At 71.5% G+C, this 55,228-nt stretch carries 51 protein-coding genes, 1 rRNA gene and 1 pseudogene (1 of these 53 cut by a window edge); 30 read left to right on the forward strand and 23 right to left on the reverse strand.

What is annotated here, in order from left to right; genetic code table 11:
• A 16S ribosomal RNA gene (locus ACIBG4_RS08250) occupies positions 1 to 1,318 on the reverse strand; the annotation flags it as partial.
• A 454-nt stretch (positions 1,319 to 1,772) separates the two neighbouring features.
• On the opposite strand from ACIBG4_RS08250, the gene ACIBG4_RS08255 reads away from it, so the two are divergent.
• Positions 1,773 to 3,938: a S9 family peptidase gene (locus ACIBG4_RS08255; protein ID WP_397201248.1), complete on the forward strand. Its 2,166-nt coding sequence runs from the start codon at positions 1,773 to 1,775 to the stop codon at positions 3,936 to 3,938.
• A complete protein-coding gene (mgrA, locus tag ACIBG4_RS08260) occupies positions 3,935 to 4,933 on the forward strand; it encodes an L-glyceraldehyde 3-phosphate reductase (RefSeq protein WP_355445820.1) in 999 nt (332 codons plus the stop codon). Before ACIBG4_RS08255 ends, mgrA begins: the two co-directional genes overlap by 4 nt.
• Here mgrA and ACIBG4_RS08265 read toward each other — a convergent pair.
• Positions 4,902 to 7,280 carry a YbhN family protein gene (locus ACIBG4_RS08265; protein WP_397201249.1) on the reverse strand — a complete coding sequence of 793 codons (2,379 nt, stop codon included), beginning with the start codon at positions 7,278 to 7,280 and terminating at the stop codon, positions 4,902 to 4,904. The two genes, mgrA and ACIBG4_RS08265, sit on opposite strands and share 32 nt — an antisense overlap.
• Positions 7,281 to 7,552: 272 nt before the next feature.
• Here ACIBG4_RS08265 and ACIBG4_RS08270 point away from each other — a divergent pair, with 272 nt between their 5' ends.
• A complete protein-coding gene (locus ACIBG4_RS08270) occupies positions 7,553 to 9,547 on the forward strand; it encodes a molybdopterin-dependent oxidoreductase (protein ID WP_397201250.1) in 1,995 nt (664 codons plus the stop codon).
• A gap of 15 nt (positions 9,548 to 9,562) precedes the next feature.
• On the opposite strand, the gene ACIBG4_RS08275 is transcribed toward ACIBG4_RS08270, so the two are convergent.
• Positions 9,563 to 10,366, reverse strand: a complete 804-nt coding sequence (locus ACIBG4_RS08275) for a hypothetical protein (protein WP_397201251.1) — start codon at positions 10,364 to 10,366, stop codon at positions 9,563 to 9,565.
• A gap of 68 nt (positions 10,367 to 10,434) precedes the next feature.
• On the opposite strand from ACIBG4_RS08275, the gene ACIBG4_RS08280 reads away from it, so the two are divergent.
• A complete protein-coding gene (locus ACIBG4_RS08280; RefSeq protein WP_397201252.1) occupies positions 10,435 to 11,013 on the forward strand; it encodes a PadR family transcriptional regulator in 579 nt (192 codons plus the stop codon).
• Here ACIBG4_RS08280 and ACIBG4_RS08285 read toward each other — a convergent pair.
• A complete protein-coding gene (locus ACIBG4_RS08285) occupies positions 10,956 to 11,354 on the reverse strand; it encodes a GNAT family N-acetyltransferase (RefSeq protein WP_310717257.1) in 399 nt (132 codons plus the stop codon). The two genes, ACIBG4_RS08280 and ACIBG4_RS08285, sit on opposite strands and share 58 nt — an antisense overlap.
• A gap of 111 nt (positions 11,355 to 11,465) precedes the next feature.
• Positions 11,466 to 11,966, reverse strand: a pseudogene (locus ACIBG4_RS08290) (GNAT family N-acetyltransferase); the annotation flags it as partial.
• Between ACIBG4_RS08290 and ACIBG4_RS08295 the strand changes: the two are divergent.
• A complete protein-coding gene (locus tag ACIBG4_RS08295) occupies positions 11,941 to 12,324 on the forward strand; it encodes a VOC family protein (RefSeq protein ID WP_397201253.1) in 384 nt (127 codons plus the stop codon). The pseudogene ACIBG4_RS08290 and the gene ACIBG4_RS08295 overlap by 26 nt on opposite strands.
• Positions 12,325 to 12,337: 13 nt before the next feature.
• Here the strand turns inward: ACIBG4_RS08295 and ACIBG4_RS08300 are convergent, their stop codons facing one another.
• The gene (locus ACIBG4_RS08300; RefSeq protein WP_310717202.1) at positions 12,338 to 12,790 is read right to left on the reverse strand and encodes a hypothetical protein; all 453 of its coding nucleotides are present in this window, start codon (positions 12,788 to 12,790) and stop codon (positions 12,338 to 12,340) included.
• An 82-nt stretch (positions 12,791 to 12,872) separates the two neighbouring features.
• Positions 12,873 to 13,670: a class I SAM-dependent methyltransferase gene (locus ACIBG4_RS08305; RefSeq protein WP_397201254.1), complete on the reverse strand. Its 798-nt coding sequence runs from the start codon at positions 13,668 to 13,670 to the stop codon at positions 12,873 to 12,875.
• A gap of 103 nt (positions 13,671 to 13,773) precedes the next feature.
• Here ACIBG4_RS08305 and ACIBG4_RS08310 point away from each other — a divergent pair, with 103 nt between their 5' ends.
• The 5 genes from ACIBG4_RS08310 (at position 13,774) to ACIBG4_RS08330 (ending at position 18,478) form a co-directional block, all read left to right on the forward strand.
• Positions 13,774 to 15,579, forward strand: a complete 1,806-nt coding sequence (locus tag ACIBG4_RS08310; RefSeq protein WP_397201255.1) for an acyl-CoA dehydrogenase — start codon at positions 13,774 to 13,776, stop codon at positions 15,577 to 15,579.
• 79 nt (positions 15,580 to 15,658) lie between these two features.
• Complete coding sequence (locus tag ACIBG4_RS08315; RefSeq protein ID WP_397201256.1) at positions 15,659 to 16,597, forward strand: MBL fold metallo-hydrolase; 939 nt, start codon at positions 15,659 to 15,661, stop codon at positions 16,595 to 16,597.
• 65 nt (positions 16,598 to 16,662) lie between these two features.
• A complete protein-coding gene (locus ACIBG4_RS08320) occupies positions 16,663 to 16,887 on the forward strand; it encodes a DUF6458 family protein (RefSeq protein WP_310717210.1) in 225 nt (74 codons plus the stop codon).
• Positions 16,888 to 16,952: 65 nt separating this feature from the next.
• Positions 16,953 to 17,486: an RNA polymerase sigma factor gene (locus ACIBG4_RS08325; RefSeq protein WP_310717212.1), complete on the forward strand. Its 534-nt coding sequence runs from the start codon at positions 16,953 to 16,955 to the stop codon at positions 17,484 to 17,486.
• On the forward strand, positions 17,486 to 18,478 hold the full coding sequence (locus ACIBG4_RS08330) for a CU044_5270 family protein (protein ID WP_397201257.1): 993 nt from the start codon (positions 17,486 to 17,488) through the stop codon (positions 18,476 to 18,478). Before ACIBG4_RS08325 ends, ACIBG4_RS08330 begins: the two co-directional genes overlap by 1 nt.
• On the opposite strand, the gene ACIBG4_RS08335 is transcribed toward ACIBG4_RS08330, so the two are convergent.
• The 4 genes from ACIBG4_RS08335 to pdhA all read right to left on the reverse strand — a co-directional run bounded on the left by ACIBG4_RS08335 (position 18,468) and on the right by pdhA (position 22,429).
• The gene (locus ACIBG4_RS08335) at positions 18,468 to 18,761 is read right to left on the reverse strand and encodes a Dabb family protein (RefSeq protein WP_397201258.1); all 294 of its coding nucleotides are present in this window, start codon (positions 18,759 to 18,761) and stop codon (positions 18,468 to 18,470) included. The two genes, ACIBG4_RS08330 and ACIBG4_RS08335, sit on opposite strands and share 11 nt — an antisense overlap.
• An 83-nt stretch (positions 18,762 to 18,844) precedes the next feature.
• Complete coding sequence (locus ACIBG4_RS08340; protein WP_397201259.1) at positions 18,845 to 20,344, reverse strand: dihydrolipoamide acetyltransferase family protein; 1,500 nt, start codon at positions 20,342 to 20,344, stop codon at positions 18,845 to 18,847.
• 16 nt (positions 20,345 to 20,360) lie between these two features.
• A complete protein-coding gene (locus ACIBG4_RS08345; RefSeq protein WP_310717222.1) occupies positions 20,361 to 21,341 on the reverse strand; it encodes an alpha-ketoacid dehydrogenase subunit beta in 981 nt (326 codons plus the stop codon).
• Positions 21,338 to 22,429, reverse strand: coding sequence for a pyruvate dehydrogenase (acetyl-transferring) E1 component subunit alpha (gene pdhA, locus ACIBG4_RS08350; RefSeq protein WP_355445855.1), 1,092 nt, complete (start codon positions 22,427 to 22,429; stop codon positions 21,338 to 21,340). Before pdhA ends, ACIBG4_RS08345 begins: the two co-directional genes overlap by 4 nt.
• A gap of 224 nt (positions 22,430 to 22,653) precedes the next feature.
• Between pdhA and purS the strand changes: the two genes are divergently transcribed.
• The 4 genes from purS (at position 22,654) to purL (ending at position 26,570) form a co-directional block, all read left to right on the forward strand.
• Entirely contained in the window at positions 22,654 to 22,899 is a 246-nt protein-coding gene (gene purS, locus ACIBG4_RS08355; protein ID WP_310717225.1) for a phosphoribosylformylglycinamidine synthase subunit PurS, read from the forward strand.
• A 170-nt stretch (positions 22,900 to 23,069) separates the two neighbouring features.
• Positions 23,070 to 23,507 (forward strand): ATP-binding protein, encoded by a 438-nt coding sequence (locus ACIBG4_RS08360; RefSeq protein WP_310717226.1) that lies wholly within the window; start codon positions 23,070 to 23,072, stop codon positions 23,505 to 23,507.
• 133 nt (positions 23,508 to 23,640) lie between these two features.
• Positions 23,641 to 24,321 (forward strand): phosphoribosylformylglycinamidine synthase subunit PurQ, encoded by a 681-nt coding sequence (gene purQ, locus ACIBG4_RS08365; protein WP_355445861.1) that lies wholly within the window; start codon positions 23,641 to 23,643, stop codon positions 24,319 to 24,321.
• The gene (gene purL / locus ACIBG4_RS08370; protein WP_397201260.1) at positions 24,318 to 26,570 is read left to right on the forward strand and encodes a phosphoribosylformylglycinamidine synthase subunit PurL; all 2,253 of its coding nucleotides are present in this window, start codon (positions 24,318 to 24,320) and stop codon (positions 26,568 to 26,570) included. Before purQ ends, purL begins: the two co-directional genes overlap by 4 nt.
• A gap of 55 nt (positions 26,571 to 26,625) precedes the next feature.
• On the opposite strand, the gene ACIBG4_RS08375 is transcribed toward purL, so the two are convergent.
• Positions 26,626 to 27,396, reverse strand: coding sequence for a hypothetical protein (locus tag ACIBG4_RS08375; RefSeq protein ID WP_397201261.1), 771 nt, complete (start codon positions 27,394 to 27,396; stop codon positions 26,626 to 26,628).
• Positions 27,397 to 27,641: 245 nt separating this feature from the next.
• Between ACIBG4_RS08375 and ACIBG4_RS08380 the strand changes: the two genes are divergently transcribed.
• Genes ACIBG4_RS08380 through ACIBG4_RS08390 form a run of 3 tightly spaced genes read left to right on the forward strand, consistent with a single transcriptional unit; the run spans position 27,642 to position 31,809 of the window.
• Positions 27,642 to 29,663 (forward strand): adenylate/guanylate cyclase domain-containing protein, encoded by a 2,022-nt coding sequence (locus tag ACIBG4_RS08380; RefSeq protein WP_397201262.1) that lies wholly within the window; start codon positions 27,642 to 27,644, stop codon positions 29,661 to 29,663.
• 33 nt (positions 29,664 to 29,696) lie between these two features.
• A complete protein-coding gene (locus ACIBG4_RS08385) occupies positions 29,697 to 30,359 on the forward strand; it encodes a Crp/Fnr family transcriptional regulator (RefSeq protein WP_397201263.1) in 663 nt (220 codons plus the stop codon).
• Entirely contained in the window at positions 30,349 to 31,809 is a 1,461-nt protein-coding gene (locus ACIBG4_RS08390; RefSeq protein WP_397201264.1) for an MFS transporter, read from the forward strand. Before ACIBG4_RS08385 ends, ACIBG4_RS08390 begins: the two co-directional genes overlap by 11 nt.
• Before the next feature lie 102 nt (positions 31,810 to 31,911).
• Here the strand turns inward: ACIBG4_RS08390 and ACIBG4_RS08395 are convergent, their stop codons facing one another.
• Positions 31,912 to 32,661: a methylenetetrahydrofolate reductase gene (locus ACIBG4_RS08395; protein WP_310717245.1), complete on the reverse strand. Its 750-nt coding sequence runs from the start codon at positions 32,659 to 32,661 to the stop codon at positions 31,912 to 31,914.
• A 9-nt stretch (positions 32,662 to 32,670) separates the two neighbouring features.
• Positions 32,671 to 33,327 carry a TetR/AcrR family transcriptional regulator gene (locus tag ACIBG4_RS08400; protein ID WP_397201265.1) on the reverse strand — a complete coding sequence of 219 codons (657 nt, stop codon included), beginning with the start codon at positions 33,325 to 33,327 and terminating at the stop codon, positions 32,671 to 32,673.
• Between the two features lie 65 nt (positions 33,328 to 33,392).
• Here ACIBG4_RS08400 and ACIBG4_RS08405 point away from each other — a divergent pair, with 65 nt between their 5' ends.
• Positions 33,393 to 34,832: an MFS transporter gene (locus tag ACIBG4_RS08405; RefSeq protein WP_397201266.1), complete on the forward strand. Its 1,440-nt coding sequence runs from the start codon at positions 33,393 to 33,395 to the stop codon at positions 34,830 to 34,832.
• On the opposite strand, the gene ACIBG4_RS08410 is transcribed toward ACIBG4_RS08405, so the two are convergent.
• Both ACIBG4_RS08410 and ACIBG4_RS08415 read right to left on the reverse strand, forming a co-directional pair.
• Positions 34,796 to 36,673: an ABC transporter ATP-binding protein gene (locus ACIBG4_RS08410; protein ID WP_397201267.1), complete on the reverse strand. Its 1,878-nt coding sequence runs from the start codon at positions 36,671 to 36,673 to the stop codon at positions 34,796 to 34,798. The two genes, ACIBG4_RS08405 and ACIBG4_RS08410, sit on opposite strands and share 37 nt — an antisense overlap.
• 49 nt (positions 36,674 to 36,722) lie before the next feature.
• Positions 36,723 to 38,726, reverse strand: a complete 2,004-nt coding sequence (locus ACIBG4_RS08415; RefSeq protein ID WP_397201712.1) for a PhoX family protein — start codon at positions 38,724 to 38,726, stop codon at positions 36,723 to 36,725.
• A gap of 213 nt (positions 38,727 to 38,939) precedes the next feature.
• On the opposite strand from ACIBG4_RS08415, the gene ACIBG4_RS08420 reads away from it, so the two are divergent.
• Positions 38,940 to 39,380 carry a sterol carrier family protein gene (locus ACIBG4_RS08420; protein ID WP_397201268.1) on the forward strand — a complete coding sequence of 147 codons (441 nt, stop codon included), beginning with the start codon at positions 38,940 to 38,942 and terminating at the stop codon, positions 39,378 to 39,380.
• Positions 39,381 to 39,398: 18 nt separating this feature from the next.
• Here ACIBG4_RS08420 and ACIBG4_RS08425 read toward each other — a convergent pair whose 3' ends face one another.
• On the reverse strand, positions 39,399 to 40,355 hold the full coding sequence (locus ACIBG4_RS08425; protein WP_397201269.1) for a hypothetical protein: 957 nt from the start codon (positions 40,353 to 40,355) through the stop codon (positions 39,399 to 39,401).
• 187 nt (positions 40,356 to 40,542) lie between these two features.
• Between ACIBG4_RS08425 and purF the strand changes: the two genes are divergently transcribed.
• Together purF and purM are read left to right on the forward strand one after the other, a co-directional pair.
• Positions 40,543 to 41,979 (forward strand): amidophosphoribosyltransferase, encoded by a 1,437-nt coding sequence (purF, locus tag ACIBG4_RS08430; RefSeq protein ID WP_310716116.1) that lies wholly within the window; start codon positions 40,543 to 40,545, stop codon positions 41,977 to 41,979.
• The gene (gene purM, locus ACIBG4_RS08435) at positions 41,976 to 43,001 is read left to right on the forward strand and encodes a phosphoribosylformylglycinamidine cyclo-ligase (protein ID WP_397201270.1); all 1,026 of its coding nucleotides are present in this window, start codon (positions 41,976 to 41,978) and stop codon (positions 42,999 to 43,001) included. The genes purF and purM overlap by 4 nt, the downstream gene beginning before the upstream one ends.
• Positions 43,002 to 43,148: 147 nt before the next feature.
• On the opposite strand, the gene ACIBG4_RS08440 is transcribed toward purM, so the two are convergent.
• Together ACIBG4_RS08440 and ACIBG4_RS08445 are read right to left on the reverse strand one after the other, a co-directional pair.
• A complete protein-coding gene (locus tag ACIBG4_RS08440; protein WP_310716114.1) occupies positions 43,149 to 43,376 on the reverse strand; it encodes a DUF3073 domain-containing protein in 228 nt (75 codons plus the stop codon).
• Positions 43,377 to 43,527: 151 nt separating this feature from the next.
• On the reverse strand, positions 43,528 to 44,607 hold the full coding sequence (locus ACIBG4_RS08445) for a Glu/Leu/Phe/Val dehydrogenase dimerization domain-containing protein (RefSeq protein ID WP_310716112.1): 1,080 nt from the start codon (positions 44,605 to 44,607) through the stop codon (positions 43,528 to 43,530).
• Positions 44,608 to 44,713: 106 nt separating this feature from the next.
• On the opposite strand from ACIBG4_RS08445, the gene ACIBG4_RS08450 reads away from it, so the two are divergent.
• Both ACIBG4_RS08450 and bldC read left to right on the forward strand, forming a co-directional pair.
• A complete protein-coding gene (locus ACIBG4_RS08450) occupies positions 44,714 to 45,577 on the forward strand; it encodes a hypothetical protein (protein WP_310716111.1) in 864 nt (287 codons plus the stop codon).
• Positions 45,578 to 45,899: 322 nt separating this feature from the next.
• Complete coding sequence (gene bldC / locus ACIBG4_RS08455; RefSeq protein WP_013133571.1) at positions 45,900 to 46,103, forward strand: developmental transcriptional regulator BldC; 204 nt, start codon at positions 45,900 to 45,902, stop codon at positions 46,101 to 46,103.
• Between the two features lie 189 nt (positions 46,104 to 46,292).
• On the opposite strand, the gene ACIBG4_RS08460 is transcribed toward bldC, so the two are convergent.
• Complete coding sequence (locus ACIBG4_RS08460) at positions 46,293 to 46,958, reverse strand: TetR/AcrR family transcriptional regulator (RefSeq protein ID WP_310716089.1); 666 nt, start codon at positions 46,956 to 46,958, stop codon at positions 46,293 to 46,295.
• A 148-nt stretch (positions 46,959 to 47,106) separates the two neighbouring features.
• On the opposite strand from ACIBG4_RS08460, the gene ACIBG4_RS08465 reads away from it, so the two are divergent.
• The 4 genes from ACIBG4_RS08465 (at position 47,107) to ACIBG4_RS08480 (ending at position 51,089) form a co-directional block, all read left to right on the forward strand.
• On the forward strand, positions 47,107 to 48,147 hold the full coding sequence (locus ACIBG4_RS08465; protein WP_310716087.1) for a LacI family DNA-binding transcriptional regulator: 1,041 nt from the start codon (positions 47,107 to 47,109) through the stop codon (positions 48,145 to 48,147).
• Positions 48,148 to 48,266: 119 nt separating this feature from the next.
• A complete protein-coding gene (locus ACIBG4_RS08470) occupies positions 48,267 to 48,518 on the forward strand; it encodes a hypothetical protein (RefSeq protein WP_310716086.1) in 252 nt (83 codons plus the stop codon).
• Between the two features lie 91 nt (positions 48,519 to 48,609).
• Positions 48,610 to 49,482, forward strand: a complete 873-nt coding sequence (locus ACIBG4_RS08475; protein ID WP_397201272.1) for an N-acetylmuramoyl-L-alanine amidase — start codon at positions 48,610 to 48,612, stop codon at positions 49,480 to 49,482.
• Positions 49,479 to 51,089: a beta-N-acetylhexosaminidase gene (locus tag ACIBG4_RS08480; RefSeq protein WP_397201273.1), complete on the forward strand. Its 1,611-nt coding sequence runs from the start codon at positions 49,479 to 49,481 to the stop codon at positions 51,087 to 51,089. Before ACIBG4_RS08475 ends, ACIBG4_RS08480 begins: the two co-directional genes overlap by 4 nt.
• Before the next feature lie 28 nt (positions 51,090 to 51,117).
• On the opposite strand, the gene ACIBG4_RS08485 is transcribed toward ACIBG4_RS08480, so the two are convergent.
• The 3 genes from ACIBG4_RS08485 to ACIBG4_RS08495 all read right to left on the reverse strand — a co-directional run bounded on the left by ACIBG4_RS08485 (position 51,118) and on the right by ACIBG4_RS08495 (position 53,495).
• Positions 51,118 to 51,669: a GNAT family N-acetyltransferase gene (locus ACIBG4_RS08485; RefSeq protein ID WP_397201274.1), complete on the reverse strand. Its 552-nt coding sequence runs from the start codon at positions 51,667 to 51,669 to the stop codon at positions 51,118 to 51,120.
• 77 nt (positions 51,670 to 51,746) lie between these two features.
• Complete coding sequence (locus ACIBG4_RS08490) at positions 51,747 to 52,838, reverse strand: quinone-dependent dihydroorotate dehydrogenase (protein WP_397201275.1); 1,092 nt, start codon at positions 52,836 to 52,838, stop codon at positions 51,747 to 51,749.
• 6 nt (positions 52,839 to 52,844) lie between these two features.
• Positions 52,845 to 53,495 carry a response regulator gene (locus ACIBG4_RS08495; protein WP_397201276.1) on the reverse strand — a complete coding sequence of 217 codons (651 nt, stop codon included), beginning with the start codon at positions 53,493 to 53,495 and terminating at the stop codon, positions 52,845 to 52,847.
• Positions 53,496 to 53,513: 18 nt separating this feature from the next.
• Between ACIBG4_RS08495 and ACIBG4_RS08500 the strand changes: the two genes are divergently transcribed.
• From ACIBG4_RS08500 to ACIBG4_RS08510, 3 genes are all read left to right on the forward strand, one after another.
• Positions 53,514 to 53,888, forward strand: a complete 375-nt coding sequence (locus ACIBG4_RS08500; RefSeq protein ID WP_310716074.1) for a tautomerase family protein — start codon at positions 53,514 to 53,516, stop codon at positions 53,886 to 53,888.
• Positions 53,889 to 53,982: 94 nt separating this feature from the next.
• Complete coding sequence (locus tag ACIBG4_RS08505; protein ID WP_397201277.1) at positions 53,983 to 54,663, forward strand: TIGR04282 family arsenosugar biosynthesis glycosyltransferase; 681 nt, start codon at positions 53,983 to 53,985, stop codon at positions 54,661 to 54,663.
• Positions 54,660 to 55,228, forward strand: partial view of a class I SAM-dependent methyltransferase gene (locus ACIBG4_RS08510; protein WP_397201278.1) — the 5' portion only. Its footprint extends 43 nt past the window's final position; only the first 569 of its 612 coding nucleotides appear in the window; it begins with the start codon at positions 54,660 to 54,662; its stop codon lies off the right edge, out of view. Before ACIBG4_RS08505 ends, ACIBG4_RS08510 begins: the two co-directional genes overlap by 4 nt.

The following is a 55,228-nucleotide window of genomic DNA, read 5'->3' on the forward strand; positions in this document are numbered from 1 at the left end:
GCGACTCCGACTTCATGGGGTCGAGTTGCAGACCCCAATCCGAACTGAGACCGGCTTTTAGGGATTCGCTCCGCCTCACGGCTTAGCAGCCCTCTGTACCGGCCATTGTAGCATGTTTGCAGCCCAAGACATAAGGGGCATGATGACTTGACGTCATCCCCACCTTCCTCCGAGTTGACCCCGGCAGTCTCCCATGAGTCCCCGGCCGCCCGAAGGCGCCGCTGGCAACATGGAACAAGGGTTGCGCTCGTTGCGGGACTTAACCCAACATCTCACGACACGAGCTGACGACAGCCATGCACCACCTGTCACCCAGTCCGAAGAGGGCTCCATCTCTGGAGCTTTCCGGGTGATGTCAAACCTTGGTAAGGTTCTTCGCGTTGCGTCGAATTAAGCAACATGCTCCGCCGCTTGTGCGGGCCCCCGTCAATTCCTTTGAGTTTTAGCCTTGCGGCCGTACTCCCCAGGCGGGGCGCTTAATGCGTTAGCTCCGGCACGGAGATCGTGGAAGATCCCCACACCTAGCGCCCAACGTTTACAGCGTGGACTACCAGGGTATCTAATCCTGTTCGCTCCCCACGCTTTCGCTCCTCAGCGTCAGGTAAGGCCCAGCAAGCCGCCTTCGCCACCGGTGTTCCTCCTGATATCTGCGCATTTCACCGCTACACCAGGAATTCCACTTGCCCCTACCTACCTCTAGCCGGCCCGTATCCACCGCAGACCCGCAGTTAAGCTGCGGGCTTTCACGGCAGACGCGACCAGCCACCTACGAGCTCTTTACGCCCAATAATTCCGGACAACGCTTGCGCCCTACGTATTACCGCGGCTGCTGGCACGTAGTTAGCCGGCGCTTCTTCTGCAGGTACACGTCAACTTCGTCCCTGCTGAAAGAGGTTTACAACCCGAAGGCCGTCATCCCCCACGCGGCGTCGCTGCGTCAGGCTTTCGCCCATTGCGCAATATTCCCCACTGCTGCCTCCCGTAGGAGTCTGGGCCGTGTCTCAGTCCCAGTGTGGCCGGTCGCCCTCTCAGGCCGGCTACCCGTCGTCGCCTTGGTAGGCCACTACCCCACCAACAAGCTGATAGGCCGCGAGCCCATCCCCAACCGAAAAACTTTCCACCACCACCAGATGCCTGGGGCGGTCGTATCCGGTATTAGACCCAGTTTCCCGGGCTTATCCCAGAGTCAGGGGCAGGTTGCTCACGTGTTACTCACCCGTTCGCCGCTCGAGTACCCCGAAGGGCCTTTCCGCTCGACTTGCATGTGTTAAGCACGCCGCCAGCGTTCGTCCTGAGCCAGGATCAAACTCTCCAAAAAAGGTCTGAACCTAACTGAAAAAAGGAATCCGTCACCGAAATGACGGGGTTGTGCATCATGCACTGGCTTTTAACACACTGTTGAGTTCTCAAGAAACGGACGCGTACTCCCCGGAACTGCGAGAGGCGCTTTTCGCTTCGGTCTTTCGTTGTGTCTTTATTCTTTCAGCGACCCGATTTACTGTCAAATTCGGCGCTTCCGGAATTCCGACTTGCCCCGTCTCCGGGGCAACCCCTCTAACTTACCAGCCCGCAGCCATGCTCCGAACCGACTCGCCAGAGGGAGGTTGTCGACGACCGACGACACAGCCCATGCCGAATCCACTGGAGTGGAGGAGGATGGTTGTGCCGCACCGCGTCGGCTTCACAAGATTAGCAGCGCGTCCGACTGCTTGAGCCGTCTTCGCCGAGTCTCGCGGCCACGGACGGATTACGGCCGAACATAGACTCCCCACGTGAGCAGCCAAACCCAAGCGAGCAGCCAGGCCCCCGGCGGCGCGTCGACGCCCCCGGTGGCGAAGAAGGTCCCGACGGAGCGCACCCACCACGGTGACACCGTGATCGACGAGTTCGCCTGGCTCGCCGACAAGGACGACCCGGACACGGTCGCCTATCTGGAGGCGGAGAACGCCTATCTCAAGGAGCAGACCGCCCATTCGGGGGATCTCCAGGAGCAGGTGTTCCAGGAGATCAAGGGCCGCGTGCAGGAGACGGACCTGTCGGTGCCGAGCCGCAAGGGCGGCTGGTGGTACTTCACCCGCACCGAGGAGGGCAAGCAGTACGCCGTGTCGTGCCGGATGCCGGCGACCGGCGAGACCCCCCCGGAGATCACTACCGGTGAGCGGCTCGACGGGGAGGAGGTCATCCTCGACGGCAACGAGCTGGCGGGCGACAGCGCCTTCTTCTCGGTCGGCGTGAGTGCCATCTCCCCCGACGGGACGATGCTGGCCTACTCCACCGACTACAAGGGCGCCGAGCGCTTCACGCTGAAGTTCAGGAACCTCACGACCGGCGAGACGCTGGACGACGAGATCGAGGACATCTTCTACGGCGGCGCGTGGTCGGCCGACGGCTCGACGTTCTTCTACACGCGCGTGGACGACGCGTGGCGGCCTTACCAGGTCTACCGTCACACGCTCGGCACGCGTGACGACGTGCTCGTCTACGAGGAGTCCGACGAGCGGTACTGGGTCGGCGTCTCCCTGACGCGCAGCGAGAAGTACCTGGTGCTGGGCGCCGGCAGCAAGATCACCAGCGAGGTGCGCATCCTGGACGCCGCCGACCCGACCGGCGAGTTCCGGGTCGTGCGTCCCCGGACGGTCGGCGTGGAGTACGGCGTCGAGCACGCTGGCGACTTCTTCTACGTGCTGCACAACGAGAACGCCGAGAACTTCGAACTGGCCACGGCCCCGCTCGACGACCCGGGCGCGTGGACGCCGCTGATCGCGCACCGCGAGGACACGCGGCTGCTGGAGATCGACGCGTTCGCGGGCCACGCCGTCGTCCACTTCCGGCGCGACGGCCTCACGGGCATCCGGGTCCTCCCGTACACGGAGGACGGCGGGGCCGCGGAGAGCGGCTGGCGCGAGCGGGCCGAGGCCGCCGCGGGCACCGCGGCGTACGAGATCGAGTTCCCCGAGCCGCTGTACGACGTGAGCCCCGCCGGCAACCCCGAGTTCGTCACCGCGCGGCTGCGGCTCGGCTACACCAGCATGGTCACCCCGTCGAGCGTCTACGACTACGACCTGGCCACCCGCGAGCTGATCCTGCTGAAGCGGCGGGCGGTGCTGGGCGGCTACGACCCGGACGACTACGAGCAGTTCCGCGAGTGGGCGACGGCCGAGGACGGCACGCGGGTGCCGATCTCCCTGGTCAAGCGGAAGGACACCGCCACTCCGGCGCCGACCGTCCTGTACGGCTACGGCAGCTACGAGACCTCGATCGACCCGGGCTTCTCGGTGCCGCGGCTGTCGCTGCTGGACCGGGGCTTCGTGTTCGCGGTCGCCCACGTGCGCGGCGGCGGGGAGCTGGGCCGGCGCTGGTACGAGGAGGGCAAGCTCACCCGGAAGCGCAACACGTTCACCGACTTCGTGGCCGCGGCCCGGCACCTGAAGCAGGCGGGCGTGAGCGAGCGGGTGGTGGCGCGCGGCGGCTCGGCGGGCGGGCTGCTCATGGGCGCCGCCGTCAACCTGGCGCCGGAGGAGTTCGCGGGCGTCGTGGCCGAGGTGCCGTTCGTCGACGCGCTCAACACGATCCTCGACCCGTCGCTGCCGTTGACCGTGATCGAGTGGGACGAGTGGGGTGACCCGCTGCACGATCCCGACGTCTACGCGTACATGAAGAGCTACACGCCGTACGAGAACGTCGACGGCCGGTCGTACCCGCCGATCCTGGCGATCACCAGCCTGAACGACACGCGTGTGCTCTACCACGAGCCGGCCAAGTGGATCGCCCGGCTGCGGGCCACCGCGGACGGCGGGCCGTTCCTGCTGAAGACCGAGATGGGCGCGGGTCACGGCGGCCGGAGCGGGCGTTACGACGCCTGGCGGGAGGAGGCGTTCGCGCTGTCCTGGATCATCGGGACGGGCACGGGGACGGGCACCGACGGGAGTGCGGCGTGACGTACACGGCGGACGAGGGCCGCTACGAGCGGCAGCCGTACAACCGCAGCGGCCGGAGCGGGCTGCGGCTTCCGGCCGTCTCGCTGGGGCTGTGGCACAACTTCGGCGACGACCGGCCGGTCGCGACGTCGCGGGAGATCCTGCGCCGCGCGTTCGACCTCGGGGTGACGCACTTCGATCTGGCCAACAACTACGGCGTGCCGTACGGCTCGGCGGAGCGGAACTTCGGCCGGATCTTCCGCGAGGACTTCGCCCCGTACCGGGACGAGCTGGTCATCTCCACGAAGGCGGGCTACGACATGTGGCCCGGCCCGTACGGCGAGTGGGGCTCGCGCAAGTACCTGCTGGCCAGCCTCGACCAGTCGCTGGAGCGGATGGGGCTGGAGTACGTCGACGTCTTCTACAGCCACCGTCCCGACCCGGACACGCCGCTGGAGGAGACGATGGGCGCGCTGGACCGGGCGGTCCGCTCGGGCAAGGCGTTGTACGCGGGCGTGTCCAACTACTCGGCGGAGCAGACGGCGCAGGCGGCCCGGATCATGCGGGAGCTGGGGACGCCGCTGCTCATCCACCAGCCGTCGTACTCGATGATCAACCGGTGGATCGAGGGTGGCCTGCTGGACACGCTGGAGGAGGCGGGCATGGGCTGCATCGTCTACTCACCGCTGGCGCAGGGGTTGCTGACCGACCGCTACCTGGAGGGCGTGCCGGCCGGGTCGCGGGCGGCGACGAGCAGGTTCCTGAGCGCCGAGCAGATCGACCGTGAGCTGGCGGGCGAGCTGAACGAAATCGCGCGGGGCCGCGGTCAGTCGCTGGCGCAGATGGCGCTGCTGTGGACGCTGCGCGATCCGCGGGTGACGAGCGTGCTGATCGGCGCGAGCAGCGTCCGGCAGCTCCAGGACAACGTGGCCTGCCTGCAGGGACCGCCCTTCACCGAGGACGAGCTGCGGGAGATCGACCGGATCACAGGGCCTCGTGCCGCTGGAGGTGCGTGAAGGACGCCCAGCCGGGCAGCACCGGCAGCCAGAACGTGAGCAGCCGGTACAGCAGCACGGCCGAGGTGGCCAGCTCGGCGGGCAGCCCGGCGACGGTCAGGCCCAGCGTGAGCGAGGCCTCGACCGCGCCGAGCCCGCCGGGGGTGGGCGCGGCCGAGCCGATGGCGTTGGCCGTGAGGTAGACGACGGCGACGGTGGTGAAGCTGATGGAGCCGCCGAACGCCTCCACGCACGCGTCGAGGCAGGCCACGAACGCCAGGGTGATCATGAGGGTGCCGAAGGTGGCCTCGATCATCTTGGCCGGCGACTGGAGCACGTCCAGCAGCCGCGGCAGCACGTTGGAGAACAGCCGCCGCATGCGCCCGGTGACGAGCCGGCGCAGCGGCGGCACGCCGAGGAGCACCACGACGAGCACGGCCACCGCGAGCATCGCCACGACCAGCCCGCGCGAGGGGGTGAAGGACGTGGCGGTGCTCGACCCGGTGATGTAGGCGAACAGCAGCAGCAGCGCGATGTGGAAGATCATCATGACGAGCTGCGACGCACCCACGCTGGCCATCGCCGAGGCGGGTGAGATCCCGCGTTTCTGCAGGTAGCGGGTGTTGATGGCGACGCCGCCGACGGCGGCGGGCGCGACGAGCTTGACGAACGACGCGGCGAACTGCACGAGCACGGTACGCCAGAGGGGCAGCGCCTCGGGTACGAACCCGCGCAGCATGAGCGCGGCGGCCACGAAGCTGACGAACGAGGCGACCAGCGCGAGCCCGGACCACGCCCAGTCGGCCGTGGTGACGACCTGGGCGAGGTTGACCCGGCTGAGCTGCGACAGCAGGAAGTAGGCGGCCAGGGTGCTGGCGATGATGGTGACGAGCGTGCGCGGCCGGAAGCGCTCCAGCCGGATCTCCTCGGCCTTGCCCTGCGGCTTGAGCGCGACGATCTGCTCGCGCAGGTTGCCGAGCAGGGCCTTGTCCTTGGCCAGGGCCGCGCGGGTCTCGCGGGTGAGCGCGATGCGCTGGAGGAGCGGCAGGGCGGCGGCGAGGGCGTCGGGCCCCATGACGGCGGACGCGGCGCGGACGGAGCGCTCGGGGCCGACGCGCAGGGCGAGGTAGGTGAGGAGCTGGGCGACGTCGAGCCGGAGCAGCAGGTCACCGGCGGCGATCTCACCGCTGCGGGCGTCCGTCAGCACGACGCGGCCGGCCTGGTCGAGGTGGATGCCCTCGCCGGTGAGCCGCCGGTGGGCGAGGCGCTGGATCTGGAGCAGCTCGATCTGCTCCCAGATCTGGGCGAGCACGTTGTCGTCGATCTCGGCGTCCGGCACCTCGTCCAGGGGCCGGGTGTCGAGGTGCTCGTAGGCGAGCAGCGCGGCCTCGGTGCCGATCTCGCTGGTGCCGAGCAGGCGGGGCGTGCTCGCGCCGGCCGCCTGCGCGGCGTACGCCATGAGCGCCTCGCGCTCCAGCTCGGCGCGGAGCGAGCGGATCGCGCGGCGGCGGGTCTCGGAGTTGAGCCGGATGCGCCGCCACAGCCGGTACGGCAGGCCGGCCACCTGGCGGTCGCGGTCGAGGACGGTGACGTCGAGGCTGCTGCCGTCCTTGAGTCCGATGGCGTAGCGGCGGCTGCCCTGGTGGTCGTCGTCGATGCGGCGGGCGGAGACGGGCGTGAAGGACAGCTTGCGCAGGGCGGCGACGACGGCGTTGCCAGGGGGCCGGGTGTTGGGGCTGCCGACGCCGTACAGGGTGCCGTAGCCGACCGCCATGCCGAGCAGGACGGTGATGATGCCGCCGACGAGCGTGATCTGGTAGCCGGTGAAGAAGGCGAGGGCGTACAGCCCGATGACGGTCCACATGAGGGCCCGCCAGGTGGGGCGGCGGGAGATGCGGACGGCCGTGGAGTAGGCGATGACCGACGTGAGCAGCGTGTTGAGCGGCTCGATGTCGCGGTTGCCGGTCAGCAGGAGGCGCAGGTCGGTGGGGGCGGCGGTGACGATCCAGCCGCCGAGCAGGAAGGCGATGACCATGCCGAGGATGGCGGCGACCAGGCCCTCGGCGACGCGCAGGCCGTCGCGGTGGAAGACGCGCTCGACGGCGAAGGCGACGGGCACGACGAGCAGCGCGGCGCCGCCCAGGAACGTCGCGACGCGGCTCAGCAGCTCGGGCAGGCGGGTGGCGCCCTCGGTGACGTCCTTCTCCAGCCCGTTCAGGGTCTGCTTGGCGACGAGCGCGATGACGATCACGCCGACGATGGCGACCAGCGTGGCGAGGAAGCGGAGCAGGTCGGAGGGGCGGCGCAGGCGCTGGGGCAGCAGCGGCTCGACCACGTACACGTCGTGGTCCGGGCGCGCTTCAGCCACGGCCGACCCCCCTTCCGAGAGGTCCCCCGTGTCTTCACGTTCCCTGATGTCGGCCACCGACAGCGATTCTGCACCTTCCCGACCGGACCGTACGATCTTTGGCCGCTAGTGTCCCCAATCGTCACCTCGGTTACCGCACCAGGGGTGACGCTCGACGAGCCCTTCCCTTCGATTTCTACCGCTGTCCGAGCCGTGCCGCGTGACGTGGGGTCTCCGGCCGCCCCGTGCCACGCTCGTTCACCCGTCATAAGCTGGGGCGCATGTCGGGTGAAATGCGAGTTTTGGGGGCTTGTCCGCTGGACTGCCCTGACGGCTGCTCGTGGGTGGTCACCGTCGAGGACGGCCAGGCCGTGAAGCTGCGCGGCAACCCGGACCATCCTTACACCCGGGGCGCGCTGTGCGTGAAGGTCAACCGCTACCTGGAGCACACCCGGGCCGACGACCGCATCCTGTACCCGCTGCGCCGCACCGGCCCCAAGGGCTCCGGCCGGTTCGAACGGATCACCTGGGACGAGGCCCTGGAGGAGATCTCGACCCGGTTGCGCGGGATCGTCGAGGAGCACGGAGGCGAGGCGATCTGGCCGTACGCGGGCACCGGCTCGCTCGGTTACCTCCAGGGGTGCGAGGGCGTGGCCGGCCGCCGGTTCTGGAACGTGCTGGGCGCCTCCAAGCACTGGCTGAACATCTGCTCCAGCGCCGGCAACTCCGGGCTCACCCTGGCCAACGGCACCCCCGGCGGCATGGACACCGAGGACTTCGCACTCTCGCGGCTGATCCTGCTGTGGGGGACGAACACGCTGACCAGCGGCCACCACCTGTGGAAGTTCGTGCAGGAGGCCCGGGCGAACGGCGCGTACGTGGTGGCGATCGACCCGATCCGCACCAGGACCGCGGACCAGGCGGACCGGCACCTGGCGATCAGGCCCGGCACGGACGCGGCGCTCGCCCTCGGGCTGCTCAACGTGGTGCTCGCCGAGGGCGCGCAGGACGATGACTACCTGGCACGGCACACCGCGGGCTGGGAGGCGTTCCGCGAGGAGATCCTGGCCTACCCGGTCGAGCGGGTGGCCGAGATCACCGGCATCCCGGCCGAGGACATCCACAGCCTGGGGACGCGGCTCGCGCGCACCCGGCCGACCGCCATCCGCGCCACGATGGGCATCCAGCGGCACGAGGGCGGCGGCACGGCGATGCGCACGATCGCCGCGATCCCCGCCGTCACCGGTGACTGGCGGCACCCGGGCGGCGGCGTGGCCTACTCCACCAGCGGCCACGTCCACCTGAACATCGACACCCGCGACGACCTTCTCGCCAAGCCGGTCCGCACGCTGACGATGACGCGCCTGGCCTCGGAGCTGGACTCGGTCAAGTGCCTGTGGGTGTACGGCGCGAACCCGCTCGGCTCCACCTCCGACACCGGCGCGATCAGGCGCGGACTGGCCCGGGAGGACCTGTTCACGGTCGTCATGGAGCACTTCCCGACCGACACGGTCGACCACGCCGACATCGTGCTGCCCGCGACGATGCAGACCGAGCACGCCGACCTGCACGCCGGCTACGGCCACATGTACCTCCACTGGAACGAGCCCGCGGTGGAGGCGCCCGGCGAATGCCTGTCCACCACGGAGACGTTCCGCCGCCTGGCCCGGCACATGGGCCTGACCGAGCCGTCCCTGTACGACTCGGACCTGGAGCTGGCCGAGCAGCTCCTCGCCAGTGGCCATCCGTCACTGGAGGGCGTCACGCTGGACCGGCTGCGCAAGGAGGGCTGGGTGCGGATGAACTATCCCAAGCCGTTCACTCCGTTCGCCGAGGGCTTCCCGACGTCGTCCGGTCGGATGCGCTTCCCATCGCGGGGCAAGGCGTACGTGCCGTCGAGGTCGGCGCGGGAGGCGGGGAGCGGGCCGTACCCGTTGACCCTGATCACGCCGGCGGCGCACACGTTCCTCAACACGACGTTCGCCAACAACCCCGAGCTGCGGCGCCGCGCCAAGGACCCGGTGGTGCTGGTCAACCCGGCCGACGCGGCCGAGCGTGGGCTCGAGAGCGGGCGGCGGGCGCGGGTGCACAACGCGGGCGGCGAGTTCCTGGCCGAGGTGGAGGTGAGCGACCGGGTGGCGCGCGGCGTGGTCGCCTCGCCCAAGGGGCACTGGCCGAAGCACGTGCCGGGCGGCGCCAACCCGAACGCGGTCGTACGGGAGGCCGACGCGGATCTCGGCCGGGGCGCGGTCTACCACGACAACCTGGTCGAGGTCAGCCCTTGCTGACCTGCCCGTGCCTGATCACGATCTGTGCCGGTCCATGAACGTGAGGATGCGGTCGAGCACCTGAGGGCCGTAGGAGGCGCCGAACATCGCGGAGGCGTGGGCGCTCTCGCCCTTGACCAGGAGCAGCTCGTTGGCGGCCGCCTTGGTGGCGGCGTCGTGGGCGGCCTGGAGGTCGGCGGCGCCGCCGTAGCCGTCGTTCTCGGTGCCGATCTGGAGCAGCGGCGCGGTGATCGCGGCGGCGTCGGCGGGGTCGATCGAGCCTGACAGGGCGACGATCCCGGCCGCCTTGCCGCGCATCCTGGCCGCCGCGAGGGGGGCGGTGGTGGCGCCGATCGAGCCGCCCACGAAGAACAGGCGCTTGACGCCCTTCTCCTTGGCCAGCCGCTTGCCCATGGCCACGGCGACGTCCTCCGGCGGGACCCTGCTGTCCCTGGCGTACAGCAGCACGCGGTAGCCGGCCCCCACGAGGCGGTCGGAGAGCGGGCGCCAGGTGCAGACGCTGCCGTTGCGCTCGTACGTGATCACCACGCCGACCGATCCCTTGCCCGTGATGACGCCGGGCAGGTCGTCGCCGTGGGTGAAGATCCTGCCGTCCTTCTCGGTGAAGCAGCCGCTGACGTTCGGACCGGTGACGACGGCTGACGGCGTCACCGAAGGACTGGCCGGTGCCGACGTCGCCGACGTCACCGGCCTCGGAGCTGCCGGAGACGGCGCCGCCGCGGTGTTGACCGTGCCCCCGCAGGCGGTCAGCAGCGCCACGAGGCCCGCCAGGCCGGCGGCTCCCCACCCGGTGTGCCGTGAGCCGATGATCGCGCGCATGCCCGTCCCCTCTCCGCAAACTATGTCAGAAGTGACATAGTCTGGTGGCAGAATATCCTTGGCGCACGATGACCTCAACGCTTGGTTTCGCGATCCTCGCCGTGCTGGCGCGGGGCGACCGCACGGGCTACGACATCGCCGCCGCCATGCGACGGCCCATGTCGTACTTCTGGACGGCCGGGCACAGTCAGATCCACGCCGAGCTGCAGAAGCTGTCGGCCGGGGGGCTCGTCGCGTTCGAGACCCGGCACGGGCCCGGCCCGCAGGACAAGAAGGTCTACCGGCTGACGTCCGAGGGCAGGGAAGCGCTGCGGGCGTGGATCACCGAGCCGCCGCGCGAGCGGCCCGAACGCGACGAGCTGGTGCTCAAGACGTACGCCTCGTGGCTGGCCGACCCCGAGCTGGTCAGGCGGCTGTTCGCCGAGCAGTTGCGGGCGCACGAGGAGCGGCTGGCCGAGTACGAGCGCGAGGAGGAGCTGTTCGGGGCGCCTCCCGGCCCGGGCGACCCCCACTTCGGCAACTACGCGGCGCTGCGGTGCGGGCTCGGCTACGAGCGGCACCGCGCCGAATGGTGCCGGTGGATGGTGGATCAGCTCAGCGCGAGCTTGAAGCCCTCGTGGGAGGCGGTGAAGCCGAGCGAGCCGTAGAAGCGGTGCGCGTCGGCGCGGGACTTGTCGGAGGTGAGCTGCACCATCGCGCAGCCCCGGGCGCGCGCCCGGTCCACGGCCCAGCCGATCATCTTGCGGCCGAGGCCCTGACCCCGGGTGGAGGCGGCGACCCGGACCGCCTCGATCTGGCAGCGCTCGGCGCCCAGCCTCGACAGGCCGGCCAGGTAGGTGAGCTGCATGGTCCCGACGACCTTGCCGCCGACCTCGGCCACGATCAGCTCGTCGTAGGGGTCGGTGTCGATGCGGGCGAACGCTTTCAGGTAGCGCTCGTCGTTCGGGTCGCCCTCGCGCCGCGCGCCGAGCGGGTCGTCGGCCAGCATGGCCACGATCGCGGGCACGTCCTCGGCCCTGGCCCGGCGGAACAGCAGCGACAGCGCGTACTGCGACTCCCCCACCTCCGGGTCGGACGGCAGCCTCATCGTCCGGCCTGTGGGGGTGAATCCCTTACGCAGGTAGAGGGCGCGGGCGGCCTCGTTCGCGTCCACGATCCACAGCCGCACCTCCTCGGCGCCCACCGCGCGGGCCCCGGCGACCACCTCGTCCACCAGCAGCGAGCCGACGCCGCGAGTGCGGGCCTCCGGTGCCACCCACAGGGACAGCAGATGCACCCCGCCCTCCTCCTGACGGGCGCACACCAGCCCGAGGTCGGCCGTGCCGTCGGAGGCCACCAGCCACCGTGACTCGGGGGCGCTCAGCCGCTCCGCCCACGTCTCAGGCGGGAAGTCGTTCTCCCTGGCGTATGTGGACGCGAATGCGCCGGGCGCGTCCAGCAGCGCTCTCAACCTGATCTCCCGCAGACGCTCCACGTCGTCCACGCCCAGCTGCACAAGTACGATGTCCGGCATAACCGGCATCATGCCAGTAACCGGCTTGACGGCTTCGCCGGTGTCACGGTTGGGTGATCGCATGATTGAGATCCATGCTGTGACCATCGACGCCGCCGACCCGTACGAGCTGGGGAGCTGGTGGAGCAAGGTCACCGGCCTTCCGCTCGGAGACGACGACAACCCGGGCGACCCCGAGATCATGCTCCGCACCAAGCAGGACCCGTTCCTGCTGTTCATCCGCGTCCCCGAGGGCAAGGCCGGCAAGAACCGCGTCCACCTCGACGTCAACGCCATCGAGGGCAGCCGGGACCAGGAGGTCGAGCGGCTGCTGGAGCTGGGCGCCACCATCTTCGAGGACCACCGCAGGCCCGACGGGACCGGATGGGTGACCATGCACGACCCCGAGGGCAACGAGTTCTGCGTCACCCGGAACCAGGCCGAGCGGGACGGCCGGCTGGGCTGACGCCCCACCGGCCTCACGAGGACGAGCGCGCGCGGCCCTTCACGGTCATCGTCAGGATGCCCGCGATGACGTACACGAGCACGCCGTGCCAGACGGACTGGAAGGCGGAGCCGAAGACGCCCTCGGAGTCGAGCACGAGCTGCACCGGGTAGTCGAGCACCGTGGCGATGCCGGCGGGCAGCAGCGCGAACTTCCACGGGTGGTTCAGCGCCCACTGGCGGGCCTGCCGGGTCACCCGGTCGCCGACGTCCGGCTTGGAGACCGCGCCGATCGCGGCGATCAGCGCGAACAGGTTGATGCCGAGCCCCAGCGCCCACACCAGGTTGGCGTCGCCGGGCAGCAGGACCCCGAGGCCGAAGCTGACACCGGCCACCACACCGCCGCCGACGGCCGCGGCCTTCCAGGGCGCGCCGCGCAGCGCGGCGCCGGACAGCGAGACTTCGTCGCGTCGAGTGATTTCGTTCATATGGCCAGGGTGCCTCGCGGGCCACCCTGGCCACATCGGGGATCGTCCCTGATAAGTCCCCGACCACCCGCGGGCCCCGCGGTCAGTCCCACCAGATCGTCACCCAGCGCTCGCGCGGCAGCGGCCACATGCCCATGGAGAGCGCGGTCTCGGCGACCTCCTCCGCGCGTGCCGGGTCGAGGCAGATCCGGCGGCAGGCGCCCGCCGCCAGCTCCTCCAGGCTGCTGAATCGTTCCAGCGGGGCCTCCCGCTCCTCCACCTGGACCCGGTACCCGAGCGCCGCGGCCAGCGCGACGCAGTCCTCGGCGACGGGGCGCACGGGACGGTTGACTCCGTGGAAGTGCTCCCAGAGCGGGGTCATCCAGCTCATCGGGTGGCGGTGGGCGAGCTCGAGCACCACGCGGCCGCTCGTACGGGCGTCCAGGGCGCGCAGGAAGCCGGCCAGGTCGGGCACGTTGTAGACGACGTGCGCGGCGACCGACACGTCCGCCACCGGCACCTGGTCAGCCACGTCGGGCCAGCGTCCCTCGACCATCGTGTGCGCGACGCCCAGCTTGTCGGCGCGCAGCGCCAGCTCGGCCAGCATCGCGGCGGAGGTGTCGACCGCGTACAGCCGTCCGGCGCGCTCGTGCAGCGGCAGCGAGGCGGCGCCCGTGCCCGCGCCGACGTCCAGGAGCGTGCCTCCCTCCGGCAGGGCCTCCGCGAGCCGGGTCATCGTGGGACCGTCGTCCGGCTCGGCCAGCGCCCTGTCGGTACGCGCGGCGAAACGGGTCGGGGAGTGGCCCCACGGATCGGCGTGGGCCTTGGCCAGGATCTCGGGCGGGATGGCCCACGAATCAAGGCGCTCTCGCCAGCGCGCGGCGAGTTCTTCGGCGTCCATGGAGATGAGCATGCCACGCATATCCACTGTTACCCGCGGGTAGCATTCGGAGTAAGGTTACTAGCCGGTAGATAAAGACCTCGGGTCAAGGAGATCAGCACCCATGGGCCACTACAAGAGCAACCTGCGTGACCTCGAGTTCAACCTCTTCGAGGTGTTCGGGCGCGGCGAGATCCTGCGCACCGGCCCGTACGCGGACATGGACGAGGACGTCGCCCGCAGCATCCTCGGCGAGGTCAACAGGCTGGCCACCGGGGTCCTTGCCGAGTCCTTCGAGGAGGGCGACCGCAACCCGCCGGTCTTCGACCCCGAGAACCGCACCGTGAGCGTCCCCGCCGGTTTCAAGAAGTCGTACCAGGCGCTGCTCGACGGAGGCTGGGCGAACCTGGACCTGCCGGAGAGCCTCGGCGGCCCCGGCATCCCCCGCAGCCTCGCCTGGGCCACGGCCGAGATGGTCCTCGGCGCCAACCCCGCCCTCTACATGTACGCCGCCGGCCCCAACTTCGCCTACACCCTGTGGAAGCTCGGCACCCCCGACCAGAAGCGCTTCGCCCAGCTCGCCATCGAGCGGAACTGGGGCGCCACCATGGTCCTCACCGAGCCCGACGCCGGCTCCGACGTCGGCGCCGGCCGCGCCAAAGCGGTCCAGCAGCCCGACGGCACCTGGCACATCGAGGGCGTCAAACGCTTCATCACCAGCGCCGAGCACGACCTGACCGAGAACATCTTCCACCTCGTGCTGGCCCGCCCCGAGGGCCACGGCCCCGGCACCAAGGGCCTGTCCATGTTCCTGGTGCCCAAGTACCACGTGAACCTCGACAACGGCCGGCTGGGCGAGCGCAACGGCGTCTACGTCACCAACGTCGAGAAGAAGATGGGCCTGAAGGTCTCCACCACCTGCGAGCTCACCTTCGGCGACCGGCACCCGGCGATCGGCTGGCTGGTGGGCGACGTCCACGAGGGCATCAAGCAGATGTTCATGGTCATCGAGCACGCCCGCATGATGGTCGGCACCAAGGCCATCGCCACGCTCTCCACCGGCTACCTCAACGCCCTGGAGTACGCCAAGTCCCGCGCGCAGGGCGCCGACCTGACCCGGATGGCCGACAAGTCCGCCCCGCGCGTCACCATCACCCACCACCCCGACGTGCGCCGCGAGCTCATGCTGCAGAAGGCGTACGCCGAAGGCATGCGGGCGCTGGTCCTCTACACCGCGACGTTCCAGGACGCCATCCAGATCGACCCGGACGACCGGCACGCCCAGGCCATGAACGACCTGTTGCTGCCCCTGGTCAAGGGCGTCGGCTCCGAGCGCTCGTACGAGCTGCTGTCCCGCTCCCTGCAGACCCTCGGCGGCTCCGGCTACCTGCAGGACTACCCCATCGAGCAGTACATCCGCGACGCCAAGATCGACTCCCTCTACGAGGGCACGACCGCGATCCAGGGCCTCGACCTGTTCTTCCGCAAGATCCTGCGCAACCAGGGCGCCGCGATCGGCGCGCTGCTCACCGAGATCAACGCCTTCGCCGGCTCCGAGGCGGGCAACGGCCGGCTCAAGGAGGAGCGCGGGCTGCTCGCCGAGGCCGCCGCGGACGTCAAGGCCATGGGCGACACGATGGCCGGCTGGGCGCTCTCCTCGCTGGAGCAGCCGCAGGAGGTCTACAAGGTCGGCCTCAACACCACCCGGTTCCTGCTCTCGCTCGGCGACCTCGTGATCGGCTGGCTGCTGCTGCGCCAGGCCGAGGTGGCGCTGGCCCGCCTGGCGGACGGCGAGGACCCCTTCTACCAGGGCAAGGTGGCCGCGGCCTCGTTCTTCGCCAAGACCGTGCTGCCGCGCCTGGCGGCCGAGCGGCGCGTGCTCGACGGCACCGGCCAGGAGCTCATGGAGCTGCCGGAGGAGGCGTTCTAGCGACGCCCTCTCCCGCGCTTTCCGACGCCCGCTCCGGACTCCGGGGCGGGCGTCCCGCGTCCGGAGGTACGGTCGCCCCATGAGCGCCACCCCTCATGACCATCCCCTCCCGCCGCCGCGCGTCGAAGAGGTCTCCGACGGCGTGTACGCCTACGTCCAGCCGGACGGGAGCTGGTGGATCAACAACACCGGCTTCCTGGCCGGCCGGCGCGGCGTCATCGGGATCGACGCGTGCTCGACCGAGCGTCGCACGCGGGCCTACCGCGAGGCCGTCGCCAGGGTCACCGACCGGCCGGTCACGACCCTGATCAACACCCACCACCACGGCGACCACACCTTCGGCAACTACCTGTTCCCCGAGGCCACGATCGTCGCCCACGAGCGGACCCGCGAGATGGTGCTGGCCGAGGGCATCCCCGCCTACCGCGCCGCCTGGTCGCCCGACGTCGAGTGGGGCGAGCTGGAGGCGGTGGCGCCGTTCCTGACCTACGCCGACGGGGTGACCCTCCACTCCGACGAGCTGCGCTGCGAGGTACGGCACATCGGCACCGCCGCGCACACCACCAACGACTCCTACGTGTGGATCCCGGAGCGCCGCCTGCTGTTCTCCGGCGACCTGCTCTTCAACGGCGGCACGCCGTTCGTGCTGATGGGCTCGGTGGACGGCGCGCTGGAGGCGCTGGACCGGCTGGAGGAGCTGGGGGCGGAGACGATCGTGCCCGGCCACGGCGACGTGTGCGGCCCCGAGGTGATCGGTCGGGTGCGCGGCTACCTGCGCTTCGTCCGGGAGACCGCCGGGCGCGGCCGGGCGGCGGGGCTCACGCCGCTGGAGACCGCCCGCGAGACCGACCTCGGCGAGTGGGCGGAGCTGCTCGACGCCGAGCGGATCGTCGGCAACCTGCACCGCGCCTACGCCGAGCTGGACGGCCTGGCGAGGGGCACCGCCATCGACATCGTCGCGGCCGTCGGCGACATGATCACGCTCAACGGGGGGCGGCCACTCTCCTGCCTCGCCTGAGGGTGTGATCGCCGTTACCCGGGTATGACCGTGGGCGTACGCGCTGTTTGCCGCCGGAGGTCGTCATGGGTGTCGGGGTCAGCATCTTCATCCTCACGCTCGGCGCCATCCTGAAGTTCGCCATCGAGCCGGACGTGTTCGGTGACTCCGTCCACATGGACGTGATCGGCCTCATCTTCATGATCGTGGGCGGGATCGGGATCGTGCTCACCGTCGTGATGGCGCCCCGGCGCGGCCGTACCTCCGACGACCGGCTGATGCACCGCGAGAACCACCCGCCCGAGATCTGACGGAAGGGTCTGCCGGGAGCGGGCAATCACGGTTGTCCATGTTCCCCGGCAAGGGAGACCCTTGCATGACCGCATCGCTCGACGGAGCCGTCGCGGACCCCGAGAGGTTCGCCACCGTCTTCGACGCCCACTACGAGGAGATCCGCCGCTACGTCGGCCGCCGGCTCGACCTCGACATCGCGGAGGATCTGGCGGCCGAGACCTTCCTCGTCGCCTTCCGCCGCCGTCACAGCTTCGACGCGGCCAAGGGCGGCGTCAGGCCCTGGCTGTACGGCATCGCCACGAAGCTCATCGGCCGGCACCGGCGTGCCGAGGTGCGCCGCTACCGGGCGCTGGCCAGATCGGGGCCGCCGCCGGACGACGACGGCCACGACCAGCGGGTCGTGGACCGGATCTCCGCCGGGGTGACCGTGGGGAGACTGTCGGCCGCGCTGGCCGGCCTGTCGCGCGGGGAGCGCGACGTGGTGCTGCTCGTCGCGTACGGCGAGCTCACCTACGACGAGGTGGCCGCGGCGCTCGGCGTCGCCTACGGCACCGTCGCCTCCCGGCTCAGCCGGGCCCGTACCAAGCTGCGCGACTCCCTGGGGGTGGAGGTCTGATGAAGGAGTTCCAGGTCATCGACGACGTCATGCCGGACGTCCCGCCCGCCGACGACGCGCGGACGCTCGCCGTACGGGCGCGGGTGCTCGGCGGGTCCCGGCGGCGGCGTCCGATGCCCCGTTGGTCGTGGGCGGTCGCGGCCGCGACCGTGACGGCCGTCCTGGCCGGCGGCGTCGTGGCGATCCCGCGGCTCGGCGACGGCACCATCCACACGGCGACCCAGCCCGCCGCGGGCGCCGTGCTCGACACCGCGCTCGACCGGCTGGCCGCCCAGCCGCCCGGCAGCGGGGCCCGGTGGCGGCGGGAGACGCTCGAGGTTCAGCTCAGCGCGCCCAAGGGCTCGTACACGGTCGAGCGGCGGATCAAGGACGTGGTGTGGCGCGACGGCTCCACCATCCGGACCGAACGCACCGACCTGGCGGTCAAGCCGCTCACGGCCGCCGACGAGCGGGCGTGGAAGGCGGCGGGCTCGCCCTCGCTCTGCACGGCGAAGAACCGGTGCCGGATAGGCGAGGCGCGGGTCGAGACCCTGCCCGCCGATTCGGTCGGCTACCCGGTCGGGCCGGCGGCGCAGCTGCCCACCGAGCCAGGGGCGCTCAAGGCGCGCCTGTCGAAGACGTTCCCCCAGGGCGCGCCGGAGTCCCAGGAGAGCTTCCTGTGGAACCTGTCCAGGTGGCTCCTCACGGACAAGGAGATCACTCCCGCCACCACGGCCGCGCTCTACCGCATGCTGGCCGCCTTCCCCGGGGTGACGGTGCGGGACGGCGTCACCGACTTCGAGGGGCGGGTGGGCGTCGCGCTGGTGCAGCCGCCGCGCGAGAACGGCATGCAGGAGCTGATCCTCGTGGACCGGGACAGCGGCGCGCTGCTGGGCTTCCAGGAGGTGCTGCGGACAGCGAACCCCGACTACGCCGACATCAAGCCCGGCACGCCGTTCCGATGGGAACTGATCAAGCAGCTCGGTTGGACCGACCAGGTCCCTACAGGCTGAGCTGGACGGCGGCGCGGCACGCCAGGATGGGCTTGATGTACTCGGCGATCAACGCCTGGTGCCCCGGGTCGTCGCGGTAGATCACGTAGTCGTCGAGGTCGTCGAAGTCGGCGACGACGGCGAAGTCGTGGTTGCCGTGGTTGATGCCCGCGTCGGGACCGAAGGCGTAGGCGCGGATCTGCGGGATGGCGGCCGGTAGCTTCTCCAGCTCGGCCGCCACCCTTGCCTTCTGCTCGTCGCTGGCGTCATCGGTCCAGGTGAACAGCACGACATGACGAATCATGCGATCACCCTACCCAGACCCCGCCCGGCGGATGAGCCCGGGCCCGGACGACTCGCGGGGGACGTCCGGGCCCGGCTCTCGGGTCAGCTCCAGGCGAGCATGCGCAGCGGGTCCTCCAGCATCTGACCGACGTCCCGCAGGAACAGCGAGCCCAGCTCGCCGTCCACGATCCGGTGGTCGAACGAGAGCGCCAGCGTCGTGACCTTGCGCACCGCCAGCTCGCCGTCCACCACCCACGGCATGTCCCTGACCTGGCCGAAGGCGAGGATGGCGGACTCGCCCGGGTTGAGGATGGGAGTGCCCGCGTCGATGCCGAACACGCCCACGTTCGTGATCGTGAACGTGCCGCCCGCCATGTCCGCGGGCTGGGCGCGGCCGGCCCTGGCCGTCTCGGCCAGCGCGGTGAGCCGCCCGGCCAGCTCGGGCAGCGACAGCTCGTGGGCGTCCTTGACGTTGGGCACCACGAGGCCGCGCGGGGTGGCGGCGGCGATGCCCAGGTTCACGTAGTGCTTGACCACGATCTCCTGGGCCTGCTCGTCCCAGGACGAGTTGATCATCGGGTGGCGCCTGGCGGCGACGAGCACGGCCTTGGCCACCAGGAGCAGCGGGGAGACCTTGACGTCGGCGAAGTCGGGCAGCTCACGCAGCCGCCGGACCGCCGCCATCGTCTCGGTGACGTCCACCTGGAGGAACTCGGTGACGTGCGGGGCGGTGAAGGCGCTGGCCACCATGGCCTGGGCCGTCATCTTGCGCACGCCCTTGACGGGGATGCGCTCCTCGCGCGGGCCCCGGGCGGCCGTCCAGGAGGTCGCCGTCGCCTCCCCAGCCGGCGCGGCGGGCTGGGCGGAGCCGGCGGCGGCGTGGACGTCGTCGCGGGTGATGGAGCCGTGCGGGCCCGTGCCGGTCAGCGTCGTCAGGTCCACGCCGAGGTCGCGCGCCAGCTTGCGGACGGGCGGCTTGGCGAGCGCCGCGACCCGCGCGGGGACGGCGCGCTGTGCCGGTACGGGGTCCGCCACGACGGGCTCGACGATCGCGGACCGGACCGCGGCCGGCTGGCCCGCGGGGGGCTGACCTGCGGGGGGCTGACCTGCGGGGGGCTGGCCGGTCGGGCGGGACTTGCGGGGGCGGCGCTTGGTGGCGCTGGTCTTGACGCCGTAGCCGACCAGGACCGCCTGCCGCTCCTCCTTGGGGGCGGGGCTGCCGTGGACGCCTGGCTCCACCGCGCCCTCGACCGGCGGACGCGGCACCATGTCGTCGGCCAGTGCCTCACCGACGGCCTGCGTGGGGGCGGCCTGGGTGGGGACGGCCCGGCTGGGAGCGGCCTGGCTGGGAGCGCCGCCCTCCTCGGCCGTGTCGACGGCGATGATGGGCGCGCCCACGTCGACCGTCTGCCCCTCCTCGGCCATCAGGCCGCCGACCACCCCGTCCCAGGGGATCGGCAGCTCGACGATCGACTTGGCCGTCTCGATCTCGACGACGATCTGGTTGACCTTGACCGCGTCGCCTTCCTTGACGTGCCAGCGGACGATCTCCGCCTCGGTCAGCCCTTCGCCGACGTCGGGGAGCTTGAACTCACGTCGCATGAAAACGAGTCCCCTCTCAGTAGCCGAAGGACCGGTCGACGGCGTCGAGCACCCTGTCCAGGTCGGGCAGGTAGTGCTCCTCCAGCTTCGACGGGGGGTACGGCGTGGAGAAGCCGCCGACACGCAGCACCGGAGACTCCAGGTGGTAGAAGCACTGCTCGGTGATCCGGGCCGCCAGCTCCGCGCCGAACCCGCTGTTGACCGGCGCCTCGTGCACCACCACGACCCGGCCCGTGCGGCGGGCGGAGTCCATGACGAGCGGGGCGTCGAGCGGGTTGAGCGAGCGCAGGTCGATGACCTCCAGCGACCGCCCGTCGTCCTGGGCCGCCGCCGCGGCCTCCAGGCACGTCTTGACCATCGGCCCGTACGCGATGAGCGTGGCGTCGGTCCCCGGACGGACGATCCTGCCCTTGTCGAGGGGCGTCCACCAGCCGGTGTCGGCGGTGTCGATGTCGGCCTTCTCCCAGTAGCGGCGCTTGGGCTCGAAGAAGATGACCGGGTCGTCGCAGCGGATGGCCTGCTGGATCATCGCGTACGCGTCGGCCGGGTTGGAGCAGGCGACCACGCGCAGGCCGGCGGTGTGGGTGAAGTACGCCTCGGGCGACTCGCTGTGGTGCTCCACCGCGCCGATGCCGCCGCCGCAGGGGATGCGCACGACCACGGGCAGCTTGATCGCGCCGAGCGAGCGCATCGGCATCTTGGCGAGCTGGGTGATGATCTGGTCGGCCGCCGGGAAGACGAAGCCGTCGAACTGGATCTCGCACACCGGCCGATAGCCGCGCAGCGCGAGGCCGATGGCGGTGCCGATGATGCCCGACTCGGCGAGCGGCGTGTCGATGACCCGGTCCTCGCCGAAGTCCTTCTGCAGGCCGTCGGTGACGCGGAAGACGCCGCCCAGCTTGCCGACGTCCTCGCCCATGATGAGGACCTTGGGGTCGTCCTCCATGGCCTTGCGCATGCCCTCGTTGAGCGCCTTGGACAGGCTCAGGATGCTCATCGCTCGAAGCCCTCCAGGTAGGCGGCGAACTGGGCGCGCTCCTCGTCCATCAGCGGATGGGGCTCCGCGTAGACGTGGTCGAAGATGTCGAGCGGCCCGGGGTCGGGCATGGCCAGGCAGCGCCTGCGCAGGTCGGCGCCCAGCTGGTCGGCCTCCGCCTCGACGGAGTCGATGAACGCCTGGTCGGCCAGCTCGTTCTTGAACAGGTACGACTTGACCCGCTCGATGGGGTCCTTGAGCTTCCACGCCTCCAGCTCGCTGGCGACCCGGTAGCGGGTGGGGTCGTCGGTGGTGGTGTGGGCGCCCATGCGGTACGTGTACGCCTCGATCAGGGTCGGGCCCTGGCCCTCGCGGGCGTTCTTGAGCGCCTGGCGGGTGACCGCGAGGCACGCGAACACGTCGTTGCCGTCGACCCGGATGCCGGGGAAGCCGAAGCCGGAGGCCCGCCGGTAGAGGGGGATGCGGGTCTGCTTCTCCAGCGGCTCGGAGATGGCCCACTGGTTGTTCTGGCAGAAGAACACGATCGGCGCGTTGAAGACGCTGGCCCAGATGAACGACTCGTTGACGTCGCCCTGGGAGGTGGCGCCGTCGCCGAAGTACGCGATGGTGGCCGAGGGCGCGTCGTCGCGCTGGATGCCCATGGCGTAGCCGACCGCGTGCAGCGTCTGGCTGCCGATGACGATCGTGTAGAGGTGGAAGTTGTGCTCCTGGGGGTCCCAGCCTCCGTGGTTCACCCCCCGGAACAGGCCCAGCAGCTTGACCGGGTCGACGTCGCGGCACCAGGCGACGCCGTGCTCCCGGTAGGTCGGGAAGGCCATGTCGGCGTCGGTCAGCGCGCGGCCGGAGCCGATCTGGGCGGCCTCCTGGCCGAGCAGGGAGGCCCAGATGCCGAGCTCGCCCTGGCGTTGCAGGGCGACGGCCTCCAGGTCGATGCGCCGGACGAGCACCAGGTCGCGGTAGAGCGACCTGACCTCTTCGGGCTTGAGGTCGATGTCGTAGTCGGGGTGTTCAACGCGCTCACCCTCCGGGGTGAGGAGCTGGACCAGCTCTGGGGGTGCTGCGGCACCACGAGAGGCGTCGGCGGTCACGTGCCACTCCTGTGCGGTCGGGGCCGATCTGGGCGGGATTGCCACCTCACGCCGGCCTTTTGAGCGTCGGACCATGTGGTGGTGGTTCGTACGCGTGTGGGGACATCGTGGCAGACGTCACAGCCCTCCGCGCAAGCCCCATGCACTTCCCCGTTCCCGTTGTACCGTCTGCCACACGCGCCGGTAGGCTGGCTTTCCCAACCCGCCGTACCAGGAGGAACGCAGTGGCGCGCGTCATCGTAGACGTCATGCTGAAGCCGGAGATTCTCGACCCCCAGGGTCAGGCCGTCGCCCGGGCGCTGCCCCGGCTCGGCTTCTCCGGGGTGTCGGAGGTGCGGCAGGGCAAGCGGTTCGAGATCGAGCTGGACGGCCCGGCCGACGAGACGGCACTGGCGGAGATCCGTAAGATGGCCGAGACCCTGCTCGCCAACACGGTGATCGAGGACTACAGCGTCCGGGTCGACGGCTAGACCTCACATTCGGCGGCTGGATTTCCCCTTGGCGGCTTAAAGCCGGGTTCGGACGTGCCACAATGCCACGGGCGTGTCAACAGTAAATAACAACAGCGTGATTTTGCGGTTAGCCCCGTTTTCACGGGGAAACCTACTCCAGGTGACATTCCGGAGCCCGGAGGAGTCCGGTGGATATTGAGTTCTCGTTGGCGCTGCCCCGGGATGCGATCGGCATACCGATGGTCAGGCGGGTGCTCGGAGACGCGATGCGATCGCTCAGCGTGAGCGAGACCTGCATCTCCGACATGCTGCTCGCCGTCTCCGAGGCGTGCTCCAACGCGGTCCGGCACGGAGGACCGGGCAACCGCTACGAGGTGACCGCGGCGATCGGCTACGGCCGCTGCGACGTCCGCGTGGCCGACAACGGCGGCGGTCTGCCCTCCATGCCGCTGCACTTCCCTCCCTCCGACACGGAGAACGGCCGCGGCCTGCTCATCATGCGCTCCGTGGTCGACGAGATCTCCTTCGGCGTCACCCCCGGCCAGGGCACCACGGTCCACCTGCGCAAGCTGCTCGCCTGGGACGACGAGGCCGAGGTCCGTCCCCGCCAGCTCGCCGCCGTCTGACCCGCCCGCGCGACCCTCCGGCGCGCATGCCCGGCGAGGAACATCCGCTCGCACCCGATAACCTGGTGAGTGCCGCCCCCGTACACCCCGAGCGACGGTGGCGCGCGTGCGCATTCCGAAGGGGACGACTGTCATGAGCGCTGCCCGCGTGGGCGTAGTCACGTTTCCAGGAACTCTCGACGACCAGGACGCCGCCAGAGCCGTTCACCTCGTGGGCGCCCAGGCGGTTCCGCTGTGGCACGCCGACCACGACCTCAAGGGGGTCGACGCGGTGTTCCTGCCGGGCGGCTTCTCCTACGGCGACTACCTCCGCTGCGGCGCCATCTCCCGGTTCGCGCCGCTGATGGACGAGCTCATCCCGGCCGCCCGCGCCGGGCTGCCCGTGCTCGGCACGTGCAACGGCTTCCAGATCCTCTGCGAGGCCCATCTGCTGCCGGGCGCGCTGACCCGCAACGCCTCGCTCCACTACGTCTGCCGCGACCAGCGGCTGCGGGTCGAGCAGACCGGCACGGCGTGGACGTCGGCGTTCGGCCAGGGCCAGGAGATCGTGCTGCCGGTCAAGCACGGCGAGGGCCGCTACGTCGCCTCCGCCGACACGCTCGCCGAGCTGGAGGCCGCCGGCCGGGTGGTCGTGCGCTACATCGGCAACCCCAACGGCGCCATGAACGACATCGCCGGCATCACCAACGAGGCGGGCAACGTGGTCGGCCTCATGCCGCACCCCGAGCACGCGGTCGAGGAGCTGGTCGGCGCCCCGAGCACCGACGGCCTCGGCTTCTTCACCTCCATCCTCAAGAACCTGGTGAACGCATGAGCGCCGACTCCGTCAAGCGAGCCCAGACCACCCCGGACGAGCCGATGCCGTTCGCCGAGCTGGGGATGAAGCAGGACGAGTACGACCGGGTCAAGGAGATCCTGGGCCGCCGTCCCACCGGCTCCGAGCTGGCCATCTACAGCGTCATGTGGTCCGAGCACTGCTCGTACAAGTCGTCCAAGGTGCACCTGCGGCAGTTCGCCACCAAGGCGCCGAAGTCCGACGCGCTGCTCGTCGGCATGGGCGAGAACGCCGGCGTGGTGGACATCGGCGACGGCTGGGCGGCCACGTTCAAGATCGAGTCGCACAACCACCCGTCGTACGTCGAGCCGCACCAGGGCGCGGCCACCGGCGTCGGCGGGATCGTGCGCGACATCATGTCGATGGGCGCCCGCCCGATCGCGGTCATGGACGCCATCCGCTTCGGCGCCGCCGACGCGCCCGACACGCGGCGGGTGCTGCCCGGCGTCGTCGAGGGCATCAGCCACTACGGCAACTGCCTGGGCCTGCCCAACATCGGCGGCGAGGTCGTCTTCGACCCCTGCTACATCGGCAACCCGCTGGTCAACGCGCTCTGCGTGGGCCTGCTGCGCAAGGACCAGATCAAGCTGGCCACCGCGCCCGGCCCCGGCAACAAGGTCGTGCTCTTCGGCGCATCGACCGGCCCCGACGGCATCGGCGGCGCTTCCGTGCTCGCCAGCGCCACGTTCGAGGACGAGTCGCACGCCAAGCGGCCCGCCGTGCAGGTGGGCGACCCCTTCATGGAGAAGCTGCTCATCGAGTGCTGCCTGGAGCTGTACGCGGCCGACGTGGTCGTGGGCATCCAGGACCTCGGCGCGGCCGGCGTCTCCTGCGCCACCACCGAGCTGGCCGCCAAGGGCACCGGCGGCATGCACGTCGACCTCAACCTCGTCCCGCTGCGCGACCCGTCGTTGCGGCCCGAGGAGATCCTGATGAGCGAGTCCCAGGAGCGCATGATGGCCGTCGTGCGCCCCGACGACATCGCGGCGTTCATGGCGATCTGCGGGAAGTGGGACGTGCCGGCCACCGTCATCGGCGAGGTCACCGACACCGGCCGTCTGGTGATGACCTGGGACGGCGAGGTCATCGTGGACATCCCGCCGGGCACCGCCGCCGACGACGGCCCCGTCTACGAGCGCCCCTTCCACGAGCCCGCCGGGCAGGCCGCGCTCAACGCCGACGTCCCCGACCGGCTGGAGCGCCCCGCCGACCTGCGGGAGACGTTGCTGCGGCTGCTCGGCTCGCCCAACCTGGCGTCCAAGGAGTGGGTGACCTCCCAGTACGACCGGTACGTCCGCTCCAACACCGTGCTGGCCCAGCCCGCCGACGCCGGCATGCTGCGCGTGTCCGAGGTGATGGCCGGGGCGGAGCCGACGACCCGGGGCATCGCGCTCGCCACCGACGGCAACGGCCGCTACGCCAAGCTCGACCCGTACGCGGGGGCGCAGCTCGCGCTGGCCGAGGCGTACCGCAACGTCGCCGTGACCGGCGCCCAGCCGCTCGCGGTGACCAACTGCCTCAACTTCGGCTCGCCGGAGGACCCCGAGGTCATGTGGCAGTTCGCCGAGGCCGTGCGCGGTCTGGCCGACGCGTGCCGCACCCTGGGCGTCCCGGTGACCGGCGGCAACGTCTCCTTCTACAACCAGACCGGCTCCACGCCCATCCACCCGACTCCGGTCGTGGGCGTGCTCGGCGTGATCGACGACGTGGCCAGGCGCGTGCCGTCCGGCTTCACCGCCGAGGGGCTGCGCGTCGCGCTGCTCGGCGAGACGCGCGAGGAGTTCGGCGGGTCGGAGTGGGCGCACGTCGTCCACGACCACCTCGGCGGGCTGCCGCCGCAGGCCGACCTGGAGGCCGAGCAGGCGCTCGCCGTCGTGCTGGTCGAGGCCGCCCGGCGCGGGCTCCTGGAGGGCTCCCACGACCTGTCCGACGGCGGCCTGGCGATCGCGCTGGCCGAGGCGTGCCTCGCCCGGGGCGTCGGCGCCACCGTGACGCTGAACGACGACCCGTTCACCGGGCTGTTCAGCGAGTCGGCGGCGCGGGCGCTGGTGGCGGTCCGGCCGGAGGCGTTCGAGGAGTTCGCCGCACTCTGCGCCGGGCACGATGTGCCCTGCTACGGGCTGGGTGTCACCGGCGGTGAGTCGCTGGTGGTCGAGGGCGTGCTGGAGGTGCCGGTCTCCGAGCTGCGCGAGACCCACACGGGCACGCTGCCGGCTCTGTTCGGCTGACGTTTCGCGAGGTGGAGGGCCGGTACGGTGCGCCGTACCGGCCCTTCTTCGTGTTTCAGGACTTCTTGAGGCAGACGACGTAGACGGTGCCGGCCTTGCCTGCGCCGGAGCTCTGCATCTCCTGCGCGCCCGCCGCGCTTCTGCCTTCCTTGACGACGCTCACCGACCAGGCATTGCCGCTGGGCATGCTGGACAGGACCGTGTAGGAGGGGTTGACGGAGAAGCCACCGCCGGTCAGCAAGTCATCGTTGTCGCACGAGGCGGAGCCGGACGTGCCGGAGATGGAGCTGTCGTTGGTGTAGCTGGTGTAGGTGGCGCCGCCCTTGCCGGGCTTGCCGTCCTTACCGTCGACGCCGTCCTTACCGTCCTTACCGTTCTCACCGTTCTTTCCTGGGAGGCCGGGCTTGCCGTCCTCACCGTTCTTGCCGTCCTTACCGGGAAGGCCGTCCTTGCCGTTCTCCCCGTCCTTACCGTTGACGCCGTCCTTGCCGTCCTTGCCGTTGACCCCGTTCTTGCCGGGCAGGCCCTGCGGGCCGCGCGGGCCCTGGGGGCCGGTGTCGCCCTTGGGGCCCTGGGCGCCGGTGTCGCCCTTCGTGCCCTCCGAGATCGTGGTGGTCGACGTGCCGCCGCCGATCACCATCCGGATCTCGGTCCTGCGGCACGGCGTGGAGGCGTTGACGATGCGGGCGTACCGCGACTTCTTGTTGACGCACGCGTACACCTCGCCGCTGGACGAGGCGGTGGCGACTCCACCGACGGCGAGGAGCGACAGGGCGAGCGCTCCGACAGTGGCGAGTGTGAGCGTGCGCCCACCGCGAACCTTCATAGCCACGGCTTTCCTTCCCAAGGCTTGTTGCTCGTGTTGAGCATGAGGTTCACGTTTCAACCGTTCCACTGGATGACAGCCACTACATAACGTGTTCATCACGACACATTTCGTGACTGACGTTACTGACATCACTTGACGAGTCAAGAGCGCCCGCAGTGCGCAGAAGGACGCATTGGCCGGCGGCTCCGGCGGTGGATAATCGGGGTCTGCTTACGGCCACCACCCCCTCGCCGCGACGGAGGATGACCGTGCCGACGGAGAGCCCGTACCTTCCCCCTGCCACGCAGCCGGTGCGGGGGGTCGTCTGGGCCCTTCACCTGGCGATCCCCCTGGCCGGCCTCTGGCTCCTGCTCGCCCGGCCGCACCTGAACGTGATGTGGCAGCACAACCCCAGCCACTTCTGGATGATCCTCATGGTGGCCGGGATCAACGTGGTGCTCGGCGGCCTCGTCAGCCAGGCGTCGGCCCGGCGGCAGGACGCCCGGCTCTTCCTGGTCTCGATGGTGTTCCTGGCCGGTGCCGGGTTCTTCTTCCTGCACGGACTCGCCACGCCGAAGGTCATCCTGCCGACCGGGTCGCTCGGGTTCGACCTTGGTCAGCAGGTCGGGCTCACGATCGCCGCGGGGTTCGCGTTCGTCTCGGCCCTGCCGCTGGGCGAGCGGGCGGCGGCGGCCGTGCTGGCCTCCCGGCACCTGATCCGGGGCGTGCTGGTCGGGTTCATGCTCCTGTGGGGGCCGGCCTCGCTCATCGACGGGCTGACACCGCTCAGCCGGCCGCCGCTGAGCGCGTACTCCTCCTGGGTGGCCTGGAGCTCGCTGCCGGGCGTCGCGCTGTACGTGGCGGCGGCCGTGATGATGTTCCGGCTGCACCGGCGGCGGCCGTCGGCCATGCTGGTCAGCCTCATCACCGCGTACGCGCTGCTCGCCGAGTCGATGGTGGCCGGGATGTCGCAGCACAACTGGCACCTGACGTGGTGGGAGTGGCACATCCTGCTGACGTTCGCGTTCGTGTTCGTCGCCTACAGCGCCTACCTGCAGTTCAGGCGGGAGGGATCGAGCGCGGGCCTGTTCGACTCGGTGGCGCTGTCGACGACGGTGGCGCGCATCCAGGCCCAGTACGACCAGGCGCTGGAGGAGCTGGTCGAGCACGTACGACGGGGCGAGCCATTGGCCGCGACCCGGCTGTCGGGCAAGTTCCGGCTCAACGAGGGCCAGGCGGCGGTGCTCGACCGGGCGGGGCGGGCGCTGGCCGACGAGCGGGAGCTGTCGGAGCGGCTGGCCGCGCTCGTGGACGTGAGCACGCGCACCCGCGTCGGCCTGCCCGAGACCGAGCTGCTGACCGACGCGCTCGACCGGGTCCGCCAGGCGTTCGGCGACGTGCGGATCGGCCTGGTCTCGGAGGGGCGCGCGCACATCGGCTCCCGCGAGTACGACTTCGCCGGCGACCAGCCGATCCGGCGCGACCACCTCCTGGCCTTCCCGCTGACCGTCAAGGGCCGGCTGGCCGGGGCGCTGGAGATGCCGGTCGGCCGCACCACGCAGGACGAGGCGCTGGCCGCCACGCTGGCCGGGCAGCTGTCGATCTCGCTCGAGAACGCCCGCCTCTACCAGGAGCTGGACACGCTGTTCCGGCAGTACATGTCGCCCGACGTGGCGCAGGCGCTGCTGGCCGACCCGTCGCAGGCGGCGCTCGGCGGGCAGCTCAGGGAGCTGACCGCGCTGTTCGCCGACCTCAAGGGCTTCACCACGTTCTCCGAGCGGGTCACCCCCGGCGAGATCGTCGAGATGCTCAACCGCTACCACACGGCCGCCGTGCCGTGCATCCTCGACAACGGCGGCACGATCGTGCAGTTCGTCGGCGACGCGCTCCTCGCGCTGTTCAACGCCCCGGCCACGCAGAAGGACCACGCCGCGGCGGCCTGCCGGGCCGCGCTGGCCATGCAGCGGGCCGCGGCCGAGATCGCCGAGGAGATCTCCTGGCAGCGGGACGACGTGCAGTGGCCGACGTTCCGGGTGGGGGTCAACACCGGGCCGGCCCTCGTGGGCAACATCGGCAGCCCGCGGCTGCGCGGCTTCAACGCCATGGGCGACTGCGTGAACGTCGCGGCCCGGCTCCAGTCGCTGGCCGAGTCCGGCACGGTGGTGATCGGCGACACCACGCTGCGTCAGCTCGGCTTCGGCGCCGAGGTCTCGCCGCTGGGCAGGCTGAGCCTCAAGGGCAAGGAGGAGGCCGTGGCGGCGTACGTTCTGACCTCCATGCCATAGAACGTGCGCCTCCGTGCCGACATAATCGGGCGCATGAACCCTGAGCCCGGCGAGTTCCTCTCCATGCTCACCCCCGAGGAGGTCGAGGCGCTGCGGGCCGCCGGCCGGCCGCGCCGGTGGGAGCGCGGCTCCACCGTGATGAGCGAGGGCGACACCTCCGACTGGGTGCTCGTGCTGACCGAGGGCCGGGTCAAGGTGTCCTCGCACACGAGCAGCGGCACCGAGGTGGTGCTGGCCGTGCGCGGGCCGGGGGCGCTCCTCGGCGAGATGTGCGCCATCGACGGCTCGCCCCGCTCCGCCACGGTGACCACGCTGGAGCCGGTCGCCGGGATCGTGGTCCGCGACTTCCCCGCGTTCCTGCAGGCCCACGGGCGGGTGGCCGTCCTGCTCATGCGGCTCGTCACCGGGCGGCTGCGTGACGCCGACAGGAAGCGCGTCGAGTACGGCGCGTTCGACACCACCGGCCGGGTGGCGACCCGGCTGCTGGAGCTGGCCGACCGCTACGGCGAGAAGACCAACGGCGGCGTGCGCGTGGCGCTGCCGCTCTCCCAGGACGAGCTGGCCGGCTGGACCGGGGCCTCACGGGAGGCGGTGAGCAAGGCGTTACGGTCGCTGCGCGACCGCGGGCTGATCGAGACGGGCCGGCGGCGGGTGGTGATCCACGACCTGGAGGGTCTGCGCAAGCGTGCGCGCTGAGGACCTCGGCTCCCGCGACACCTCGGCCGGCCACGCCGCCCGGCTGCGGTACGCCTGGAAGGTGTGCTCGGTCACCAGCCTCGGGCTGGTGCTCATCGGGATCGCCGGGAGCACGCTGAACGTGGCGCTGCCCTCGGTGGTGCGGCACTTCCACGCGGGACCGTTCGAGTCGGGCTGGGTCCTGCTGTCGTTCCTGCTGGTCAACACCGCCAGCCTGGTGTTCTTCGGCCGGGTGGCCGACCTCGTGGGGCGGCGGGAGGTGTACCTGGCGGGCTTCGCCCTGTTCACCGCCGCCTCGCTGCTGGCCGGGTTCGCCCCCGGGGTGTGGTTCCTGGTCGCCATGCGTGTGGTGCAGGCGGTCGGGGCGGCGATGATCCTGGCCAACGGCACGGTCATCATCACCGACGCGTTCCCGCCGGACCGGCTCAGCCAGGGCATGGGCGTCTACATCGGCACGCTGTCGGTGGCGCAGCTCGCCGGGCCCACGCTGGGCGGGCTGATCGCCGAGACGGCCGGCTGGCAGTGGATCTTCTGGGTGAACGTGCCCGCCGGCGTGGTGGCGCTGGCCTGGGGCGCGGCCACGCTGCGCAAGGTGCCCGCCGGGCCGAGGCGGCCGGTGGACGCGCTGGGCAACGCGCTGGTGTTCGCCGCGCTGTCGGCGCTGCTGCTGGCCTTGTCGGAGGCGGGATCGGCCGGCCCGGCGAGCCCGGTCGTGCTGACCGGGGCGGCGGTCTTCGCGGTGCTGGTGCCGTTGATCGTGCTGGTGGAGCGGCGGGCGCCGCACCCGGTGCTGGATCCGCGGCTGTTCGGCGGGCGGCTGCTGGCCTTCGCCAACCTCGCCTCGTTCTGCAACGCGATGGCGCGGGCGTCGCTGATCCTGCTGGTGGCGCTGTACTTCCAGGCGGCAAGGGGCGTGGACGCCTTCACGGCCGGGCTGAGCGTGCTGCCGGTGCCGGTGGGCATGGCGCTCGCCTCGCCGGTCACGGGCGCGCTGGGGCGCCGGGTCTCGCCGTACGCGCTGGCGGTGGGCGGGGCGCTGATGAGCGCGGCGGGGCTGGCGACGCTGGCGCTGACGGCGGGGACGGGCACGTCGTACTGGGTCATCGGCGCGGGGCTGTTCGTGGCCGGCTGCGGCAGCGGCACGTTCCTGACGGGCAACACCACGCACGTGATGCGCTCGCTGCCGGCCGGGAGCCTGGGGGTGGTCAACGGGTTCCGGCTGATGGTGATGAACGTCGGCGTCGTGCTCAGCGTCGGGCTGGCGCTCAGCGTGCTTGCCGCGTCGGTCGGGCCGGAGCTGGGAGCCCAGGTGTACGCGGGGACGCTGTCGGAGCTGTCGCCCGTGGCCGTGGAGCGGCTGATGGGCGGGTTCGCGCGGGCGTACACGGTGTTGTGCGGCGTCGCCCTGCTCGGCGCCGCCCTCTCCGCGCTGGCCCGGCCCCGCCCCTGATGTGTTACCGAGTGCGTCGCACTGCTGTCATGGGCCTGTCGACGTCCGCACCGATGAGGCGATGGAGACGGCTCTGCGCGCCGGCGATGCTGAAGCTGGGCCTCATCTGAGTACGCCGGACAGGCGCGCCTCCACGTCGCGGTAGCGGCTGACCGGGATCAGGTGGACGCCGTCGAACGCGCCGGAGTCGCGGATGGCCAGCACCCGCTCGCAGGCCGCGTCCACACCCGCCATGCGGTCGGCCGCCACCCGGCGCACCAGGTCCTCCGGGATGGCGATGTCGGGGATCGCCGCCGACAGAGTCCGCGCGTGGCGCTCGCTGGCGATCACGATGACCCCGGCGTACACCGGGACCTCCACCTGGTTGGCCTCGCGCCAGCGCAGCAGCGCCTCCAGCGAGAACCCGGCCTGGACGAACAGGAAGTCGGCCGCCCGCTTCCACGCCGGCAGCGGACGCGCGCCGGCCGCCGCCCCGACCTGGACGCCCGGGGAGAACTCCCTGGCCTCCTCGATCATCGAGCGCACCGTCAGGTCACTCGTCCGGTTGCCGCTCGCGGGCTTGTCCCCGTAGACGAACAGGAAGCGGTCCACCCCGTACGCGGCTGCCGTCAGCAGGTCGCGGCGGAAGCCGAGCAGGTTGCGGTCGCGGGAGTTGAGGCAGGCGATGCTGCGGCCGCCCATGGCCTGCACCTCGTGCGCCACGGCCACGCTGGACACGGTCGCCCGGCCGATGTGGTTGTCGGGGATGAGGAAGGTGTCGGCGATGGTGGTCAGCGTGCCGATCTGGTGGCGCACGCGCTTCAGGTCGGGCTTGGTGGGCGGTTCGATCTCGCACACGAGTTGGAAGGCCATGATCGGACCCTAGCGGCGGGCGGCGAGCGATTCGATGCCGCTGACGACGAGGTCGACGCCGAACGTGTCGTACGTCTCGCGGGAGATGCCGCCGACCATGGGCGCGGCCATCTCCACCAGGTGCGGATAGCGGTCGACGGGCAGCGACTCGAGGGCGAGCCGCCTGCGCCGGGTGATCTCGGCGGCCTCCTCCGGCGTGCGGCTCGCGGCGTGGTGCACCGGGGCGTCGGCGATGGAGATGGCGCTCTGCAGGATGTACTTGGAGATCACGCAGCTCTCCTCCACGCTGAAGCCGGCGATCCGCGCGAGCCGGAGTGCCAGGTCCCAGATGGCGAGGAAGCTCGGCACCGCGGTCTGGTCGACCTGCTCCAGCACGCCCTTGGCGCACGGATGCGCGCGCAGCACGCCGATCAGCCCCTTGATGAGGTCGCGCATGCGCTCGCGCCACGGCCGGTCGTCGTCGGGCACGGGCGCGAACTCGGCGATGAGGTGGTCGGCCATGCCGGCGACGAGCTGCTCCTTGTTCTTGAAGTGCCAGTACAGGGCCATCGGCGTGACGCCGAGATCGGTGGCCAGACGGCGGATCGTCACCGTGTCGAGCCCCTCGGTGTCGCCGATCTCCAGGGCCCGCTCGACGATCGCGGTCGCGGTCAGTTTTCCCACCATGGTTGACAACTATACGCCGTACAAGTTAGCTATACGACGTACAAGTACGGCGTATAGGAGAAGGTGTGGACCGGAAGAAGTGGTGGGCGCTGAGCGCGGTGACGCTCGGCACCTTCATGACGTACCTCGACAACAACATCGGCAACGTGGCCCTGCCGACCATCCAGCGGGACCTGGGGTTGACGATCTCCGGGCTGGAGTGGATCGTCAGCGGCTACATCCTGGTGTTCGCCGGGCTCATTCTGGCCGGCGGCAGGCTGGCCGACGTGCTCGGCGCGCGGCGGGTGTTCGTGGCCGGCCTCGCGGTCTTCACGCTCTCGTCACTGGCCGCGGGCCTGGCGACCGGGCAGGCGGCACTCATCGCGGCCCGGGCCGTGCAGGGCGTCGGCGCGGCGCTGCTGACCCCGACGGCGCTCGCGCTGATCGGCCAGATCTTCCCCGACCCCGGCGAGCGCGGCAGGGCCGTGGGCATCTGGAGCGCGACCGGCGCTCTGTCGATGGCGCTCGGCCCGCTGACCGGTGGCTTCATCAGCGAGCGCCTGCACTGGGGGTGGATCTACCTCATCAACGTGCCGATCGGCGTGGTGACGCTCGGGCTCGCGCTGTGGGCGGTGCGTCCCTCCTTCACCCGGGCACGGCGCAGCTTGGACGTACCCGGTCTGGTCACCTCCGCCCTCACCCTGTTCGCCCTGACGTACGCGCTCATCGAGGGTGAGGGAGCCGGTTGGACCTCCCCCGAGATCCTCGCCGCCATCGGGATCGCGCTGGCCGCCGCCGTGGCGTTCGTGCTGGTGGAGGCCCGCGCCGCGGAGCCGATGATCGACCTGTCGCTCTTCCGCTCGCGGGTGTTCTCCGGCGGAAGCCTGACCAGCGGCCTCTGGTCGTTCGGGGTGTTCGGGATCTACTTCTTCAGCGCCCTGTGGCTGCAGAACACGCTGGGCTTCTCGCCCATCGAGGCGGGCGCCGCGTTCGTGCCGATGGCCCTGGTCATGGCGGTCGTCGCCACCCTGTCGCAGCGGATCAGCGCGGCGATCGGCATCGCCCGCACCGTGGCCGCCGGCATCGCGCTCATGGGCGTCGCGCTCCTCCTGATGTCCGGTGTCGGCGCCGACGGCGGCTACGTCGACGTCCTGCCCTGGTTCGTGCTGTACGGCCTCGGCGCCGGCCTGCTCGTCCCGCTGACCGCCGCCGTGGTCGGCGCGATGCCGCAGGGCCGCTCCGGCGTCGCCTCCGGCGTGCTGAACGTCTCCCGCCAGGTGTTCGGCCTGCTCGGCATCACGGTCCTCGGCGCGCTGCTGAACGCCCGCCGGGGAGACAGCGCCGACCCGGCCGCCTTCCTCGACGCCTACCAGTTCACGCTGGTCGTCGCCGCGGCCATCGTGCTGGTGGGCATCCCGGTCAGCCTGTACGCGCTGCGCTCCGGGCGGGCGCCGGAGGACGGCGCCGCGGAGGAGCGGGGCCCGGCGGTTCAGACGGCCCCGGCCACCGCCGGCTCGGCGAACTGAGTGCGGTACAGCTCCTCGTAGCGCCCCTCGGCGGCGAGGAGCTCCGCGTGGGTGCCCCGCTCGACCACCTGCCCGTCCTCGATCACCAGGATCTGGTCGGCCGTGCGGATCGTGGACAGCCGGTGCGCGATCACCACCGCCGTACGGCCGGCCAGCGCCTCGCCCAGGGCCTCCTGGACGGCCGCCTCGGAGGTGGAGTCCAGCGCGGCGGTGGCCTCGTCGAGGATCACCACGCGGGGCTGGGCGAGCAGCAGGCGGGCGATGGTCAGCCGCTGGCGCTCGCCACCGGACAGCCGGTAGCCACGCTCACCGACCACGGTGTCGAGCCCGTCGGAGAGCGATTCGACCAGCTCGCCGAGCCGGGCGCGGCGCAGGGCGTCCCAGACCTCCTCCTCGGTGGCCTCCGGCCGGGCGAAGAGCAGGTTGGCCCGGATCGTGTCGTGGAACAGGTGGCCGTCCTGGGTGACCATGCCAAGCGTCTCCCGGATCGAGGCCGCGGTCAGGTCCCGCACGTCCACCCCGGCGAGCCGGACCGCGCCCTCGTCCACGTCGTACAGGCGGGGCAGGAGCTGGGCGATCGTCGACTTGCCGGCGCCGGAGGAGCCGACCAGCGCGACCATCTGGCCGGGCTCGGCGCGGAAGGAGACGCCGCGCAGCACCTCGACCCCGCCGCGGTCGTCGAGGGCGGCGACCTCCTCCAGTGAGGCAAGCGACACCTTGTCGGCCGAGGGGTAGGCGAAGCGCACGTTGTCGAACTCCACCGTGACGGGCCCGTCCGGCACGGCCACGGCGTCGGGCCGCTCCTTGATCAGCGGCTCCAGGTCCAGCACCTCGAAGACCCGCTCGAAGCTCACCAGCGCGCTCATCACGTCCACCCGGGCGCTGGCCAGGGCCGTCAGCGGAGCGTACAGGCGGGTGAGGAGCAGGGCCAGCGCCACCACCGAGCCGGGTTCGAGCTGGTCACGCAGCGCGTAGAAGCCGCCCAGGCCGTACACCAGCGCCAGGGCGAGCGCGGAGACCAGGGTGAGCGCGGTCACGAACACCGACTGCGCCATCGCGGTGCGGACGCCGATGTCGCGCACCCGCCGGGCCCGCGCCGCGAACTCCTCCGACTCGCGGACCGGCCGGCCGAACAGCTTCACCAGCGTCGCGCCGGGGGCGGAGAACCGCTCGGTCATCTGCGTGCCCATCGCGGCGTTGTGGTCGGCCGCCTCGCGCCGCATCCGGGCCAGCCGGACGCCGACCCGCCGCGCCGGCAGCACGAACACCGGGAGCAGCAGCAGGGCCAGCAGCGTGATCTGCCAGGAGATGCCGACCATCACGGTGAGCGACAGCACGAGCGTGACGACGTTGCCCGCGACGCTGGAGAGCGTGTCGGTGAACGCCCGCTGCGCGCCGATCACGTCGTTGTTGAGCCTGCTGACCAGCGCCCCCGTACGGGTCCGCGTGAAGAACGCGATCGGCATGCGCTGCACGTGGTCGAAGACGGCGGTGCGCAGGTCGAGGATCAGGCCCTCGCCGAGGCCCGCCGAGAGCCAGCGGTTCACCAGCCCGAGCCCCGCCTCGGCGACCGCGAGGCCGCCGATGAGCGCGGCCAGGCCGACGACGACGCCGAGCGGCTCCCCCTTGCCGATCGCGTCCAGCACCCGGCCGGCGAGCACGGGAGGGGCCACCGCCAGCGCCGCCATCACGATGCTGAGCCCGAGGAACAGCGCGATCCTGCGGCGGTGGGGCCGGGCGAAGCCCCAGACACGGCGGAGCGTCGCCCGGGAGATCGGGCGACGCTCCTTCTGGTTGCCCATCGAGTAGAGCTGCTGCCATGCGATCACTTCCATGCTCATGCATGGAAGCGTAGGACCTAAAGCGAGCTTGAGGTCAACGGTTTTCCGCTCAGGCGCCGATCTTCTTGCCCTGAGTGTGCCAGGTGACCGCGACCGACGGGCGCGGCTGGTCCCCGTCGGGCCAGTGGCTCACCGGGCTGTCCGGCGTGGCGCCGTCGGCCTCGCCCGGGTGCTGCACCGCGACGAACACGCTGCGCTGGTCCTCGGTGACCATCGGGCCGCACGTCTCCGCGCCGATCGGCACCGTGAGGAACTGCCGCACGTGCCCGCGCTCCTTGCCCTTCAGCGGCGTCACGAACAGGCCGTCGTTGCTGCCGAGCGCGTTGCCGTCGGTGGCGATCCACAGGTTGCCGTCGCGGTCGAAGGCCACGTTGTCGGGGCAGGAGATCGGCGACACCTTGGTCTTGTCGTAGCCGCCGAAGTACGTGGAGGGGTCGTTCGGGTCGCCGCAGACGAGCGGCAGCGACCAGGCGAACGTCGTCGACCCCGCGTCGTCGCGCCGCTCGACCAGCTCCAGGATGTGGCCGTGCTTGTTGGCGGGGCGCGGGTTGGCCTCGTCCACCTGCGCCGGGACGCGGTTGGAGTTGTTGGTCAGCGCGACGTAGACGGCGCCGTTGACCGGGTTGCGCTCCACGTCCTCCGGACGGTCCATCTTCGTGGCGTTCACCTTGTCGGCGGCGGCGCGCGTGTAGACCAGCACCTCGGCCGCGGTCATGCCGTCCACGAACGACTTGTCACCCGAGACCAGCGGGATCCACTCGCCCGACCCGTCGAACGCCCCGTCGGAGGGCAGCTTGCCGGAGCCGTCGATCTCGGCCGCCGGACTGTCGCCCGTGAACCGGGCCACGTACAGCGTGCCCTCGTCGAGCAGGTCGCGGTTGTGCCGGTCGAAGCCCGGGATGTAGCGGTTCTTGGAGACGAACTTGTAGACGTACTCGAAGCGGGAGTCGTCGCCCATGTACACCACGAGGCGGCCGTCGCGGGCCAGCGTGGTGGTGGCGGCCTCGTGCTTGAAGCGGCCGAGCGCGGTCCGCTTGACCGGCGGCGCGTCGGGGTCGAACGGGTCGATCTCCACGACCCAGCCGAACCTGTTGACCTCGTTCGGGTGCTTGGCCAGGTCGAAGCGCTCCTCGACCCGGTCGAAGCGCCGGTTGCCGGAGGCGATGCCCGACGGGATCGTGTAACGGGTGATGTACGGCTTCTGCGCCGCGGGCACCTTGTCGCCGTTGACGAAGTACTGGTCGAAGTTCTCCTCGGCGGTGAGGACCGTGCGCCAGGGGGTGGTGCCGCCGGAGCAGTTGTTCAGCATGCCGACCGGCTTGAGCCCCGCCGGGTCCGCGGCCGTCTTCAGCAGGTCGCTGCCCGCCGCCGGGCCGCTGAACCGCATCGGCGTGAGCGCCGTGACGCGCCGGTTGTAGCGCCTGCGGCCGGTCGTCACCAGCTTCCACTGGCCGGTGCCGCGCACCCGCTGCACCTCGACCACCGAGCCGCCGTGCGCGGCCAGCGCGATCCTGATCTGCTCCTCGGTCGCGGCGGTGCCGTCCTTGTAGCCGCGGAACATCAGCGCCTCGTTGGTGTACTCGTGGTTCACCCACAGCAGGCCCCGGTCGCTCCCCAGCGGGAACAGGGTCACGAAGTCGCAGTTGTAGCCGAACTGCTTGGCCTGCGCCTCGGCGCTCTGGTTGTCGAACGCGAACTCCGGCGCGTCGGGCAGCACGGGGTCGCCCCAGCGCACCACCACGCCGGTGCTGTAGCCGTCGGGCACGCGCAGGGCGTCGTCCTTGTTGGGGGCCACGGGGGTGAAGCGCAGGTTGCCGGTGCCGCCGCCGAGCCGGGCGGCGTCGTCGGACACGGCCTCCGGGGCCGCCGGATCGGCCAGCGCCGGGACCGCGCCCGCCACGCCGGCGCCGACCACCAGCGCGCCCAGGGCTCCGGCGCGCAGCACGCCCCTGCGGGTCAGCGCCTCGGCCACGACGTCGCCGAAGTAGGTGTTGCCGCTGGTGTTGCCGACCTCGTGCGCGCACGCGTTGCCGCAGCGGAACTGGCAGGTCATCGCCGAACGGCCGGATTTGTGCGGGCTGGAAAGCAGCGGAAGGTGCCGGTTCGCCACGGGGTGCTCCAAGGTTGTGCGCAGTAGTTCGGCTGGGACGCTACGGCGGGCGTCGAAACCTGAGGTGAACGACGACCTCCGGGACGATGAACGCTTCCAGGGAGAAACCGGACACCACTGCATTTCGCCCCCTGCCGGACGGAGCAGAATGGGCGGGTGCCACCACGCAGACCGGACCCCGAGAAGCTGAGGGCCGCGCTCGACGCCCAGCTCGTCGCCCTCGACCAGCCCGCGTACGACGGCCCGGCCGCCGCGCTGCCCGGCGCGCTGGTCGAGGCCGTGCTCACCGCCTACGACCGCGGCCTGGAGCCCGAGCGCGACGCGGCCCGGCAGGTCGTGCGCCACCTGCTCGACCGGCTCGCCATCACCGCGCCCGGCCGCACGGTCGAGGTCCGGGTGCCGCCGTACGCGGCGGCGCAGGTCATCGAGGGCCCCCGGCACACGCGCGGCACCCCGCCGAACGTCGTGGAGATGAGCCCCCGCACCTGGATCGAGCTTGCCGTCGGCCGCCGGACCTGGGGCGAGGCCATGGCTCAGGGCGCCGTCGCGGCGAGCGGGTCCCGCGCGGACCTGTCCGGGCACCTGCCGCTCACCTGAGCGACCTCGGCCCGGACCCTAGCCGGAGCGGCCCACCCAGGGGAACCTGCTCCGGAAGCACTGGTCGGCGAGCTGCCCCGGCAGCCGGCCGCAGTCCTGCACCACGTTCCAGAACCACATGGCCACGATCGTGAACAGGATCAGCGCCAGGACGCTGACCACGATGCCGGCGATGGCGCGGCCCTTGCCCACGCCCCTGCTGAGCGCCACGCCGCCGAACACGATCGACAGGATCGCGGTCAGCACGCCGACGAAGCAGACGAACACGAGGAACGGGCTGGCCACGCCCAGCACCAGCGACGCGGTCGCCAGGCCGCTGCCCGGCCTGGGCTGCTGGTACGGCCCCTGGTAGCCGCCGGGAGGCGGCGCCTGGTAACCGCCCGAAGGTGGCGCCTGGTAGCCGCCCGGGCCTGGCGCCGGCCCGTAGGGGCCTCCGCCGGGTGGCCCGCCGTACGGGCTGGAGGGCGAGGTCCCGGGCGCGGCGGGCTCGCCCTGCCGGCCGGAGGGCGTCTCCGGGCCCGGCTGCTCGAAGCGGGACGGGGCCGGAGTGCCCGGCGGGGTGGGAGGCGGCTCGGCCGTGCCCTCCCAGCCCGGGTAGGGCGGGGTGCCGCCCGGCACCGGATACGCCTGCGTCTTCTCCGCGTCCGGCTCCTCGCCGCCCGGCCGTCCGCCCTGGACGCGCGTCGGGTCCGGCACCTCGGGCGTGGTCGGCTGGTCGGGACCCGGCGGATGCACGGGCGGCTCGCCGGGCTCGGGCACCGTGGGGCGGGGCTCTCCGCCCGGACGCGGCCCCTCGGGCGGCGGCACGACCGGTGGCGCGGGCCCGAGCGGCGGCTCCGGCGTCTCCGCGCCGGCCGGTGCGGCGCCGCCGGACTCCTCGGCCGGGGACGGGCCGCCGGAGCCGAGGTAGTCGTCGGCATCCTCGCGCGGGTCCTGGCCCTGGCCGGACTGGTTCGGATCCCCCGATGTGGTCACGTGTGCGTCTCCCGACGGGTGTGCATGCCGGACACTTCACCCTTACGCGGAGAGCAGCCCAGAAAGGGCGTGACACGGTAAAACCGCGTCCATCGTTGGGACACCATGCGTTTAACGACCACCGGTACGGCCCCGCAACGGGCCCCGGGTGCACGAGCAGCGAAGCGTCCGACCTAAACTGAGGCACGTGCTGAAAGGCGACGGCCGGCTCGGCCATGACCTGGACCCCACCGATCGAGCTCCGCAAGACGCCTGTGGCGTCTTCGGCGTGTGGGCGCCAGGCGAGGAAGTGTCCAAACTCACCTACTACGGGCTGTACGCGTTGCAGCATCGCGGCCAGGAGTCCGCGGGCATCGCGGTCAGCGAGGGCAGCCGCATTCTCGTCTACAAGGACATGGGCCTGGTGGCCCAGGTCTTCGACGAGTCCGTGCTGGGGACCCTGCGGGGGCACCTGGCGATCGGCCACTGCCGCTACTCGACGACCGGGTCGAGCGTGTGGGAGAACGCGCAGCCCACGCTGAGCTCCACCGAGGTCGGCGGCCTCGCCCTGGCCCACAACGGCAACCTCATCAACACCGCTGAGCTGTCCCAGCGCCTGGCCCCCGGCGCGACACGGGCCACCACCGACACCGAGGTGCTGGCCTCGCTGCTGGCGCAGGACCGCAGCAAGTCCGTCGAGGACGCGGCCGCGGAGCTGCTGCCGCAGGTCAAGGGCGCGTACTCGCTCGTGTTCATGGACGAGACGACCCTCTACGCGGCGCGCGACCCGCAGGGCATCCGCCCGCTGGTGCTGGGCCGCCTGGAGCGCGGCTGGGTGGTCGCCTCCGAGACGGCCGCCCTCGACATCGTCGGCGCCACGTTCGTGCGGGAGATCGAGCCCGGCGAGCTGCTCACGATCGACGAGCAGGGCGTCAGGTCGCGCCGCTTCGCGCTGGCCGAGCCCAAGGGCTGCCTGTTCGAGTACGTCTACCTCGCCCGCCCCGACACCACGATCGCCGGCCAGGGCGTCCAGGTGACCCGCGTCGAGATCGGCCGCGTGCTGGCCCGCGAGCACCCGGTCGACGCCGACCTGGTCATCCCCACGCCCGAGTCCGGCACGCCCGCCGCCGTGGGCTACGCCGAGGAGAGCGGCATCCCCTACGGCCAGGGCCTGGTCAAGAACTCCTACGTCGGCCGCACCTTCATCCAGCCGTCGCAGACCATCCGCCAGCTCGGCATCCGGCTCAAGCTCAACCCGCTGCGCGAGGTCGTGCGGGGCAAGCGGCTGGTCGTCGTCGACGACTCGATCGTGCGCGGCAACACCCAGCGCGCGATCGTCAAAATGCTGCGCGAGGCCGGGGCCAAGGAGGTGCACGTGCGCATCTCCTCGCCACCGGTGTCGTGGCCGTGCTTCTACGGCATCGACTTCGCCACCCGGGCCGAGCTGATCGCCGGCTCCCTGTCGGTGGAGGAGATCCGGGACTCGCTCGGCGCCGACTCGCTCGGCTACATCTCGCTGGAGGGGCTGACCCGCGCCACCACGATCCCGGCCGACCGGCTGTGCCGTGCCTGCTTCGACGGCTCCTACCCCATCCCCATCGACCAGGACAACGTCGGCAAGTACGTACTGGAGAGCAAGGCGTGACGAGTTACGAGGCCGCCGGCGTCGACATCGAGGCCGGCGAGCGCGCGGTTGCGCTGATGAAGGACAAGGTCGCGCGCTCGCGCAGGCCCGAGGTGGTGGACGACGCCAGCGGCTTCGCGGGGCTGTTCGACGCCTCGGCGCTGCTGAAGTACCGGCGGCCGCTGCTGGCGACCTCCACCGACGGCGTGGGCACCAAGGTGATGATCGCCCAGCGCTACGGCAAGCACGACACGATCGGCATCGACCTGGTCGGCATGGTCCTGGACGACCTGGTGGTGTGCGGGGCCGAGCCGCTGTTCATGACCGACTACATCGCCTGCGGCAAGGTGGTGCCCGAGCGGGTCGCCGAGATCGTCGGCGGCATCGCCGAGGGCTGCCGGCTGGCCGGCGCGGCCCTGGTGGGCGGCGAGACGGCCGAGCACCCCGGCGCGATGGGGGCCGACGAGTACGACCTGGCGGGCGCCGGCACGGGCGTCGTGGAGGCGTCGGCCATGCTCGGGCCCTCGCGGGTGCGCGAGGGAGACGTGGTGCTCGGCCTCGCCTCCTCGGGCGTCCACTCCAACGGCTACTCGCTGGTGCGTCACGTGGTGCGCGAGGCGGGGCTGTCGCTGGACGCGGAGCTGCCCGAGCTGGGCCGGCCGCTCGGCGAGGAGCTGCTGGAGCCGACCCGGATCTACTCCCTCGACTGCCTGGCCCTGGCCGGGGCGGTGGAGGTGCACGCGTACGCGCACATCACGGGCGGCGGTGTCGAGGGCAACCTGTCGCGCTCGCTGCCCGGCCACCTCGACGCGCTGCTCGACCGCTCCTCCTGGACGCCCCCGGCGATCTTCGAGGTGCTCGCCGGGCACGGCGGGATCGCGCGGAAGGACATGGACCGCACGTTCAACCTGGGCGTCGGGATGGCGGCGATCGTCGCCCCCGAGGTCGCGGACGAGGCGGTGCGGCTGCTCACCGAGCGCGGGCTGCCCGCGTGGGTGCTCGGCGAGGTCGTGCCCGGCTCAGGCCAGGCCCGCTACCGCTGAGCCGCGAGCGGGCCGCGTGGCACGACGAAAGCCCCACGGGCGAATGCCCGTGGGGCCCTGCTCGATGGACACGCGGCCCCACCCGGCGCGGAGGTCACGCCAGGAGATGGGCCACGCCAACCAGAAGCACGTCAACCAGGAGAACGCCTACCGGCGGCCGGACGTACGGTCATCGTCGTCGTCTCCGCTCACATACTCGTCCGCGTAATCGGAGTAGCGATCCGCGAGCTCGTCGTTGAGGTCGTCGGCGTCGTCACTGCTGGAGTCCCCGACCCCGAGTTCATCGCGAAGACGGTCAAGATCCGTGCCACCGCTGTTGTACTTCAGCTGGCGAGCAACCTTGACCTGCTTGGCCTTTGCTCGGCCGCGCCCCATTGGCTCGACCCCCTCATGTGGGGTCGTCCCCGACCCCTCGTCGCTAACGCACCACACGCTGACGCCACCTGACTATGGGCGTCAGCCTATCGTTCGCCTATTACCGTACCTGTTTTGTGCCCAGCTCGGTACGTCGTATGGGCGCGGGGCGTCAGTGGCCCAGCCAAATGGCCCGAATCCGCCCGACTTCCGACATTCTGCGCTCGGCTAGCCTATCGGCTGCGACGGCCGGCGGGACGCCCTCATCGCCCGCGATCGCGAAAATCTTCAGCGTGGTGTCGTAGATCTGGGCGGCCTTCGCCCTGGCGCGTTCCATGTCGAAGCCGCGCAGCTCGTCGGCCACCTGGATGACGCCGCCGGAGTTGACCACGTAGTCGGGCGCGTACAGGATGCCGCGCTCGGCGAGCTGCTTCTCGACGCCCGGATGGGCGAGCTGGTTGTTGGCCGCGCCGCAGACGATGCTCGCCCGCAGCCGCGTGACCGTGGCGTCGTCGAGGGCGCCGCCCAGCGCGCAGGGGGCGAAGACGTCGATGTCGGCGCCGGTCAGCGCCTCGGCGTCGGCGACGACGTCCACCTCGGGGTGCCGCAGCCGCACGCGCTCCACGGCGCGCTCGTCCACGTCGCACACGACGACGTCGGCGCCGTCCTCGCGCAGCAGCTCCACCAGGCGGTGGCCGACCTTGCCGACGCCCTCGACGCCGACCCGCCGGCCGCGCAGCGTGGGCGCGCCGTACACCCGCTCGGCGGAGGCCCGCATGCCCTGGAAGACGCCGAAGGCGGTGAGGATGGAGGAGTCGCCGGCGCCGCCCTGGGCGAGCGTGCGGCCGGTCACGAAGCGCGACTCCCGCGAGACGATGTCCATGTCCTCGCTGTAGGTGCCGACGTCGCAGGCGGTGACGTAGCGCCCGCCGAGCGACTCGACGAACCTTCCGTAGGCGCGCAGCAGCGCCTCGCTCTTGTCGCGCGACGGGTCGCCGATGATGACGGCCTTGCCGCCGCCGTGGTCGAGCCCGGCCAGCGCGTTCTTGTAGGACATGCCGCGGGAGAGGTTGAGCACGTCGGCGAGCGCGGCCTGCTCGCTCTCGTACGGATAGAACCTCGTGCCGCCGAGGCCGGGGCCGAGGGCCGTGCTGTGGACGGCGATGATGGCGCGCAGGCCGCTGCGCGGGTCGGCGCAGAACACGACCTGCTCGTGCGCGTCCTTGTGAGACGGGTCGAAGACGTCGGTCACGGTAGTGACTCCCTGTCCGGTCCACCGCATCTTCGCGGCGGAGATCACCTCTCAGGGTAGTGGCCGCAACGGTGCAAGCAGGTTGTCTTCATGACACGATGCCTCCGTGCTGCCCTATGCCGCGTATCTCCGCGTCTACGAGCCGTTGACCGCATTCCCCGAGCCCGAGCAGAAGGCATGGGCCGAATACGCCGACTCGCGTGACCGTCCGCGCCGCGCCAACGCCCTGAACGCGGAGCACGGCGAGTCGATCAGGCGTCTGCTCGGCAGGCCGCCTCACCCGGTTCCCGCCCAGGAGAGTCCCAACGCCTATCTGCGGCGAGTGGAGGACCGTCTCTATGTCTGCCCCTGGCAGACACGGCTGCGCTCCTGGATGGCGTTCTCACGGCTGCGCGGCGCCACCCCGGCCAAGCTGATGGACCGTCTCGTCCCCAAGGCGATCTCCGACCAGACGGCCGACGACTTCGACCGGTACAAGCGGGCGGCCGGCTCCTCCGCCCTGCGCACCCACATCCGCACGACGGCCTGGCACGTGCCGTCGTCGTGGTTCGTGCCGTTCGACGGCAACGAGCGCTGGCTGGTGCTCGGCGGCTCGGCCCCGGGACAGGACGTGACCACGGCCACGGGGCGCAACCTCATCTACGTCACCTCCATGGCGCAGGCCCGCAGGCGCGCGGCCAGGGCTCTGCAGGTGCTGCGGCGGCACCTGGGCGAGGTGTCGGCCCACCTCGACGTGGAGGACGTGGCCCGCTGGCTGGAGGAGTTCCACCCGCACTCGCTGGTCGAGCTCGACTACGGCGGCCTGGTGCACCTCATGGACGACGACGCGCTGCAGGCGGACCAGTCGGTGGCGGAGTTGTCGGCGGCGCTCACGGGCCTGGACACGGGTCAAGAAGAGCTTGCCTACGCCATGTACCAGAGGGTCAACCTGCGCTGGAAGTCAATGCAACTTCTGGAATCTGCCAACTGAACCCCAATACAACCGTCTGACCTGCATGAGTGGGTCATGACTAGCGGCTACTCGCTTCTGCGAACTGAGCAGTTTGCCGTTTTCACTGCGATACCACGAAACGTGTCGCTAGAATCACCGAGCGTGACATCGCCATGGGGGCGGGCAGTTGGGTCAAAGAAGGGCTCGCCAATCGCTCTGCGTGGCGGTATGGTCACTTCGGGTGATGCCGCATATGGGCCAGAAAAGCCGCACGCTTTGGGCCATAGGGGGACATCCGTGACACGCGCAAAGGCAGTCACAGGATCGCTGAGCCGGTCCACACGGAGGAGAGGCCGCACAAATGTCAGCTCGTACACCCGAGGCCGAGCCGCTGCTCACGCCCGCCGAGGTCGCGACCATGTTCAGGGTCGACCCCAAGACCGTCACCCGGTGGGCCAAGGCGGGCAAGTTGACGTCGATCCGCACCCTCGGAGGACACCGGCGTTACCGGGAGACCGAGGTTCGGGCGCTTCTGGCGGGGATTCCGCAGCAGCGCTCGGAGTAGTGCCGAGGTCGTCACGGACCTCAGGGGGGTTGAACGGTGGGCCTGGCCGGCGGTCCGGTCCACCACTGTGACGACGGACGTCGCTCTGGGAAGTTGGCGCCGCCCGCCCGGCGCCACTCTTCCGGCCGTCCTTCCCGGCCGGTCCACCGGCCGGCGCGGCACATGTCCCCCGGCCCCTTCGGGCCCGGCCTACCCCGGCTGGTCCCCCGTCAGCGCGTGCAGCAGCCGGGCGGCCTCGCCGTCGCGGCGGGCGGCGACACCCAGCAGGGCCACCATGTCCTCCACGAGGAGCCGCTCCAGCTCCGCGCGCTCGATGTCGCGGTTCTCCAGCCAGTCGAGCCCCGCCGTCTCCACCGACGCGATCCACGAACGCAGCGTCGCCCGTAGCACCGGGCTCGGCTCCGCCACGCGCATCTGCCGCTGGATCAGCAGGAACAGCCGCCCGCGCACGCCGTCGACGATCTCGCCGACCTCGCCCGCGCGGTTCGCCGGGCCGCCACGGAGCAGGGCCGCGTAGCCGGCCGCGTGCTGCTCCACGAAGTCGAAGTAGCGCGCGATCCCCGCGGCCAGCTCCTCCAGCGGCCGGCCGCTCCCCTGCGGCCGCAGTCGCGACTCCAGCAGCTCCGCGGCGCTCCTCAGCGCGGCCACGTAGAGCTCCTGCTTGCCGCCGAAGTAGTGGTAGACCAGCGCCCGAGACGCTCCCGCCGCCGAGGCGACGTCGTCGATCGAGACGTGCTCGGCGTCGCGCCTGCTGAACAGCTCCAGGGCGGCCGTTATCAGCTCCTCGCGGCGACGGTCGACGCTCAGCCTGCGCCGCGCCGGCCGCGGCGTCTCTGTCACAGGGAGCTCTGCCACAGGGAGCACAGTATCCGACCAGATGCGGCCATAGCGGACAGGTGTCGTCATGGTCAATATGAGGCTTCCCTAACCCCAGGCCGTACCCTGCGGGGAACTCGATCGTTTGGTGAGACAGGTGCCCAACTTCGCATCGCGGGGGAGACCCATGTCAGGACCACCCGTCAAGTCTTCAACCATCAACGACCTCCGGGAGCTACCCCGGCCAAGACCCACCATCCGGAACGTCGCCGAGCGCGCCGGCGTCTCCAAATCGCTGGTATCGCTCGTGCTCCGCGGCTCACCGCACGTGAGCGAGCACCGGCGGCAGGCCGTGCTCCAGGCGGCCCGCGAGCTCGGCTACCGGCCCAACGCGGTCGCGCGCAGCCTGGTCGAGGGCCGTACCCACCTGGTCGGCGCGCTCGTCGCCGACCTGCACAACCCCCTCTACGCCGAGGTCCTCGACGGCCTCCAGGAGAGCCTGCACGGCGACGGCCTGCGCATGCTCATCGGCAACAGCCAGTGGGACCCCGCGTTCGAGGACGAGGCCGTGGAGGCCTTCCTGGAGCTGAGGGTCGACGGGCTGGTGCTGTTAGGCATCGCGCCGACCAGCGAGACGCTGATGGAGGCCACCAGCTACACCCCCACGGTCGTCGTGGGGGAACGTGACATCGACCTCGGCGGCGTCGACATCGTGGTCGACGACGACCAGCTCGGCGCCCGCCTGGCCATCGACCACCTGGTCGAGCTCGGCCACAAGCGGATCGCCCACATCGAGGGCGCCCGGCCCACCCGCTGCGAGGGCTACCTCGTGGCCATGCGGCGGCACGCGCTGGCGCCGTACATCATGGTCGAGGCCGCGGACTCGACCGAGGACGGCGGGCGCAAGGCCGCGCTCGCGCTGCTGACCCGCGACCCCAGGCCCACGGCGATCTTCGCCGCCACCGACGCGGTGGCCCTCGGCGTGCTCTCGGCCGCCGCGGAGCTGGGCCTCGCCGTGCCCGGCGACCTGTCGGTCGTCGGCTACGACAACACCCAACTGTCCGCCTCGCACCACATCTCCCTCACCTCGGTCGACCAGCCGCGCCGTGCCATGGGGCGCTCGGCGGCGGCGCTGCTCAGCGACCGCATCGGAGAGCCCGGCAAGGTCGCGCGGCTGCGCCAGGTCACCCCCGAGCTCGTCGTACGGCGCAGCACGGGCCCCGCCTAAGAGCGGTCAAAGGCTCGGTCAACACACCCGGCATCCCGGCCTCCTGGAGGTTTACTCGTCAGGTCATGCGATACGCGGCCGTACATGGTGCGGTCGCGAATCTGATCCGGGGGACAGTCATGCGTGATCCAGAACTGGTTTCCTGCGCCCAGCGCGCCGCGTCCGAGCTCGAACGCGCCTGGGCGCAGTGGCGGGCGAGCCGGGGCCGTGCCGGTGACAACGGCGCCGAGTCCGTGGCCGGGTACGTCGCCCACTCCCTCGACCACCCGTGGGGGCGGCCCCGCGTCGTGCTCGGCCTCGACGCCGAGGACGCCCGGGAGCTCGCCGCCCTCCTCCTCCAGCGCCAGGAGGTCGCCGAGCGGGTCTGGTGACAGCCGTGGACGGATCGAGCACGGGCGCGGACCGATGCCTTCGGCGGCGAACGCGCCGGGCCGGCGCGCGTCGTGACGTAAGTTGGAGCGTATGCGTGCTCTTCCCGTCACCCTTCTCGCCGCCTGCGGCCTGATCGCCTCCGCGTGCGGCACGGCCGCCACGGCCGGCGGCCCGGCCTCCGGCGTCCCCGCCGGGCAGGCGCGGCCGGCGACCGCGTCCACGGCAGGCTCCACAGCGGCCTCCACGGGGACCCCCACGGCGGGGCCGGGTGCGGGCCGGACCGGTGAGACCGGCGGGGTCAAGCCGCTCGCCGGCAAGGTCGTGGTCGTCGACCCGGGCCACAACGGCGGCAACTACCGCGACCCGAAGGCCGTGAACCGCAAGGTCAACGTGCTGACGCAGTGGAAGGCGTGCGACACCACCGGCACGTCCACCAACGACGGCTACACCGAGGCGGCGTTCACCTGGGACGTCTCCAACCGGCTCGTCAAGATCCTCAAGAGCCGGGGCGCCACGGTCAAGCTGACCAGGTCCGACAACGACAGCGTGGGCCCGTGCATCACCCAGCGGGCCGCGATCGGCAACCGCGCCAAGGCCGACGCCGCGATCTCCATCCACGGCGACGGGTCCGCGCCCGCCAACCACGGCTTCCACGTGATCATGCCGAGGAAGATCGGCGGGCCGGTCGACCCGGTCGTCGGCGACTCGCGCAAGCTGGGCGTGGCGGTCCGCGACTCCTTCCGGCAGGGCACCGGTCTGCCCTACTCCACCTACATCGGCAGCAAGGCGCTGGACTTCCGCTCCGACCTCGGCGGCCTGAACCTCTCGACCGTGCCGAAGATCTTCATCGAGTGCGGCAACATGCGCAACGCCGCCGAGGCGGCCAAGTTCCGCGACCCGGCGTTCCGGCAGCGGATCGCCCTGGCGCTGGCGAACGGCATGCAGCACTATTTGCAACCGTGATTCCTCTTCCCCGCCTGATCCGCCACCTGTCCGGCTCCTTCGAGCTGACCCCCGGGTCCGTCGTCTCCGGGCCGGCCGCGCCGGTCGACGCCGTGCGCCTCGCGCTGCCCGGGCTCGACCTGCGGCCCGGCGACTCCGGTGACATCGACGTACGGCTCGACCCGGCTCTCGGACCGGAGGCGTACCGGCTGGTCACCGGGTCGCGCGGGGTGGAGATCACGGCGGGCGGGCGGGCCGGGGCCTTCTACGCCGCGCAGACCCTCCACCAGCTCCTGCCCGACGCCTCCTACCGGGCGCCGGCCGGGCCCGGCCACGAGGGCGGGTGGAGCGTCCCGGGAGTGCGGGTCGAGGACGAGCCGCGGTTCGCCTGGCGGGGGCTCCACCTGGACGTGGCCCGGCACTTCTTCCCCAAGCGCGAGGTGCTGCGCCTGGTGGACCTGATGGCCGCGCACAAGCTCAACCGGCTGCACCTGCACCTGGTGGACGACCAGGGCTGGCGGGTGGAGAGCAGGGCGTACCCGCTGCTGCACGAGGTGGCCTCGCACCGGCCGCGGACCGCGAGCCACCAGCGGGGCGAGCCCGAGTCCTACGACGGCGTCCCGCACGGCGGCCACTACAGCCTGGCCGACCTGGCCGAGATCGCGGCCTACGCGCGGGCGCGCGAGGTCGTGGTGGTGCCGGAGATCGACGTGCCCGGCCACGCCTCGGCCATCCTGGCGGCCTACCCGTCGCTGGGGGCCACCGGTGAGCGGTACGAGGTGCTGGACCGCTGGGGCATCTCCCCCGCGATCCTGTCGCCGCTGCCGCCGACCGTGGAGTTCCTGACCGCGATCTTCGACGAGCTGGCCGGCGCCCTGGGCGCGACGCCGTTCTTCCACATCGGCGGCGACGAGGTGGTGCTCGACCACTGGGCGGCCTCGCCCGAGATCGACGCCTACCGGCGGTCGCTGGGGCTGGACTCGATGCCGGCGCTGCAGGCGTGGTTCCTGCGGCGGCTGGCCGACGCCCTGGCCGAGCGGGGCTCGCGGGCGGTGGTGTGGGACGAGGCGTTCGTCAGCGGGGAGCTGCGGCCCGACACGGTCGTCATGCCGTGGCGCGGCATGGGCGTCGGCCGCCGCGCCGCCGCGGCGGGCCACGACGTGGTGGCCACGCCGGTGTTCCCGCTCTACTTCGACTACGCCGAGTCGGCGTCGCCGGACGAGCCGGTGGCGATCGGCGACGAGATCACGGTGGCGGACGTGGCGGCGTTCGTCCCGGCGCCCGCCGACTGGACGGACGAGGAGCGCTCGCGGGTCCTCGGCGCGCAGGCCCAGCTCTGGACCGAGCGCATCCCCGACGCCCGCGTGCTCGACTACCGGGCCTGGCCGCGGGCGTGCGCCCTGGCCGAGGTCGTCTGGGGCGGCGAGGCGGGCCCGGACTTCGCCGAGCGGCTGCGGGCGCACCTGGGGCGGCTGGACGCCCTCGGGGTCGAGTACCGTCCGCTCGACGGGCCGCGGCCGTGGCAGCGGCGCCGGCCGCACCGGGCGAGCGCCACGCGGGTGGCGGACGTCATGGAGCGGCTCGACCGCATGACCCACGACGCGGAGTCCACGCGGCCCAGCGTCTAGGTCACAGCTCCAGGATCACAGCGCCGGGTCACAGCGTGGGCGTGCGGTCGTTGAGTATGCGCTGGTAGACGCGGTGGTCGCGCCACTGGCCGTCGATGTGGATGAAGTTCGGGGCGATGCCGTACGGCTCGAAGCCGGCCTTCTCCAGCACCCGCTGGGAGGCCACGTTGTCCAGCAGCGTGGCCGCCTCCACGCGGTGCAGGCCCAGCCGCTCGTCGGCGTCGCGGCACACCGCCGCCACGGCCCTGGTGGCCAGGCCGCGGCCGGTGTAGCCGGCGTCGAGCCAGTAGCCCAGGTTGGCGCTGTGGAAGGCGCCGTACACGATGCCGGACACGTTCATGCAGCCGACGATCCGGTCGCCGTCCGCCAGCACCCACGGCATGAGCCGGCCGTCGCGGCACTGCTGGAGCTGCGCCTCCAGCCGCTCGCTCTGGCCGGTCAGGGTGAAGAAGGTGTCCGGCCTGCGCGGCTCCCAGCGCCGCAGGTGGTCGCGGTTGCGTACGTAGGCGTCGGTGAGCGCCTGCGCGTCGTCCTCGGCAACGGGGCGCATGACGATGCCGTCTGCCAGCGAGATCCTCACCGTCCAACCCTAGGGCCGCCCGTGCCCCCGGCTCTCACAGAGGTCCCGCCGACACGGGCGCCCGGGCGGCCCGGCGGTCAGGTGCCGGTGCCCGGCCCGGGGGCCGTGGTCGAGCCAGGGGCGGTGCGGCCGATGATCTCGGTGACGGAGGTGAGGCCGTGGCGGCGGATCCGGCGCGAGAGCTGCCGGTGGATGTGCGAGGCCCACAGCGGCCCGCCGTACACCCAGCCGGTGTACCCCTGCACGAGCGTGGCCCCGGCCAGCAGCCGCTCCCAGACGTCGTCCACGTCCTCGACCCCCCCGACGGAGACCAGCGTGAGCCGGTCGCCGACGCGGGCCCGCAGCCGCCGCAGCACCTCCAGCGAGCGCGCCTTGAGCGGCCGGCCGGACAGCCCGCCCGTCTCGCCGCTGTGCCTGATCGTGGTGTTGGTCGCGATGATGCCGTCCAGCCCCAGCTCCAGGGCCAGGTCGGCGACCGCGTCCACGTCCTCGTCGGCGAGGTCGGGCGCGATCTTCACGAGCAGCGGGGTCCGGCGGGGCGTGCCGTCGGCGACCTCCTTGACCGCGGTGAGCAGCGGGCGCAGCAGCGAGACGGCCTGGAGGTCGCGCAGCCCCGGCGTGTTCGGGGAGCTGACGTTGACCACGAGGTAGTCGGCCAGGGGCGCGAGCTCCTTGGCGCCGGCGACGTAGTCGGCCGCCGCCTCGGACTCCGGCACCACCTTGGTCTTGCCGATGTTGACGCCGACCACCACGGGCACCCCGCGGACGCGGCGCAGGCGGCGGGCGGCGGACGCGGCGCCGGCGTTGTTGAAGCCCATGCGGTTGACGACCGCCCGCTCGCGCACCAGCCGGAACAGGCGGGGCCGCGGGTTGCCGGGCTGGCCGTGCGCGGTGATCGTGCCGACCTCCACGTGGCCGAACCCGAGCGCGGCGGCCCCCTCGGCGCACGCGGCGTCCTTGTCGAAGCCGGCGGCGAGCCCGAGCGGGCCGGGGAAGTGGACGCCGAACGCGCTGACGCGCAGCGCCGGGTCGTGGGGCGCCAGCGCCCTGTGGAGCAGCCGCTTGACCAGCGGCAGCGCCGACAGCAACGCGAGGGCGCGGACGGTGAGGTGGTGCACGGCCTCGGCGTCGAAACGCCGCAAGACCTGCGTGAACACGAGGCGATACATCACGCGTCAGGCTACCAAGCCGGCCTCGTGGGCGATGATCGCGGCCTGCACCCGGTTGCGCACCTCGAGACGGGTGAGGATGGCGCTGACGTACGCCTTCACCGTGCCCTCCACGATGTGCAGCCGTCTGGCGATCTCCGCGTTGGACAGGCCGCCGCCGAGCAGGGCGAGCACCTCGCGCTCCCGCTCGGTCAGCGCCTCGACCCGGTCGCGGGCCGCCGCGCCGCGTGACACGCGCCCGGCGGCGAGCTGGGTGATGACGCGCTGGGCGACCTTGGGCGACAGGTACGCGGCACCGCCCGCGACGGCGTGGACGCCGGCGATCAGCTCCCGGGGGTCGCCCGACTTCAGCAGGAAGCCGCTGGCGCCCACGTCGATGGCCTTGGCGATGTAGTCGTCCTCGCCGAACGTGGTGAGCATCACCACGGCCGTCCCCGGCGCCGCCCGGCGGATCTCGGCGGCGGCGCCCAGCCCGTCGAGCCTGGGCATGCGGATGTCCAGGAGGGCCACGTCCGGGTGGTGGCTGATGGCCAGGTCCACCGCCTCGCGGCCGTCCCCCGCCTCGGCCACCACGGCGAGCGTCGGATCGGTGGCGAGGATGGCCCGCACCCCGGCCCGGATCATGGCCTCGTCGTCAGCCAGGAGCAACCGGATCATTCCCCTATAGTGCCGCACATGGCACAGGTGAAGCTTTACGGGCGCAGGGACGTGTGGGCGGGACGGCAGCGCGAGGTGTCCGACCTCGTCCACTCCTGCCTGGTGGAGGCGTGGGGGCTGCCGGAGGAGAAGAGGTTCCACCGGTTCCTGCTGCTGGACGCGGACGACCTCATCTGCCCGCAGCGCGGCGACGGCTACCTGATCATCGAGGTGCTCTGCTTCACGGGGCGCAGCGACGAGGCCAAGCGGGCGCTCATCCGGGCGATCTACGACAGGTGCCCGTACCCCGCCGATGACGTGGAGATCACCATCGTCGAGATGCCCAAGGTCAACTGGGGCATCCGCGGGGTGCCGGCGGACGAGCTGTCCCTGCCGTACAAGGTGGAGGTCTGACGAAAGGGCGGGCGTCGCCCGTCACGACCTCGTAAGGGTTGCCCCGGGTCGCGAGCTCTACGGTCGGTCATATGAAGATCGCCCTGGAGGCGGCATGACCACCATCGTGACCATCGCCAAGGAGCCGGTGGCCGGCCGGGTCAAGACCCGCCTCACCCCGCCGCTGAGCCCGGCCCAGGCCGCGCTCCTCGCCGAGGCGGCGATCGAGGACACCCTGCGGACCGTCGCCGCCACTCCCGCCGGTCAGCGGGTGCTGGCCCTGGACGGGCTGCCCGGGAGCTGGCTGCCGCCCGGCTTCGTGGTGATCCCCCAGCGCGGGACCGGTCTGGACGAGCGGCTGGCCGCCGCCTTCGCCGACTGCCGGCGGCTCCGGCCGGAGCCGGTGGTGCTGATCGGCATGGACACCCCGCAGGTGACCCCCGGCCTGCTGCGCGACGCGGCGGAGGCGCTGACGGAGTGCGACGCGGTGTTCGGTCCGGCCGCCGACGGGGGGTTCTGGCTGCTGGGGTTGCGGCGGCCCGATCCGGGGCTGCTGCTGGGCGTGCCCATGTCGCGGCCGTACACCGGGGCCGCGCAGCTCGAACGGCTCTCCCGGGCCGGGCTGGCGGTGCGGCGCCTGCCCGAGCTGACCGACGTGGACACCGCGGCCGACGCCTTCCGGGTGGCCGCGGAGACACCGGCCTCCCGGTTCGCCGCGACGCTGCGCGAGCTGGCGGGCTCCCCTGAGGCACGGGCCCCCGAGGCACGGGCCACCGAGGCGGGCGCGCTGCGATGATGGGAGAGATCTACGCCGACGCCCTCGGCGGCGCCCCCGTCGAGATCGAGCACGTCGACGGGGCCCGCACCGTCCTGGAGGCCGCCCGCTGGCTGGCGCCCATGGACGGCGACGAGGCCATGCTGCGCCGGTGCGCCGGCCCGACCCTCGACATCGGGTCCGGCCCCGGGCGGCTCACCGTCGCGCTCAACCGCCGCGGCGTCGCGGCCCTGGGCATCGACATCACGCCCCACGCCGTACGGCTGACCCGCCGGGCGGGCGGCTTCGCCCTGCTGCGCAGCGTGTTCGACGAGCTGCCCGGCAGCGGCCGGTGGGAGACGGCGCTGCTCGCCGACGGCAACATCGGCATCGGCGGCCACCCGAACGTCCTGCTGCGCAGGGTCAGGGAGCTGGTACGGCCCGGCGGCGAGGTCATCGTCGAGGTGGAGCCGCCGGGCGTGGCCAGCCGGGTCGAGCGGGTGCGGCTGCGCCGCGGGAGCACCGTGGGCGAGTGGTTCGGGTGGGCGGTGGTGTCGGCCGACGACATCGCGCGGGTCGCCCGCTCCAGCGGCTTCGCCCTGGCCGA

Source organism: Nonomuraea sp. NPDC050383 (assembly GCF_044459125.1).
In the GTDB taxonomy this organism is placed as follows: Bacteria; Actinomycetota; Actinomycetes; order Streptosporangiales; family Streptosporangiaceae; genus Nonomuraea.

What these genes read in the sequence shown, in the direction of transcription:
- ACIBG4_RS08270 (WP_397201250.1), top strand. Translation starts at nt 7,553, where the DNA reads ATGCGAGTTTTGGGGGCTTGTCCGCTGGACTGCCCTGACGGCTGCTCG.
- ACIBG4_RS08275 (WP_397201251.1), bottom strand. Translation starts at nt 10,366, where the DNA reads ATGCGCGCGATCATCGGCTCACGGCACACCGGGTGGGGAGCCGCCGGC.
- ACIBG4_RS08280 (WP_397201252.1), top strand. Translation starts at nt 10,435, where the DNA reads ATGACCTCAACGCTTGGTTTCGCGATCCTCGCCGTGCTGGCGCGGGGC.
- ACIBG4_RS08285 (WP_310717257.1), bottom strand. Translation starts at nt 11,354, where the DNA reads ATGCTGGCCGACGACCCGCTCGGCGCGCGGCGCGAGGGCGACCCGAAC.
- ACIBG4_RS08295 (WP_397201253.1), top strand. Translation starts at nt 11,941, where the DNA reads ATGATTGAGATCCATGCTGTGACCATCGACGCCGCCGACCCGTACGAG.
- ACIBG4_RS08300 (WP_310717202.1), bottom strand. Translation starts at nt 12,790, where the DNA reads ATGAACGAAATCACTCGACGCGACGAAGTCTCGCTGTCCGGCGCCGCG.
- ACIBG4_RS08305 (WP_397201254.1), bottom strand. Translation starts at nt 13,670, where the DNA reads ATGGACGCCGAAGAACTCGCCGCGCGCTGGCGAGAGCGCCTTGATTCG.
- ACIBG4_RS08310 (WP_397201255.1), top strand. Translation starts at nt 13,774, where the DNA reads ATGGGCCACTACAAGAGCAACCTGCGTGACCTCGAGTTCAACCTCTTC.
- ACIBG4_RS08315 (WP_397201256.1), top strand. Translation starts at nt 15,659, where the DNA reads ATGAGCGCCACCCCTCATGACCATCCCCTCCCGCCGCCGCGCGTCGAA.
- ACIBG4_RS08320 (WP_310717210.1), top strand. Translation starts at nt 16,663, where the DNA reads ATGGGTGTCGGGGTCAGCATCTTCATCCTCACGCTCGGCGCCATCCTG.
- ACIBG4_RS08325 (WP_310717212.1), top strand. Translation starts at nt 16,953, where the DNA reads ATGACCGCATCGCTCGACGGAGCCGTCGCGGACCCCGAGAGGTTCGCC.
- ACIBG4_RS08330 (WP_397201257.1), top strand. Translation starts at nt 17,486, where the DNA reads ATGAAGGAGTTCCAGGTCATCGACGACGTCATGCCGGACGTCCCGCCC.
- ACIBG4_RS08335 (WP_397201258.1), bottom strand. Translation starts at nt 18,761, where the DNA reads ATGATTCGTCATGTCGTGCTGTTCACCTGGACCGATGACGCCAGCGAC.
- ACIBG4_RS08340 (WP_397201259.1), bottom strand. Translation starts at nt 20,344, where the DNA reads ATGCGACGTGAGTTCAAGCTCCCCGACGTCGGCGAAGGGCTGACCGAG.
- ACIBG4_RS08345 (WP_310717222.1), bottom strand. Translation starts at nt 21,341, where the DNA reads ATGAGCATCCTGAGCCTGTCCAAGGCGCTCAACGAGGGCATGCGCAAG.
- purQ (WP_355445861.1), top strand. Translation starts at nt 23,641, where the DNA reads ATGAGCGCTGCCCGCGTGGGCGTAGTCACGTTTCCAGGAACTCTCGAC.
- purL (WP_397201260.1), top strand. Translation starts at nt 24,318, where the DNA reads ATGAGCGCCGACTCCGTCAAGCGAGCCCAGACCACCCCGGACGAGCCG.
- ACIBG4_RS08375 (WP_397201261.1), bottom strand. Translation starts at nt 27,396, where the DNA reads ATGAAGGTTCGCGGTGGGCGCACGCTCACACTCGCCACTGTCGGAGCG.
- ACIBG4_RS08380 (WP_397201262.1), top strand. Translation starts at nt 27,642, where the DNA reads ATGACCGTGCCGACGGAGAGCCCGTACCTTCCCCCTGCCACGCAGCCG.
- ACIBG4_RS08385 (WP_397201263.1), top strand. Translation starts at nt 29,697, where the DNA reads ATGAACCCTGAGCCCGGCGAGTTCCTCTCCATGCTCACCCCCGAGGAG.
- ACIBG4_RS08395 (WP_310717245.1), bottom strand. Translation starts at nt 32,661, where the DNA reads ATGGCCTTCCAACTCGTGTGCGAGATCGAACCGCCCACCAAGCCCGAC.
- ACIBG4_RS08400 (WP_397201265.1), bottom strand. Translation starts at nt 33,327, where the DNA reads ATGGTGGGAAAACTGACCGCGACCGCGATCGTCGAGCGGGCCCTGGAG.
- ACIBG4_RS08410 (WP_397201267.1), bottom strand. Translation starts at nt 36,673, where the DNA reads ATGAGCATGGAAGTGATCGCATGGCAGCAGCTCTACTCGATGGGCAAC.
- ACIBG4_RS08415 (WP_397201712.1), bottom strand. Translation starts at nt 38,726, where the DNA reads ATGACCTGCCAGTTCCGCTGCGGCAACGCGTGCGCGCACGAGGTCGGC.
- ACIBG4_RS08440 (WP_310716114.1), bottom strand. Translation starts at nt 43,376, where the DNA reads ATGGGGCGCGGCCGAGCAAAGGCCAAGCAGGTCAAGGTTGCTCGCCAG.
- bldC (WP_013133571.1), top strand. Translation starts at nt 45,900, where the DNA reads ATGTCAGCTCGTACACCCGAGGCCGAGCCGCTGCTCACGCCCGCCGAG.
- ACIBG4_RS08465 (WP_310716087.1), top strand. Translation starts at nt 47,107, where the DNA reads ATGTCAGGACCACCCGTCAAGTCTTCAACCATCAACGACCTCCGGGAG.
- ACIBG4_RS08470 (WP_310716086.1), top strand. Translation starts at nt 48,267, where the DNA reads ATGCGTGATCCAGAACTGGTTTCCTGCGCCCAGCGCGCCGCGTCCGAG.
- ACIBG4_RS08475 (WP_397201272.1), top strand. Translation starts at nt 48,610, where the DNA reads ATGCGTGCTCTTCCCGTCACCCTTCTCGCCGCCTGCGGCCTGATCGCC.
- ACIBG4_RS08490 (WP_397201275.1), bottom strand. Translation starts at nt 52,838, where the DNA reads ATGTATCGCCTCGTGTTCACGCAGGTCTTGCGGCGTTTCGACGCCGAG.
- ACIBG4_RS08495 (WP_397201276.1), bottom strand. Translation starts at nt 53,495, where the DNA reads ATGATCCGGTTGCTCCTGGCTGACGACGAGGCCATGATCCGGGCCGGG.
- ACIBG4_RS08500 (WP_310716074.1), top strand. Translation starts at nt 53,514, where the DNA reads ATGGCACAGGTGAAGCTTTACGGGCGCAGGGACGTGTGGGCGGGACGG.
- ACIBG4_RS08505 (WP_397201277.1), top strand. Translation starts at nt 53,983, where the DNA reads ATGACCACCATCGTGACCATCGCCAAGGAGCCGGTGGCCGGCCGGGTC.